This window comes from Candidatus Microthrix subdominans (assembly GCA_016719385.1).
GTDB lineage: Bacteria > Actinomycetota > Acidimicrobiia > Acidimicrobiales > Microtrichaceae > Microthrix > Microthrix subdominans.
In genome coordinates, this window is sequence record JADJZA010000009.1 from 172,218 (window position 1) to 229,888 (window position 57,671).

General features: G+C 70.8%; 40 protein-coding genes and 3 pseudogenes (2 of these 43 cut by a window edge). 26 read left to right on the top strand and 17 right to left on the bottom strand.

The window, feature by feature from the left end; all coding sequences use genetic code 11:
- The 3 genes in view from IPN02_17280 to IPN02_17290 are tightly spaced (at most 36 nt apart) and all read left to right on the top strand, a layout consistent with a single transcriptional unit that may run on beyond the window.
- Window positions 1-1,240 carry the 3' portion of an ABC transporter ATP-binding protein gene (locus tag IPN02_17280; protein ID MBK9298540.1) on the top strand. The gene continues 65 nt to the left of window position 1, outside the view, so the window shows 1,240 of its 1,305 coding nt (coding positions 66-1,305); the start codon falls outside the window, past its left edge; it ends in the stop codon at window positions 1,238-1,240.
- 1 nt (window position 1,241) lies between these two features.
- Window positions 1,242-2,288: an ATP-binding cassette domain-containing protein gene (locus IPN02_17285; GenBank protein ID MBK9298541.1), complete on the top strand. Its 1,047-nt coding sequence runs from the start codon at window positions 1,242-1,244 to the stop codon at window positions 2,286-2,288.
- 36 nt (window positions 2,289-2,324) lie between these two features.
- Window positions 2,325-4,736, top strand: coding sequence for an excinuclease ABC subunit UvrA (locus IPN02_17290; protein ID MBK9298542.1), 2,412 nt, complete (start codon window positions 2,325-2,327; stop codon window positions 4,734-4,736).
- A 54-nt stretch (window positions 4,737-4,790) separates the two neighbouring features.
- Here IPN02_17290 and IPN02_17295 read toward each other — a convergent pair whose 3' ends face one another.
- Together IPN02_17295 and IPN02_17300 are read right to left on the bottom strand one after the other, a co-directional pair.
- Window positions 4,791-5,879, bottom strand: coding sequence for an S-(hydroxymethyl)mycothiol dehydrogenase (locus IPN02_17295; protein MBK9298543.1), 1,089 nt, complete (start codon window positions 5,877-5,879; stop codon window positions 4,791-4,793).
- A 114-nt stretch (window positions 5,880-5,993) separates the two neighbouring features.
- Window positions 5,994-6,626, bottom strand: coding sequence for a DNA-3-methyladenine glycosylase 2 family protein (locus IPN02_17300; GenBank protein ID MBK9298544.1), 633 nt, complete (start codon window positions 6,624-6,626; stop codon window positions 5,994-5,996).
- Between the two features lie 79 nt (window positions 6,627-6,705).
- Between IPN02_17300 and IPN02_17305 the strand changes: the two genes are divergently transcribed.
- The 8 genes from IPN02_17305 to IPN02_17340 all read left to right on the top strand — a co-directional run bounded on the left by IPN02_17305 (window position 6,706) and on the right by IPN02_17340 (window position 17,587).
- Window positions 6,706-8,427 carry an AMP-binding protein gene (locus tag IPN02_17305; GenBank protein MBK9298545.1) on the top strand — a complete coding sequence of 574 codons (1,722 nt, stop codon included), beginning with the start codon at window positions 6,706-6,708 and terminating at the stop codon, window positions 8,425-8,427.
- 31 nt (window positions 8,428-8,458) lie between these two features.
- Window positions 8,459-9,163 (top strand): hypothetical protein, encoded by a 705-nt coding sequence (locus IPN02_17310; protein ID MBK9298546.1) that lies wholly within the window; start codon window positions 8,459-8,461, stop codon window positions 9,161-9,163.
- Complete coding sequence (locus IPN02_17315; protein MBK9298547.1) at window positions 9,156-10,115, top strand: DNA-3-methyladenine glycosylase 2 family protein; 960 nt, start codon at window positions 9,156-9,158, stop codon at window positions 10,113-10,115. Before IPN02_17310 ends, IPN02_17315 begins: the two co-directional genes overlap by 8 nt.
- 137 nt (window positions 10,116-10,252) lie before the next feature.
- On the top strand, window positions 10,253-10,543 hold the full coding sequence (locus IPN02_17320) for a hypothetical protein (protein ID MBK9298548.1): 291 nt from the start codon (window positions 10,253-10,255) through the stop codon (window positions 10,541-10,543).
- 57 nt (window positions 10,544-10,600) lie between these two features.
- Entirely contained in the window at window positions 10,601-11,347 is a 747-nt protein-coding gene (locus tag IPN02_17325; GenBank protein MBK9298549.1) for a glycosyltransferase family 2 protein, read from the top strand.
- Between the two features lie 69 nt (window positions 11,348-11,416).
- A complete protein-coding gene (locus IPN02_17330) occupies window positions 11,417-11,809 on the top strand; it encodes a DUF2304 family protein (protein ID MBK9298550.1) in 393 nt (130 codons plus the stop codon).
- A gap of 67 nt (window positions 11,810-11,876) precedes the next feature.
- The gene (locus IPN02_17335; GenBank protein MBK9298551.1) at window positions 11,877-16,373 is read left to right on the top strand and encodes a DUF3367 domain-containing protein; all 4,497 of its coding nucleotides are present in this window, start codon (window positions 11,877-11,879) and stop codon (window positions 16,371-16,373) included.
- Window positions 16,374-16,375: 2 nt separating this feature from the next.
- Window positions 16,376-17,587, top strand: coding sequence for a glycosyltransferase family 4 protein (locus IPN02_17340; protein ID MBK9298552.1), 1,212 nt, complete (start codon window positions 16,376-16,378; stop codon window positions 17,585-17,587).
- A gap of 47 nt (window positions 17,588-17,634) precedes the next feature.
- Here the strand turns inward: IPN02_17340 and IPN02_17345 are convergent, their stop codons facing one another.
- A complete protein-coding gene (locus tag IPN02_17345) occupies window positions 17,635-18,633 on the bottom strand; it encodes a glycosyltransferase family 2 protein (protein ID MBK9298553.1) in 999 nt (332 codons plus the stop codon).
- Between IPN02_17345 and IPN02_17350 the strand changes: the two genes are divergently transcribed.
- Complete coding sequence (locus tag IPN02_17350; protein ID MBK9298554.1) at window positions 18,608-19,534, top strand: TIGR03084 family protein; 927 nt, start codon at window positions 18,608-18,610, stop codon at window positions 19,532-19,534. The two genes, IPN02_17345 and IPN02_17350, sit on opposite strands and share 26 nt — an antisense overlap.
- A 5-nt stretch (window positions 19,535-19,539) precedes the next feature.
- Here IPN02_17350 and IPN02_17355 read toward each other — a convergent pair whose 3' ends face one another.
- A complete protein-coding gene (locus IPN02_17355) occupies window positions 19,540-21,000 on the bottom strand; it encodes a glutamate synthase subunit beta (protein ID MBK9298555.1) in 1,461 nt (486 codons plus the stop codon).
- A 10-nt stretch (window positions 21,001-21,010) separates the two neighbouring features.
- Window positions 21,011-25,719, bottom strand: a pseudogene (gene gltB, locus IPN02_17360) (glutamate synthase large subunit).
- 328 nt (window positions 25,720-26,047) lie between these two features.
- Between gltB and IPN02_17365 the strand changes: the two are divergent.
- Window positions 26,048-27,283, top strand: a complete 1,236-nt coding sequence (locus tag IPN02_17365) for a CapA family protein (protein ID MBK9298556.1) — start codon at window positions 26,048-26,050, stop codon at window positions 27,281-27,283.
- Window positions 27,249-28,751: a M18 family aminopeptidase gene (locus tag IPN02_17370; GenBank protein ID MBK9298557.1), complete on the top strand. Its 1,503-nt coding sequence runs from the start codon at window positions 27,249-27,251 to the stop codon at window positions 28,749-28,751. Before IPN02_17365 ends, IPN02_17370 begins: the two co-directional genes overlap by 35 nt.
- A gap of 34 nt (window positions 28,752-28,785) precedes the next feature.
- On the opposite strand, the gene IPN02_17375 is transcribed toward IPN02_17370, so the two are convergent.
- Window positions 28,786-29,625 carry an ATP phosphoribosyltransferase gene (locus IPN02_17375; protein MBK9298558.1) on the bottom strand — a complete coding sequence of 280 codons (840 nt, stop codon included), beginning with the start codon at window positions 29,623-29,625 and terminating at the stop codon, window positions 28,786-28,788.
- Between the two features lie 94 nt (window positions 29,626-29,719).
- Complete coding sequence (locus tag IPN02_17380; GenBank protein ID MBK9298559.1) at window positions 29,720-29,983, bottom strand: phosphoribosyl-ATP diphosphatase; 264 nt, start codon at window positions 29,981-29,983, stop codon at window positions 29,720-29,722.
- 162 nt (window positions 29,984-30,145) lie between these two features.
- On the opposite strand from IPN02_17380, the gene IPN02_17385 reads away from it, so the two are divergent.
- Window positions 30,146-30,853: a DnaJ domain-containing protein gene (locus IPN02_17385; protein MBK9298560.1), complete on the top strand. Its 708-nt coding sequence runs from the start codon at window positions 30,146-30,148 to the stop codon at window positions 30,851-30,853.
- On the opposite strand, the gene IPN02_17390 is transcribed toward IPN02_17385, so the two are convergent.
- A complete protein-coding gene (locus IPN02_17390; GenBank protein MBK9298561.1) occupies window positions 30,825-32,453 on the bottom strand; it encodes an AarF/ABC1/UbiB kinase family protein in 1,629 nt (542 codons plus the stop codon). The two genes, IPN02_17385 and IPN02_17390, sit on opposite strands and share 29 nt — an antisense overlap.
- A gap of 99 nt (window positions 32,454-32,552) precedes the next feature.
- Window positions 32,553-33,104, bottom strand: a complete 552-nt coding sequence (locus tag IPN02_17395; GenBank protein ID MBK9298562.1) for a peptidylprolyl isomerase — start codon at window positions 33,102-33,104, stop codon at window positions 32,553-32,555.
- Between the two features lie 275 nt (window positions 33,105-33,379).
- On the opposite strand from IPN02_17395, the gene IPN02_17400 reads away from it, so the two are divergent.
- Entirely contained in the window at window positions 33,380-34,330 is a 951-nt protein-coding gene (locus IPN02_17400) for a type IV toxin-antitoxin system AbiEi family antitoxin domain-containing protein (GenBank protein MBK9298563.1), read from the top strand.
- 328 nt (window positions 34,331-34,658) lie between these two features.
- Here IPN02_17400 and IPN02_17405 read toward each other — a convergent pair whose 3' ends face one another.
- Complete coding sequence (locus IPN02_17405; protein MBK9298564.1) at window positions 34,659-35,699, bottom strand: LCP family protein; 1,041 nt, start codon at window positions 35,697-35,699, stop codon at window positions 34,659-34,661.
- A 557-nt stretch (window positions 35,700-36,256) separates the two neighbouring features.
- Between IPN02_17405 and IPN02_17410 the strand changes: the two genes are divergently transcribed.
- Together IPN02_17410 and IPN02_17415 are read left to right on the top strand one after the other, a co-directional pair.
- Window positions 36,257-37,327 carry an alpha/beta hydrolase gene (locus IPN02_17410; GenBank protein ID MBK9298565.1) on the top strand — a complete coding sequence of 357 codons (1,071 nt, stop codon included), beginning with the start codon at window positions 36,257-36,259 and terminating at the stop codon, window positions 37,325-37,327.
- Between the two features lie 156 nt (window positions 37,328-37,483).
- Window positions 37,484-38,299 carry an FKBP-type peptidyl-prolyl cis-trans isomerase gene (locus IPN02_17415; protein MBK9298566.1) on the top strand — a complete coding sequence of 272 codons (816 nt, stop codon included), beginning with the start codon at window positions 37,484-37,486 and terminating at the stop codon, window positions 38,297-38,299.
- 47 nt (window positions 38,300-38,346) lie between these two features.
- Here the strand turns inward: IPN02_17415 and IPN02_17420 are convergent, their stop codons facing one another.
- From IPN02_17420 to IPN02_17430, 3 genes are all read right to left on the bottom strand, one after another.
- The gene (locus tag IPN02_17420) at window positions 38,347-38,979 is read right to left on the bottom strand and encodes a 2OG-Fe(II) oxygenase (protein MBK9298567.1); all 633 of its coding nucleotides are present in this window, start codon (window positions 38,977-38,979) and stop codon (window positions 38,347-38,349) included.
- Window positions 38,980-39,064: 85 nt separating this feature from the next.
- Window positions 39,065-39,385 (bottom strand): hypothetical protein, encoded by a 321-nt coding sequence (locus IPN02_17425; protein MBK9298568.1) that lies wholly within the window; start codon window positions 39,383-39,385, stop codon window positions 39,065-39,067.
- A gap of 120 nt (window positions 39,386-39,505) precedes the next feature.
- Window positions 39,506-40,948 (bottom strand): aldehyde dehydrogenase, encoded by a 1,443-nt coding sequence (locus IPN02_17430; protein ID MBK9298569.1) that lies wholly within the window; start codon window positions 40,946-40,948, stop codon window positions 39,506-39,508.
- Window positions 40,949-41,094: 146 nt separating this feature from the next.
- On the opposite strand from IPN02_17430, the gene IPN02_17435 reads away from it, so the two are divergent.
- Window positions 41,095-41,895 carry an SDR family oxidoreductase gene (locus IPN02_17435; protein ID MBK9298570.1) on the top strand — a complete coding sequence of 267 codons (801 nt, stop codon included), beginning with the start codon at window positions 41,095-41,097 and terminating at the stop codon, window positions 41,893-41,895.
- 1,290 nt (window positions 41,896-43,185) lie between these two features.
- On the opposite strand, the pseudogene IPN02_17440 reads toward IPN02_17435, so the two are convergent.
- Window positions 43,186-44,278, bottom strand: a pseudogene (locus IPN02_17440) (P1 family peptidase).
- A 276-nt stretch (window positions 44,279-44,554) separates the two neighbouring features.
- Between IPN02_17440 and IPN02_17445 the strand changes: the two are divergent.
- From IPN02_17445 to IPN02_17470, 6 genes and pseudogenes are all read left to right on the top strand, one after another.
- Window positions 44,555-45,958, top strand: coding sequence for a glutamine synthetase (locus IPN02_17445; GenBank protein MBK9298571.1), 1,404 nt, complete (start codon window positions 44,555-44,557; stop codon window positions 45,956-45,958).
- Between the two features lie 60 nt (window positions 45,959-46,018).
- Complete coding sequence (locus tag IPN02_17450; protein MBK9298572.1) at window positions 46,019-47,056, top strand: magnesium and cobalt transport protein CorA; 1,038 nt, start codon at window positions 46,019-46,021, stop codon at window positions 47,054-47,056.
- 152 nt (window positions 47,057-47,208) lie between these two features.
- Window positions 47,209-49,077 (top strand): polysaccharide biosynthesis protein, encoded by a 1,869-nt coding sequence (locus tag IPN02_17455; GenBank protein ID MBK9298573.1) that lies wholly within the window; start codon window positions 47,209-47,211, stop codon window positions 49,075-49,077.
- A 9-nt stretch (window positions 49,078-49,086) separates the two neighbouring features.
- Window positions 49,087-50,520 (top strand): OB-fold domain-containing protein, encoded by a 1,434-nt coding sequence (locus IPN02_17460; protein MBK9298574.1) that lies wholly within the window; start codon window positions 49,087-49,089, stop codon window positions 50,518-50,520.
- On the top strand, window positions 50,517-51,701 hold the full coding sequence (locus IPN02_17465) for an acetyl-CoA acetyltransferase (protein MBK9298575.1): 1,185 nt from the start codon (window positions 50,517-50,519) through the stop codon (window positions 51,699-51,701). The genes IPN02_17460 and IPN02_17465 overlap by 4 nt, the downstream gene beginning before the upstream one ends.
- Window positions 51,702-51,736: 35 nt before the next feature.
- Window positions 51,737-53,006: pseudogene (locus IPN02_17470) on the top strand (nucleotide sugar dehydrogenase).
- Between the two features lie 87 nt (window positions 53,007-53,093).
- On the opposite strand, the gene IPN02_17475 reads toward IPN02_17470, so the two are convergent.
- The 3 genes from IPN02_17475 to IPN02_17485 all read right to left on the bottom strand — a co-directional run bounded on the left by IPN02_17475 (window position 53,094) and on the right by IPN02_17485 (window position 56,631).
- Window positions 53,094-53,783, bottom strand: a complete 690-nt coding sequence (locus IPN02_17475) for a hypothetical protein (GenBank protein ID MBK9298576.1) — start codon at window positions 53,781-53,783, stop codon at window positions 53,094-53,096.
- A 101-nt stretch (window positions 53,784-53,884) separates the two neighbouring features.
- Window positions 53,885-54,859: an NAD-dependent epimerase/dehydratase family protein gene (locus tag IPN02_17480; protein ID MBK9298577.1), complete on the bottom strand. Its 975-nt coding sequence runs from the start codon at window positions 54,857-54,859 to the stop codon at window positions 53,885-53,887.
- 74 nt (window positions 54,860-54,933) lie between these two features.
- Window positions 54,934-56,631 (bottom strand): DUF4012 domain-containing protein, encoded by a 1,698-nt coding sequence (locus IPN02_17485; GenBank protein MBK9298578.1) that lies wholly within the window; start codon window positions 56,629-56,631, stop codon window positions 54,934-54,936.
- Window positions 56,632-57,311: 680 nt separating this feature from the next.
- Between IPN02_17485 and IPN02_17490 the strand changes: the two genes are divergently transcribed.
- Window positions 57,312-57,671, top strand: partial view of a hypothetical protein gene (locus tag IPN02_17490; GenBank protein ID MBK9298579.1) — the 5' portion only. It continues 159 nt past the right edge of the window; only the first 360 of its 519 coding nucleotides appear in the window; it begins with the start codon at window positions 57,312-57,314; the stop codon falls past the right edge of the window.

Below are 57,671 nucleotides of genomic sequence, written 5' to 3' on the forward strand. Positions count from 1 at the left end.
GGGTGGCACGGACTCCGCCAACGCTCCTCTCTTGGAGGTCACCGACCTGCACACGGCGTTCAGAACCCCGCGGGGCATGGTGCGCGCGGTGGACGGGCTCAGCCTGACCGTCGAGCGGGGCAAGACGCTCGGCATCGTCGGCGAGTCCGGCTCGGGCAAGTCGGTTGCCAGCCGTTCGATCATGGGGCTCACGCCCCGGCGCAATGTCGAGCGATCGGGCACCGTGCGCCTCAGCGGTCGGGAGATCACCGACCTGTCCGAGGCCGAATACCGCGACCTGTGGGCGACCGAGATGGCGATGATCTTCCAGGATCCGATGACCGCCCTCAACCCGGTGATGAAGGTGGGTGCCCAGATCGCTGAAAGCATGCGGGTGCACCTCGATCTGTCCAAGAGCGAGGCCCGCGAGCGCACCATGGCGCTGCTCGAGGCGGTCCACATCCCCGAGCCCCACAAGCGCATCGACGTCTATCCCCACGAGATGTCCGGCGGCATGCGCCAGCGGGTCGTGATCGCCATCGCCCTGGCGTGCGGTCCCAAACTGCTCTTCGCCGACGAGCCGACCACAGCGCTCGACGTTACCGTGCAGGCCCAGGTGCTCGACCTGCTGGCCGAACAGCAGCGCGAGCGCTACATGGGCATGATCCTCGTCACCCACGACCTGGGCGTCGTCGCCTCCCGGGCGGACGAGATCGCGGTGATGTATGCCGGGCGCATCGTCGAGCGCGCCCCGACCCGGGTGCTGTTCCGCGAGATGAAGATGCCCTATACCGAGGCGTTGCTCGCCGCGATCCCCAAGCTGGAGATGGCGTCGCACACCCGTCTGGTGGCCATCGGCGGACGGCCGCCCGACCTGGTCAACCCTCCGGAGGGATGCAGCTTCAGCCCCCGGTGCCCCTATGCGCAGGACCGCTGCCGCACCGAGGAACCTCAGCTGATCGAAAGCCCGACCGCTCCCGGCCACTTCTACGCCTGCCACTTCCCGGTCGGTTCCCCGGCCAACGACGAGATCCGTGTGCAGTTGCGGCGCGCCGGGGTGTCGCTGCCCGGCGATGAGGTGGTGCTGGACGAAACGACGGTTTCGCCGTCGTCCCATGCATCGGTGCGGTCACAGCTGGCCGAGCAGGCCGACCGCGCCCAGGCGGACCGACCGGCGGGCAGCGACGAAACGAACACGATCACCCCCCCACACATCAACACCCAGGCCGACGGGTCGCCCGCGGCGACCGAGGAGAGCTGAGATGGCTGGTTCCGGAACAGCGCACCTGCGCCCCGCCGACGAGGTCTTGCTTCGGGTGGAGAACCTGGTGATGGAGTTTCCCGCCAAGGGCGGGCGCAAGGTCAACGCCGTCTCCAACATCAGCTTCGATGTGGCCCCCGGCGAAACGCTGGGCCTGGTGGGCGAGTCGGGCTGCGGCAAGTCGACGACCGGCAAGGCGATCATGCAGCTGCCGCCTCCCACCCGGGGCACGGTCACGCTGGACGGCACGGAGCTGACCTCGCTGAAGGGCGAGGCGCTGCGGGCCACCCGGCCGACGATGCAGATGATCTTCCAGGATCCGATCTCGTCGCTCAACCCGCGCCGCTCGGTGATCGACATCGTCGCCGAGCCGCTCAACATCTGGAACCTGGGCACCAACGACGAGCGGACCGCCAAAGCGTCGACCACACTGGCCGACGTCGGCGTGGACCCGGAGGCGGCCGGCGACCGCAAGCCACACGAGTTCTCCGGCGGCCAGTGCCAGCGCATTTCGATCGCACGGGCGGTGATCACCGACCCGAAGCTGATCATCTGCGACGAGCCGGTGTCGGCGCTCGACGTGTCGGTGCAGGCCCAGATCCTCAACCTGCTCGAGGAGATGAAGCAGCGCTACGGCCTCACGCTGGTGTTCATCGCCCACGACCTGGCGGTGGTCAAGAACATCTCGGACCGGGTGGCGGTGATGTACCTGGGCAAGATGTGCGAGATCGGCCCGCCGGACACGCTCTATGACTCCCCCGCCCACCCGTACACCCGGGCGCTGATCTCGTCGATCCCGGTGCCCGACCCCGAGGTGCCCCAGGACGTCGAGCACCGTCTCGAGGGCGAGTTGCCCTCGCCGATCACCCCGCCGTCGGGCTGCCGGTTCCGCACTCGCTGCCCGATCGCCCAGGACATCTGCTCGCAGGTGGAGCCCCAGATGGCCCGTGTCGGCGACGACGACGATCACTGGGTGGCCTGCCACTTCCCGCTGACGCCGACCGCGGTCGACACCCCGATGACCAAGGCGAACGCCCCCACCATCTGAGCCGGATCACCTGGGACCATTAGGGCCTCGGTGGCCCTGAACGTCACAGCTGACCAGCGGGGCCCTGCTTCGAATAGGTCGAACGTAGGCGGACCCGCCCATCCCGCCGACGCCCACGACACGATCCGCGTCGTGGGCGCCCGGGTCAACAACCTGGCCGACCTCAGCGTCGAGCTTCCGAAGCGCCGCCTGAGCGTGTTCACCGGCGTGTCCGGTTCGGGCAAGAGCTCGCTGGTGTTCGACACGTTGGCCGCCGAGTCCCAGCGGCTGATCAACGAGACCTACAGCGCATTCCTTCAGGGGTTCATGCCGACGATGGCCCGTCCCGAGGTCGACATGCTCGACGGCCTGACCACAGCGATCCTCGTCGATCAGGAGCGCCTGGCGGCCAACCCCCGCTCCACGGTCGGCACGGTGACCGATGCCAACGCCATGTTGCGCATCCTGTTCAGCCGGCTGGCGACGCCGCGGTTGGGCTCACCCCAGGCCTATTCGTTCAACGTGGCCTCGATCAGCGGCTCCGGGCGGGTCCGCTTCGAGAAGCAGGGGCGAACGACCAGCGAGACCCGCAGCTTCTCGATCACCGGGGGCATGTGCCCGCGCTGCGAGGGCATGGGAGCGATCGACGACATCGACCTGTCGGCGATCTTCGACGCCACCAAGTCGCTCAACGAGGGGGCGATCACCGTCCCCGGCTACAGCATGGACGGCTGGTACGGCCGGATCTATCGCGGCTGCGGCTGGTTCGACCCGGACAAGCCGATCGTCGAGTTCAGCGCCGCCGAACTCGACGACCTCCTGTACAAGGAGGCGACCAAGATCAAGGTGGACGGCACCAACCTGACCTATCTGGGTCTCATCGGACAGGTGCGCAAGTCGATCCTGTCCAAGGACGTCGAGGCGATGCAGCCCCACATCCGCCGCTTTGTCGAGCGGGCGGTGACGTTCACCACCTGCACCGGGTGCGACGGCACCCGGCTGAGCGACGAGACCCGCGCCTCGACGATCGACGGCGCCAACATCGCCGAGCTGTGCGCGATGCAGATCGGTGACCTGGCCGGCTGGGTCGCCCGGCTCGACGAGCCGTCGGTTGCGCCGCTGCTCTCGGGGCTCCGGCACGTGCTCGACTCGTTTGAGGACATCGGCCTGGGCTACCTCAGCCTCGACCGGCCCTCCGGCACGCTGTCGGGCGGTGAGGCGCAGCGGGTCAAGATGATCCGCCACCTCGGCTCGTCGCTCACCGACGTCACCTACGTCTTCGACGAACCGACGATCGGGCTGCATCCCCACGATGTGGCGCGCATGAACTCGCTGTTGCTGCGGTTGCGGGACCAGGGCAACACCGTGCTGGTCGTCGAGCACGATCCCGAGACGATCGCCATCGCCGACCACGTCGTCGACCTGGGCCCCGGTGCCGGCACGGGCGGAGGCCACGTGTGCTTCGAGGGCACGGTCGAGGGGTTGCGCGCGAGCGACACGATCACCGGTCGCCATCTGGACGACCGGGCAACGCTCAAAGCGGCGGTGCGGGCACCGAAGGGTGCGCTGGAGATCCGGGGCGCCAACGCTCACAACCTGGTCGATGTCGACGTCGACATCCCCCTCGGGGTGCTGGTCGTCGTCACCGGCGTGGCCGGGTCGGGCAAGAGCTCGCTCCTCCACGGATCGTTGGCGGGGCGCGACGGGGTGGTCGAGGTGGACCAGGGAGCGATCAAGGGTTCCCGGCGCAGCAACCCGGCCACCTACACCAAGTTGCTCGACCCGATCCGCAAGGCGTTCGCCAAGGCCAACGACGTGAAGGCGGCGCTGTTCAGCGCCAACTCCGAGGGCGCCTGTCCCGAGTGCAAGGGCGCCGGCGTGCTCTACACCGATCTGGGCGTGATGGCCGGCGTGGCCACCACGTGTGAGCACTGCGAGGGCAAGCGGTTTCAGCCGGAGGTGCTCGAGTACGCCCTGGCCGGGAGAAACATCGCAGAGGTATTGGCGATGACGGTCGACGAGGCGGAGCGGTTCTTCGGCGACGGTGAGGCTGCGCTTCCGGCGGCCCACAAGATCCTCACCCGGCTCGTCGACGTCGGGCTGGGGTACATCGGGCTGGGCCAGCCCCTGCCCACCCTGTCCGGGGGTGAGCGCCAGCGGCTCAAACTGGCCACCCACCTGGGTGAACGGGGCGGCGTGTTCGTGCTCGACGAGCCGACCGCCGGGCTGCACCTCGCCGACGTCGAGCACCTGCTCGGCCTGCTCGACCGGTTGGTCGACTCCGGAAAGTCGGTCATCGTCGTCGAACACCACCAGGCGGTGATGGCCCACGCCGACTGGATCATCGACCTCGGTCCCGGCGCCGGCCACGACGGCGGCCGGGTGGTGTTCGAGGGCACGCCCGCCGACCTGACCGCCGATCGCAGCACCCTCACCGGCGAGCACCTCGCCGCCTACGTCGGCCGGTAAGCGGCGAGCCAGCCTCCGTGGCCTGAACGGTCTCAGCGAAGCGGGGACCCAGCCCTACAGTTCGACAACGCTGCGCAGGACGTCGCCGGTGCCCATCTTGGTGAAAGCCTCCTCCACATCGTCGATGCCGATGCGTTCGGTGACGAACTTGTCGAGGGGAAACCGGCCCTGCAGGTACAGGTCGGTCAGCGCCGGAAAGTCGCGGCTCGGCAGGCAGTCGCCGTACCAGGACGGCTTCAGTGCCCCGCCGCGGCCGAAGAAGTCGATCATCGGCAGCTCGGGCATGACCATGTCGGGGGTGGGCACGCCGACCAGCACCATCGTGCCGGCCAGGTCGCGGGCGTAGAACGCCTGCTTGAGAACCTCGGGGTGCCCGACCGCCTCGATCACGACGTCGGCGCCAAACCCGCCGGTGGCGTCCTGGATCGCCTCGACCGGGTCGACCGACGAGGCGTCGACCGTGTGGGTGGCGCCGAACTGCGTGGCCAACTCCAGCTTCTTCGGGTCGCGGTCGACGGCGATGATCGTGGTGGCCCCGGCCAGCGCTGCGCCGGCGATGGCGGCGTCACCCACACCACCGCAGCCGAAGACGGCCACCGAATCGCCACGTGACACCTCGCCGGTGTTGACCGCTGCGCCGAAGCCCGCCATCACGCCGCACCCAAGCAGGCCCGCTGCAGCCGGATCGGCCTCGGGGTTCACCTTGGTGCATTGGCCGGCGGCCACCAGCGTCGCCTCGCAGAAGGAGCCGATGCCCAGTGCGGGCGACAGCGGCGTGCCGTCGGTGAGGGTCATCTGCTGCGTGGCGTTGTGGGTGTTGAAGCAGTACTGAGGTTGGCCCTTGGCGCACGCCCGGCACTCGCCGCACACCGCCCGCCAGTTCAGCACGACGTAGTCGCCCACCTCGACCTCGGTGACCCCCTCGCCGACCGACTCGACGATGCCGGCCGCCTCATGGCCGAGCAGAAACGGGAAGTCGTCGGAGATGCCGCCCTCGCGGTAGTGCAGGTCGGTGTGGCAGACACCGCAGGCCTGCACGGTCACCCGGGCCTCGCCCGGACCGGGGTCGGGGACGACGATGTCGGTCACCTCGACCGGTGCGCCTTTGCTGCGCGCGATCACTCCACGAACGGTCATCGACATCTGGTCCCCCTCGATTGGCTGTCAGCCCGAAGCTAGTCGGCCGTCCGCTCGTCTTTCGGCCGTTCCGACCGCCCGCACTGCCCGGGTGGCACCCATGCCCCCAGCGGAACCCCCCTACTCGGGGAGGGCGGTATCGGCGCTCTGCCAGCAGTACCAGGCGACCAGGGAACGGTAGGGCCGAAACGGTTCGCCCAGCTTGGGCATCTGATGGACCGACGGCGCCTCGGTGCGATGCGCCTTGCCCCAGCCGGCCCGCACGCCGACGTCGCCGCAGGGCCACACGTCGGGTCGTCGCAGCGCGCTGATCAGAAACATCTGCGCCGACCATTCACCGATGCCTCGCACGCTGACCAGCCGTTCGGTGACCTCCTCGTCGCACATCGTCCCGAGCCGCCCCAGGCGAAGCCGCCCGTCGAGCACACGGGCCGACAGGTCCCGCAGCGCCGCCACCTTCGCCCGGGACAGCCCGGCGGCCCGCAGCTCGGCCTCGGGCACGGCCAGCAGGGCGGCTGGGTGGACCGGGGCACCGCCGGATGCCGCCTCGACTCGCCCCCAGATCGCTGCGGCGGCGGCGCCGGCCAGCTGCTGGTAGGCGATGCCCCGCGCCAGGGTTGGGAAGCGGTCGGCGACCGGGATCGGACGCCCCCACGGCGGCGCGCCGTGCCGATCGATCAAGGTGTCGAGCTGCGGGCTGACTCCCCGCAGCTCCCGAACCCCCTCGTAGACCCAGCGGGCAGCCCGTGCCATCGACCGAGCCTGCCACGTATGCGGCCCGCCGAGCACTCTCCGAAGCCATTTCATATTCGGGCCCGGTACGGTCCCTGACGTGGAACCTCATTTCCCGACCCTGTTCGATGCCATCGCCCGGGCCAGGCCCGATCGACCGGCGATGCGCACCCCGGACCGCACGACGACGTGGGCCGACCTGGCCCGGCGTACCGATGCGTTCGGGGCGGCGCTGGTCGAGGCCGGCATCGTCGCTCCCCCGGTTGCGGCAGCGGCGCCAACCGAGCCGTGGCGGTGCCCCAACCCGCGGGTCGCCCTCTACATGCACAACCACCCCGCGTACCTGGAGGCGATGGTCGGCGCCTGGAAGGCCCGGGCGACGGGGATGAACGTCAACTACCGCTACCGGGCGACCGAGCTGGTCGATCTGCTCAACGACGCCGAACCCGAAGCGGTCGTCTATCACCAGGCGTTTACCCCCACCCTGTCGGAGGCCCTCCCCCGCTTGGCGCACCGCCCCCGGCTGATCCTGCGGGTGCCCGACGACTCCGGCCATCCCCTCCTGCCCGGGGCGCTCGACTACGAGGAGGTGCTCGCCGGCGCCGGGGCGCTGCCCGACGAGGTGCGTGCGGCCTGGAGCCACGAGGACCGCTATGTGGTGTTCACCGGCGGCACGACCGGCACGCCCAAGGGGGTGCTGTGGCGCCAGAGTGACTTCGCCGTGTCGGCGCTGGGGTTCCACCCGGGCGAACTCGCCGACGAGGTTGGTGCCGAGGCGTGGGCGGCGTCGTTGCCCGACGCTCCGCCCATCACCTTGCCGGCGCCGCCGTTCATGCACGGGGCCGCCCACTGGAATGCGCTGGCCGCCTGGTTGAAGGGTGGCACGGTCATCCTGCCCGAGCACCCCGAGCGCTTCGACCCGGATGCGGTGCTCGACGCGGTCGAGTGGGGCGAGGCAACCGCGTTGATCATCGTCGGCGATGCCTTCGCCCGGCCGCTGCTCGAGGCCGACCGCCGCCGTCACCGGCAACTCCCCAGCCTCCGCCACCTGCTGACCGGAGGTGCGATCCTCTCCCCGTCGGTCAAGTCGGAGCTGGCCGAACGCTGGCCCCACCTGAGCATCGTCGACGTGCTCGGCAGCTCGGAGTCCGGTCGCCAAGCGGTGCACCGTCACCGCGCCGGCCCCCCCGGGATGACGGTCGAGGCCGAGGCGCGGGCGTTTCGCCCCGGCGCCGGCACCGTGATCGTCAACGACGCGGCCGACGCGCTGATCGAACCCCCACCCGAGGGTCGACCGAGCTCGGAGGTCGGCTGGCTGGCCCGCAGCGGCCGGGTGCCGCTGGGTTACCTCGGCCACCCGGGACGCACCGCCGGCACCTTCCCCGTCCTCGGCGGCCGGCGCCTGGCGGTCACCGGCGATCGGGCCCGGTACCGGCGCTCCGGGGATCGGCTCAACATCGAGCTGCTCGGCCGGGAGTCGGCGTGCATCAACACCGGCGGCGAGAAGGTGTTCGCCGAGGAGGTCGAGGAACGACTGGCCCATCACCCGTCGGTGGTCGACCTGGTCGTCGCCCCCGCCGAGGATGCCCGCTTCGGCCAGGCGGTTGGAGCGGTGGCGGCGCTGCGCCCGGGCGCTCGGCTGAGCCTGGACGAGCTGCGGGAGTTCGGGCGGGCGCACCTGGCGGACTACAAGCTGCCTCGCCGTCTGGTGCTCGTCGACCAGGTGGTGCGGTCGCCGAGCGGCAAGCCGGACTACCCGTGGGCTCGGGCACAGCTCGCCCCGGACCCCTCCGAGCCCCACGCTCCCAACGAATCGGTTTAGCCACGACCGAGGCGGCGGTACGATTGGTCGGATGAGGGGCGCCGCGAGAGAGGGCTACGGGCAGGACGGGACGCCCGAGGCGCCGGCCGAGCCTGGATTGGCCGATGACGCCGGGGGGTCCTGCGAACCCGAGGTCACCGACGAACCCGAGTTGGCCCCCGAATCCGGATTGGCCGACGAAGCCGAGCAGTCCGACGATGCCGGGCGGTCCGGCGAGGGGTCGGCGGGCTCCGCCAACGACGACACGACGCCAGGTTCGACGCGGGCCCGTCGCTTTCGCCCCGGGGCGTCCAACCCGAGCGTCGCCATGTTTCGCCGACCCAAGCGCCCGCGTTTTCGGCGCTCCTCCGACGTGCTGATGGAGCCCAAGCAGCGTGGCCGACTGAGGGCGGCGGCGATCGCCGCCGAGTACGCCACCGGGCGCCGCGAGGACAGCGAGGAGGCGGCGAGTCGCAACGTGCTCATCCGCCTCGGCCGCATCAGCCTGGGCACGCTGGTGATTCTCGCCGGCATCATCATGTTGATGGCCCCCGGGCCCGGGGCTCTGGCCATCGCCGCAGGGCTGGCCATCCTGTCCAAGGACGTCGCCTGGGCCGACCGGGCGCTGCACTACATCCGGGAGAAGGTTCCGGGGGTACCCGCCGACGGCTCGATCCCCCGCTCCACCTGGCTGGTCATGGGGCTGCTCACGGCGTCGGGCATTGCGGTCGGGATCTACCTCAAGACCGGTGTCTGACCCCTCCGCCAACGCCACCGCCGCCGAGCGTGGCACCTGGGCGCTCGCCCGGCCACTCGACCTGCGCGCCACGCTCGGGCGGCTGCGGGGCGGCTCGACACCCACCCGCCGGCTGTGGCCCGATCGGGCCCGCTGGGCCGGCCGCTGGCCGTCGGGGGTGGCCACCCTCGCCCTGCGCGTCGCCGACGGGGCCCTCATCGCCGTCGCCGCCGGGCCCGGCGCTGCGGAGGCGATCGCCCTGGTCCCGACGCTGGTGGGGCTGGACGACGATCACCGGCCACTGGTCGATGCTCGACCGCCGGCACTGGCGCGTCTGGCCCGCCGCAGCGCCGGGTATCGCATGGGCGCCACCGGCGATCTGACCGGTGCCCTCCTCCCCGCCGTGCTCGGCCAACGGGTGACCGCCGGCGAGGCCCACGGCGCCTGGACCCGGATGTGCTGGGCCTACGGCGAGGCGGCACCCTCACACCCGCACCTCGACCGGCTGATCCCCGACCCCGACCGCCTGGTCGTGCCCCCGAAGCCGAGTGTGATCGCCACCCTGACCGCCCACGAGCTACACGGCTTCGGCGTCGAGCGCTCCCGTGGCGACCTGATGATCGGCCTGGCCCGACGGGCGTCGTCGCTCGATCAGCTCGTCACACGACACCCGGCCGCCGAGGTTCGCCGCAGGCTGTGCACCATTACCGGCCTGGGCCCCTGGACCGTCTCGATCGCCACCCGCGTGGCGATGGGCGATCCCGATGCGGTGCTGCTCGGCGACCTTCACCTCCCCTCGACCGTGGCCTGGGCCCTGGCCGGGGAGCAGCGGGCCGACGACCAGCGCATGCTCGAGCTGTTGGCGCCCTACGCCGGGCAACGGGCCCGGGTACAACAGCTGATCAAGCTGGCGGGCATCCGCGCCCCCCGCCGCCATCACCGCTATCGACCCCTCCCGATCGCCCGGATGTAGCCCTTCGCCGCGGTGGAGTAGCCCACAGGATCTCCACAGCGGGGCGGTCGTCTGCACCGTCATCTCCACAGAAATATCCCGAAAGACACAGCCTTGTCCTCTTCCTCCGCACAGGGTGACCGGCGTACGGTCGACACATGGCCACTTACGAGGTTCATTTGCGAGACGGATCCACCCACGAGGTCGACGGCGTCGACGCCTACCAGCCGGAACGCACGATGACGACGTTCTTTCGCTCCAACAATGCCCGCAAGGCGATCGACTGCTGGTCCGAGCGGGTGGCCAGCTTTCGCACCGACGAGCTGCTGGTCATCCGGGTGTCGCCCGAGTGCGCCGCCGGCGCCGATGGTGCGGTGCCCGACGGTGGCCGGCACGCCTCCGGGCCGTCGGTCGCCACCCGGCGCAACGTCAGCCTGGTGTCGGCCTAGCACCCCGGCCACACGTCCTCGATCGGCGGGTGTCGCGGCGACGGTAGGCTGCGCTCCGTGGAGGGGCAGCTGGCCGCACGGCGTCCGAGGATCCTGGTCATCGTTCCCGCCTTCAACGAGGAGGAGTCGATCGACGCCCTCCTGCAGCGGGTGGCTTCGCTGAGCGACTCCTCGGCGACCCTCGACGTGCTCGTCGTCGATGACGGCTCGATCGACGCCACCGCTGCGATCGCCAGGCGCGCCGGCGTGGCGGTGGCCCCGATGCCGGTGCACCTGGGCATCGGGGCGGCGCTGCGGACCGGGTTTCGCCATGCCCACGACGCCGGCTACGACGGCGCTGTGCAGCTCGATGCCGACGGCCAACACGACCCCGAGGAGATCGAACGGATCCTCGCCGGGCTGGCCGAGGGCGCCGACCTGGTGATCGGCACCCGGTTCGGCCACGACGACGACATCCGGGCGCCCAACTACCGGCCTTCGGCCTACCGGGCGCTGGCGATGCGCTGGCTGCGTCTGGGGGTGCGCCTGCATACCGGCGCCCACCACAGCGATCCCTCCAGCGGGTTTCGGGGTTTCTCCGCACCGTTGGTGGCGTCGTTCGCGGCCGACTACCCGCTCGACTACCTGGAATCGGTCGAGTCGCTCATCACCGCCCACCTGCTCGGCTTCAGCGTGGCCGAGGTGCCGATCACCGGCCGCACCCGGGTCTCGGGGGTTCCCTCGCACCGGGGCCACCGGCTGGGGTTCCACTACCTCCGCATGTGGACGGCGTTGATGTTGCTGCGCCGCCGGCGCGCCTCATGAGACCGACGAGCGGTGCGATACACGGGCTGACGCCGTGAGACGAACGGGCGTCAGGATCGGTGGGGCGAGATGAACGACATGTGGCGCTGGCTGGCGCTGATCTGGGCGGTCGTGTCGGTGGGCACGGTCCTGTGGTTCGTCCGCCTCGGGCGCCTGCGGATCAAGTACGCCTTTCCGACGATGGCCCTCGGGCTGCTGGTCGGGGCCCTGGCGGCCGCTCCGGCGTTGGCCGAGCAGGCCGCCAGGCGCCTCCACTTGGAAACCCCCTTGGCGTTGGTGACGCTGCTGGTGCTCGCCTACTCCTCCGGCATGTCCCTGGTGGCGGTGCGCGAGCTCAGCCGGCTCGAGGCCCGCATCCGGTCGTTGGCCGAGGCGGTGGCGCTGCTCGACGCCCGCACCTACCGGGTGCAGGATCAGCGGCCCGCCGCCGACCCGCCATCCCCACCTGCACCGGAGGACTAGGCCTCACGGCACGTGAGCGGTTGCCCGCGCAGATCATCCGGCGCCGCCCACTATCATCGCCCGGGTCATGAGACGGCTCCTCGGCAGGTTGGAGCAGTGGAGGCCCTGGCCTGTCGCTGCGCTGGCCCTCGTCTCCTATGTGCCGCTGCTGTTGACCCATCGCGGCCAGGTCGGCGCCGACACGAAGAGCTACCTGTACCTCAACCCGGGCAAGCTGCTCGCCGACGCCCCCTGGTTGTGGGAGACCGGCGTTGGGCTGGGCACGGTCACCCACCAGAACATCGGGTACCTGTGGCCCGCCGGGCCGTTCTATTGGTTCTTCGACATGATCGGCGTCCCGGACTGGATCGCCCAACGGATCTGGTTGGGCACGATCATCTTCGCGGCGGGCATGGGCGTGCGCTTCATGTTGCGCACCCTGCGCTGGGAGTTGCCCGGCGTCACCGTCGCCGCGCTCGCCTATGCCCTCAGCCCCTACCTGCTGCACTACGGGGCCCGCATCTCGATCATCTTGTTGCCCTTCGCCGGGCTGCCGTGGCTGATCGCCTTCACCGCTCGGGCACTGCGCCACGGCGGCTGGCGGGATCCGGCCGCCTTCGCGCTGATCACGATGACCGTCGGCGGCATCAACGCCACCTCGTTGCTGTTGGTGATGATCGGCCCGGGCATGTGGGTGCTGTACGCGCTGCTCGCCGAACGGGAGATCACCTGGGGCCGGGCGTTGGCGGTCGTGGCCCGCATCGGCGTGCTCACGCTGATCACCTCGCTGTGGTGGATGGCCGGCCTGATGCTGCAGGGCAAGTACGGCATTCCGATCCTCGACTACACCGAGACCTACAAGGTGGTCGCAGGGGCGTCGTCGGCCCCGGAGATCATGCGGGGGCTCGGGTACTGGTTCTTCTACGGCAGCGACTCGCTGGGTCCGTGGATCTCCGGCGCGGTGACGATGGTGCAGAACCCGCTGGTGCTGGTGGTCAGCTTCCTGCTGCCCGCCCTGGTCGTGGTCTCGGGGTTCCTCACCCGGTTCCGTTACCGGGCGTACTTCGTGCTGATGGTCGTCGTCGGTGCGCTGACCGCCATCGCCTCCCACCCCTTCGACTCCCCCACGCCCGCCGGTGCGCTGTTCAAGGCGGCGACGACGACCGATGCCGGCCTGGCGTTCCGGTCCACCCCGCGGGCCCTCCCCCTGCTCGCCCTCGGCGGGGCGGTGTTGCTCGCCGCCGGCATCTCGGCGGTGGCCACGCTGCGCCCCCGGCTGCGGGTGCCGCTGAGCCTGGTGATCGTGGCGCTGATCGGCATCAACCAGGCGCCGCTGTTCCTCGGACGGATGGTCGACGACAACCTGCAGCGCTCGGAAAACATCCCCGAGTACTGGAACGAGGTGGCCGCGGCTCTGGACGCCGGCGACCGGGACACCCGCGTGCTCGAGATGCCGGGTATCGACTTTGCCAGCTACACCTGGGGCAACACGGTCGACCCGGTCACCCCTGGCCTGATCGACCGCGACTACGCCGCTCGCGAGTTGATCCCCTACGGCTCGTTCGCCTCGGCCCAGCTGATGATGGCCCTCGACCTGCCCTACCAGGAGGGCACGGCCAACCCGGCGGCGTTGGGCCCGATGCTGCAGCTGATGTCGGTCGGCGACCTGGTCGCCCGCAACGACCTGCGCTTCGGTCGGTACCGCTCCCCCCGTCCCCGGACGTTCTGGGATCAGGTGACGTCGGCCCCCGGTCTGGGCGATCCGGTGGGCTTCGGCCCCGACGTGTCCGATCGCCCCGACCCGGTCGTGCCGCTGTTGGACGGGATCGAGTTGGGGACCGACCCGGCGTTGCCCGACCCGCCGTCGGTCGGCATCGTTCCGGTCGAGGATCCCCGCCCGATGGTGCGCACCGAATCGGCCGCTGCCCCCACCCTGTTGGACGGCGACGCCCACGGGCTGGTCACGGCGGCCGGCGCCGGGATGATCGACCCGGACCGGCCGGTGCTGTACTCGGCCAGCTTCGCCGACGATCCGGACGCGCTGCGGGCGCTGGCCACCGAGCCGGGGGCCGAGCTGATCGTCACCGACTCCAACCGCAAGCAGGGCCTGCGCTGGGGCTCGGTCCGGGAGAACCGCGGCTACACCGAGCGCGCCGACCGGGAGCCGATCATCACCGACGTCAGCGACAACCGCCTCGACGTGTTCCCCGAGGCCGACCGCGATTCAAACGGCGAAACCGACACCGACACCCAGACCGTCGTGGAGACCCGCGGCGGTGCCACCGTGGACGCGACCACCTACGGCAACGGGGTCAGCTACACGCCCGGGGACCAACCGTTCTTCGCCGTGGACGGTTCGCTGAACACCGCATGGCGCACCGGGGCCTTCGGCGAGCTCAAACAGGATGCGCTCGAGCTCACCTGGGACTCGCCGGTCACTACTGACACCGTGACCTTGGTACAGAGCCAGCGCAGGGGCAACAGGCACATGACCCAGGTCGAGTTCAGCTTCGATTCCGGCGACGGAGTCTTCGCCGATCCGATCGAGGTCGACCTTGGGGAGGAATCGCTGAGCCCGGAGGGGCAGGTGGTCGACTTCCCGGAGCGGACGTTCTCCCGGATGCGGGTCGAGATCCTCGACACCAACGTGGGTGAGCTGGCCGACTACGGCAAGGTGTCCGAGGTGGGCATCGCCGAGCTGATGGTGGCCGATACCACCCTCGAGCAGGTGGTGCGCCCGCCGACCGACCTGCTCGACACGTTGGGCGGCGACAGCCTGTCCAACCCGCTGGCGATCGTGTTGCGCCGTGCGGCGGCCAACCCCGAGGAGGGCGTGCTCGACGACGAGGAGCCATCGATCGTGCGCACCCTGTCGGTGCCCGCTGAGCGCAGCTTTGCCCTCGGAGGGCTGGCCCGGCTGTCCCTCGGCCAGCCCGACGAGAGCATCGACGCCATCCTCGGCGTGCCCGGCGCCGACGAGGGAGGCGTCACCGCCAGCTCCGCTGCACGTTTGGCCAGCCTGCGGGCGCGTGCGGCATCGGCGAACGATGGCGACCTGAGCACCGCCTGGCAGAGCCCGGCCAACCCGCAGGGCGGCACCTGGGTGAACTTCGAGTATCCGAAGGCGATCAGCGTCGACGAGCTGGAGTTCAGCTACCTCAACGACGGACGCCACTCAACACCGAAATCCATCCATCTCGAGGGCGACGGTGTGGCCTCGGCGTCGATCGAGGTGCCGGAGGCCAAGCCGGGCGATACGCGTGGCGACACGACGACCGTCCGCCTCGAGGTGCCCGAGGCGGTGCGCGGTACCAACCTTCGCCTGGTCGTCGACGAGATCCACCCTCGCACCACGCTGGAGTGGTTCAGCCACTCCGAGGCGGACCTGCCGATCGGCATCGCCGAGGTGGGTTGGGGCGGACCGACGATGGGCGCCCCACTCGACGATCTCGGCGGCGTCTGCCGCGACGACCTGTTGTCGCTCGACGGCCAGGCGATCGGCATCCGGCTCGAAGCGACGGCCGACGAACTGCTCGACCGCCAACCGGCAGGGGTACGCACCTGCGACCCGGAGGCGCCCGCCGGTTCGGGCACCGCCGACGACGAGCGTCCGACGATCGAGCTCGGCCCCGAGGCCTCGCTGCTGCGCAGCGGCGCCGGCCTGAGCGTGGGTGTCGACCTCGACGAGCTGTGGCTCACCTCGGCCGCCGGGGGCGACGCGGTGGCCACCCCGGCCGAGCCACTGGGCAGCACCGATCTGAAGGGCGGCGCCGCGGCGCCACGGCTGGGCGTCGACCCGAACACTGCGCCCGGCCAGTCGGCGCCTCGCACCGAGACCGGGCGCACGTCGCGTTTGACCTACGAGGTGTCGGTCGCCGACGCCGACGAGCCCTACTGGTTGGTGATGGGCCAGTCGTTCAACCCCGGGTGGCATGCGACGACCGCCGACGGCACCGACCTGGGGCCGCCCACGCTGATCAACGGCTTCGCCAACGGGTGGCTGGTCAACCCCGGCGAAGTGGGCCCCGACGCCAAGATCGTCATCGAATGGACCCCGCAGCGGACGGTGTGGATCGCACTCGCCCTCTCGCTGATCGGCCTGCTGGTCACGCTGGGGATGGCGTTCTTCGACCCGAAGTGGCTGGGTGGACGGGTCAACCGTCCTTCGGCCCGGGTGTCCCACGTGGTGCCGCTCAGCCCGCTCGACCGCTTCGGGGCGCCCCGGTCGTGGGTCCGGGCCGGCCTGCTCGGCCTCGGCGCCGCCGTCGTCGGCGTGCTCGCTTTCGGGCTGCCCGTCGGGCTGATCGCCGGTGCGTTCACCGCGTTGGTGTTGCGCTACCCGTCCGCCTGGCCGGCGCTGCGGGTGGTGGGGATCGGCGGCTACGGCCTGGGCGGCCTGTTCGTCATCGCCAAGCAGATCCGCAACGGCTACGAGCTGGGCTTCGAGTGGCCCAACCTGTTCTCCGCCGCCCATGGGCTGGTGCTCGTGTCGCTGGCGCTGCTCGCCGTCGACGTGGTGGTCGAGGGGCTCGTCGGCGGCTGGCGACGGACGGTGGACGACGATTTCGACCGGGAGAAGACCTGACGATGACCGGACCATCGGTGCACGCCGGCTCGCTCAGCACGGCGGGACGGGCGCGCCTGGCCGAGTTGGCCGACGCCTCCGGGATCCGCCGGGTTCACATGTTGGGCTGGCGCGACCTGGACGACGACGAGGCGGGCGGCTCCGAGGTGCACGCCTCGACCGTGGCCGCCCTGTGGGCGGAGGCGGGCCTCGAGGTGACGATGCGCTCGTCGGCGTCGAAGGGCCGCAGCGCCGAGGGCTTCCGCGATGGCTACCGGGTGATCCGGCGGGGCTCACGTTACGGGGTGTTCCCCCGGGCTGCGGCCGCCGAGATCACCGGGCGTCACGGGCCCAGCGACGCCCTGGTCGAGATCTGGAACGGCATGCCGTTTGTTTCTCCGCTCTGGTGGCGCGGCCCGCATGCGGTGTGGCTGCACCACGTGCACGGCCCGATGTGGAACATGGCGCTGGGCGACCGGCTGGGCAAGGTGGGGCGCCTGCTCGAGGAACGTGTGGCTCCACCGCTCTACCGGCGGGTGCCGGTGGTGACGTTGTCGGCCTCCTCCGAGGAGGAGTTGACCCGTGACCTGGGCTTCTCGCAGGACCGTGTGGGCGTGGTCGAGCCGGGCATCGATGCCCGCTATACCCCCGGCGGCACCCGCTCGGAGACGCCGCTGGTCGTTGCGGTGGCCCGCCTGGCGCCGGTCAAGCGGTTCTCGATGCTTGTCCGGGCCGCCGCCCGGGCTCGCGAGCGGGTGGGGGACCTGCGGCTGGTGATCGTCGGCGAGGGCTACATGCGCCCGGACGTCGTCGCCACGATCGAGGCGGTCGGCGGACAGTCCTGGGTGCACATGGCCGGACACGTCAGCGATGACGAGCTGATCGACCTCTACCGCTCGGCCTGGTGCGTGGCCTCGGCGTCCGAGCGCGAGGGGTGGGGCATGACGATGACCGAGGCGGCCGCCTGCGGCACGCCGGCGGTCGCCACCGACATCGCCGGGCACGCCGACGCCATCCGGGCCGACCACAGCGGCCTGCTCGTCGACGGCGAGCAGGGGCTGGCCGACGGCCTGGCCCGCCTGCTGGGCGACGCCGCCCTGCGCACCCGGCTGCAGGCCGGCGCGCTTCTGCGGGCCGCCGAGCTCACCTGGGAGCACACCGCCGTCGCCAACTTCGAGGTGCTGGCGACCGGGTCGGTGGCCAACGCCCGACCCCTCGGTACAAGCGGGCCGTAGGGACCAGGCGGCTGTCTCGCCGTGTGGGTGGTGCGGCGGCCCGAGGCCTAACGGGGCGTGAGGTAGCGCTCGGGTGGAGGCCCGTACCGGCCCCGCACAAAGTCGACGATGCCCTCCCACCGGGCACGGGCGTCGAACACCAGCGGGCGACGGGCGGGGCGCAACACGCCCCCGGCCAGCTGGTACAGCGAGATGCACAGTCGGATGAAGGCGTGGTACAGCCCGGAGTGGGTGCGCACCAACAGCAGCGTGTTGCGGTGCTGGAGGTAGTCGACCAGGGCCACGCTGGAGCCGAGGTGGGTGTTGGTCACCCGGGCGCCGCGCACCAGGCCGACGCCCCAGCCCAGCTGCCGGGCGCGGGCGCCCAGGTCGGCCTCCTCGCAGTAGGCGAAGTAGCGCTCGTCGAACAGCCCGATCTCCTCGAGCGCCGCCCGGCGGGCGACCATCAGCGTGCCGTGCGGGTAGTCGACGTCCTCCCACCCGTCGGGGTCGGCCGGCGTCGCCGCCGGGCCCGGCACCGTCACCATGCCGCCGAAGTAGGGGTCGAACACCGGGATGGATCCGTCGCCGACGTCGGCGCAGGCCAGCGCAGCGCCGGGCCGGGCATCGAGTGCCGCCCCCATCCGCTCCAGGCAATCCACCGCCGGTGCGGCGTCGTGGGGGGCGAGCGCCACCCACTCGGTGTCCTCGTCCGTGTTGCAGCTGGCCAACCAGTGGCGCAGGCCAAAGTTGGCGCCGGGCCCAAACCCCAGGTTCTCCCCGGCCTCGAGCAGCTCGATGAGGGGGCCGTTGTCACCCGGCGGGCGGCCGCGCTCCAAACCGGCGCTCTCCAGCCCGGGGCGCTCCAACCCGGCGCTCTCCAGCCCGGCGCGCTCCAACCCGGCGCGCTCCAGCCCGGCGCGCAGTGCCTCCAGGTGTTCGGCGGTCGAGCCGTTGTCGACGACGATCAGGCGTTCCAGCTCGGTCTGAGCCAGCCAGGCGTCGAGCACGTCGAGGAGCGCAACCGATGCGTTGCGATGGATGAGGATCCCGGTGAAGCGTGCCACCGCAGCAGCCTCCCCCGGGCTGGTACCGTCCCGCCAAACGAACCGGCGGCCCCGAGGCATCGATCGGCCGGACACAGCCTGGAGGCACACACCCGTGGACACAGCGCAGTTGAACCGCGACCTGAGCGACGAGCAGTCGGCGCTCGACGAGGTCGTCGCCGGCCTCGACGACGCCGCCTGGTCGCTGCCCACCCCCAGCGAACGCTGGAGCGTGGCCGACCAGATCGCCCATCTGACGTTTTTCGACCGGGCCGCAGTCCTGGCGATCGAGGATCCCGACGCGTTCGGGGCGCTGTTCGAGGCGCTGCTCGGCTCCGCCGTCGACGGTGACGAGGGCGTCGACGCCCACACGCTGGGCGAGTTTCGGGCGATGAGCCCCGCCGACTTGCTCGAGGCCTGGCGCGAGGGCCGCCGCCGGCTCGAGCGTGCCGCGGATTCGCTGGAGGAGGGTGCCCGGGTGAACTGGTTTGGCCCGCCGATGAGCGGCCGCTCGTTTCTCACCGCCCGCCTGATGGAGGTGTGGGCCCACGGCCAGGACATCTGCGATGCGGTCGGCGCCACCCGGCAGCCCACCGCCAGGTTGGCCCACATCGCCCGGCTGGGCTTCCTCACCCGGGGCTGGACGTTCACCAACCGCGGCGAGGTGCCGCCGGTCAGCGACGTGCGGGTCGAGCTGGTCGCCCCCGATGGATCGAGATGGGACTTCGGGCCCGCCGACGCCGCCGAGCGGGTCAGCGGCGGCGCCGAGGATTTCTGTCTGGTCGTCACCCAGCGCCGCCACCTGGACGACACCGAACTCGATGTGGTCGGCGACGACGCGCTGAGCTGGATGACCCAGGCCCAGGCGTTCGCCGGCCCACCGACAGACCCACCCGTGCCCGCCGGGATCAAGCTGGAGTAGGACAGCTACAACGGTCGGTCGCCGGGCGCCACCGGGGTGGGCAGGTCGGTCGAGCCCATCAGGGCGGCATCGACCGATGCGGCGCACGATCGGCCTTCGGCGATCGCCCAAACGATCAGGCTTTGGCCGCGGCCCATGTCGCCGCACACCCAGACGTCGTCGGCCGAGGTGCGGTAGTGGTCGTCTCGGGCCACGTTGGAGCGGGCGTCGCGCTCGACCCCAAACTGCTCGAGCAGCGGAGAGTCCTCCGGCCCGGTGAAACCCATCGCCAGAAACACCAGGTCGACCGGCAACTCGGTTTCCGATCCCGGCACTTCGTCGAAGCTCATCCTCCCGTCGACCAGGCGGGGGCGCACCTCGACGAAGTGCAGGCCGGTCAGGACGTTGTCCTCGTCGGCGACGAAGTGCTTGGTCGAGACGGCGTAGGTCCGTTCGCCGCCTTCCTCGTGGGCCGAGGTGGTGCTGTAGGTGAAGGGCCAGGTGGGCCAGGGGTGGGCGTCGGTCCGGTGCGTGGGCGGCTGCTCCATGATCTCGAACTGCTCGACCGACGCGGCCCCCTGGCGGTGGGCGGTGCCGAGGCAGTCGGCCCCGGTGTCGCCCCCGCCGATGATCACGACCCGCTTGCCGGCGGCCGAGATCGGGGCGTCGACCCGGTCGCCCTCCTGCACCCGGTTGGAGCCCGGCAGGTACTCCATCGCCTGGTAGACGCCGGTGGCCTCACGCCCAGGGATCGGCAGGTCGCGCCGGGCGGTGGCGCCGCCGGCGAGCACGACCGCGTCGGAGGCGCGACGCAGTTCGTGCGCATCCAGGTCGATGCCCACCTCGGTGTCGGTGACAAACCGGGTGCCCTCGGCGCGCATCTGGGCCAGGCGGCGGTCGAGCACCCGCTTCTCCATCTTGAACTCGGGGATGCCGTAGCGCAGCAGCCCGCCCAAGCGGTCGGCCCGCTCGTAGACGGTGACGGTGTGACCGGCCCGGGTGAGCTGCTGGGCCGCCGCCAGGCCGGCCGGGCCCGAGCCGACCACCGCCACCCGCTTGCCGGTCAGGCGGGCGGGTGGGATCGGGCGCACCCAGCCCTCCTGCCAGGCCCGGTCCACGATCTCCTGCTCGACGCGCTTGATCGTCACCGGGTCGGCGTTGATGCCCAACACGCAGGCCGCCTCGCACGGCGCCGGGCACAGCCGCCCGGTGAACTCCGGGAAGTTGTTGGTGGCGTGCAGCGCCTCGATCGCCTGGTGCCACTGGTGGCGGTAGATCAGGTCGTTCCAGTCCGGGATCAGGTTGCCCAGCGGGCATCCCTGGTTGCAGAACGGGATGCCGCAGTCCATGCAGCGGCTGGCCTGCGCTTCGAGGTCCTCGGCGGGAAAGTCCTCATACACCTCGTGCCAGTCCTTGATCCGCACCGGCACGGCCCGTCGTGCCGGCAACTCCCGGCCGAGCTCGAGAAATCCTCGTGGGTTACCCATAGTTGGCTCCTTAAGCTCGGGCGGCGGCCATGACCGCGTCCATCGTGGCGTCGGCGTCCAGACCCTCGGCCTCGGCCTTGGCGGTCACCTCGAGGACTCGCTGGTAATCGGTGGGCATCACCTTGGTGAACTCGCCAACTGCGCTCTCCCAGCGGGCGAGCAGCTCGGCACCCACGTCGGAGCCGGTCACCTCGACGTGTCTGGCGATGACCTCACGCAGGAATTCGGCCTCGGCGCTCGAATCCTGGGAGCCGTGGTGATCACCGTTGCTCTCAGGGTCCGTCGGGGAGCGCCGCCGAGCGATTGCAGCTCGACCATGCCCGGGTTGACGTTGGCAACGAGTGCCCCGTCGGGGTCCCACACATAGGCGATGCCGCCCGACATGCCGGCGCCGAAGTTTCGTCCGGTCGGCCCGAGCACGACCGCTCGGCCGCCGGTCATGTACTCGCATCCGTGGTCGCCCACACCCTCGGTGACGACCAGGGCGCCGGAGTTGCGCACGCAGCACCGCTCCCCCACCTGGCCGCGCACGAACATCTCGCCGCCGGTGGCGCCGTAGGCCATCACGTTGCCGGCGATGATGTTGTCGGCGGCCACGAAGCTCGGATGGGTGCTCAGCGGGGGCGCCAGGACGAGGCGACCGCCAGAGAGGCCCTTGCCGACGTAGTCGTTGGCGTCGCCGAAGAGGCCGAGCGTGATCCCCCTGGGCAGGAAGGCGCCGAAGCTGTTGCCCGCCGACCCGGTGAAGTCGATGGTGATCGTGTCGTCGGGCAGGCCCTCGGCCCCCCAGGCCTTGGTCACCTCGTGGCCCAACATGGTGCCCACCGTGCGGTTGACGTTGCGGATCGGCAGCTCCAACCGCACCGGGGTGCCATCGGCGATCGCACCCTCGCTGAGGGCGATCAGGGTGTGGTCGAGCGCCCGTTGCAGGCCGTGATCCTGTGCGGTCGTGTGGTGAAGGGCGGTGCCCATGCTCGGCTCCGGGGTGTACAGGATCGGCGACAGGTCCAGCCCGGCTGCCTTCCAGTGGTTGATCGCCGCCCTCGTGTCGAGCAGTTCGGCGTGGCCGACCGCCTCCTCGAGCGTGCGGAACCCCAGCTCGGCGAGCAGCTCGCGCACCTCCTCGGCGATGAACTCCATGAAGTTGACGACGTGGTCGGCCTGGCCGGCGAAGCGGGACCGCAGCTCGGGGTTTTGGGTGGCGATGCCCACCGGGCAGGTGTCGAGGTGACACACCCGCATCATCACGCAGCCGGAGACGACCAGCGGCGCGGTGGCGAAGCCGAACTCCTCGGCGCCGAGCAGCGCGCCGATCACCACGTCGCGACCGGTCTTCAGCTGCCCGTCCACCTGCACGACGATGCGGTCGCGCAGGCCGTTGACCAGCAGGGTCTGCTGGGTCTCGGCCAGGCCCAGCTCCCACGGCGCGCCGGCGTGCTTCAGCGACGTCAGCGGGCTGGCGCCGGTGCCACCGTCGTGGCCGGAGATCAGCACCACGTCGGCCTTGGCCTTGGCCACCCCGGCCGCCACGGTGCCCACCCCCACCTCGGCGACCAGCTTGACGTGGATGCGGGCCTCCGGGTTGGCGTTCTTCAGGTCGTGGATCAGCTGGGCCAGGTCCTCGATCGAGTAGATGTCGTGGTGCGGCGGCGGGCTGATCAGCCCGACGCCGGGCGTGGAGTGCCGGGTGCCGGCGATCCACGGGTACACCTTGTGGCCGGGCAGCTGGCCGCCCTCGCCCGGCTTGGCCCCCTGGGCCATCTTGATCTGCAGGTCGTCGGCGTTGGTCAGGTAGTGCGACGTCACCCCGAATCGGCCGGAGGCCACCTGCTTGATCGCCGAGCGGCGCAGGTCGCCGTTGGCGTCGGGCAGGTAGCGGTCGGCGTCCTCGCCGCCCTCGCCGGTGTTGGACTTGGCCCCGAGGCGGTTCATGGCGATCGCCAGGGTCTGGTGGGCCTCCGCCGAGATCGAGCCGTAGCTCATCGCCCCGGTGGAGAACCGCTTGACGATCGCCGAGACGGGTTCCACCTCGTCGAGCGGCACCGACGGGCGGGCGGCGGTGTCGAAGGTGAACAGGCCCCGCAGGGTGGCCAGCTGCTCGGCCTGGTCGTCGACCAGCGTCGTGTACTCCTTGAAGATGGCGTAGCTCTTCGACCGGGTGGCGTGTTGCAGCTTGAACACGGTCTTCGGGTTGAACAGGTGGTACTCGCCCTCCCGGCGCCACTGGTACTCGCCGCCCGCCTCCAGGGGGCGGTGGGCCAGCTCCTCGGGCCGGTCGGGCCAGGCGAGGGCGTGGCGGCGCCGCACCGTTTCGGCGATCTCGTCCAGGCCGATGCCGCCCAGCCGGCTGACCGTGCCGGTGAAGTACTCGTCGACCAGCTCGTGGCCGAGGCCGATCGCCTCGAAGATCTGGGCGCCGGTGTAGGACGCCACCGTCGAGATGCCCATCTTCGACATCACCTTGAGGATGCCCTGGCCCGCGGCCCGCACGTAGTTGGCGACCGCCTGTTCGAAGCTGACGTCGCCCAGGCGCCCCTCGGCGACCAGGTTCTCGATCGTGTCAAAGGCGGTGTAGGGGTTGACCGCCGCCGCGCCGTACCCGATCAGCGTGGCGAAGTGATGCACCTCGCGGCACTCGCCGCTCTCGACGATCAGGCCCACCCGGGTGCGGGCCTTGGTGCGCACCAGGTGGTGGTGCACCGCCGAGGTGGCCAACAGCATGGGGATCGGGGCCCGGTCCTCGGTGGAGAACCGGTCGGACAGGATGACGACGTTCACCCCCTCCTCGATGGCGGCGGACACCTCGCTCCGCAGGCGCTCCAGGTCGGCGGCCAGGCCGGCGCCGCCCTCGGTGACGCCGAAGTGGGTGTACAGCACCCGGCTCTGGAAGCCGTGCGGCCGGGTGTCGTCCAGGTCGCGCAGCTGGCGCAGCTGGTCGTTGTGCAGCACCGGGTAGGGCAGCTCGATCAGCTCGGCGTCGGCCGGGTCGAGGTCCAAGACGTTGCCCTCGGGCCCAAACACCTTGCCCAGGCTGGTCACCAGCTCCTCGCGGATGGCGTCGAGCGGCGGGTTGGTCACCTGAGCGAACAGCTGGGTGAAGTAGTCGAAGAGCAGTCGTGGCCGATCGGACAGCACGGCGATCGGCGTGTCGGTGCCCATCGAGCCGAGGGCCTCCTTGCCGTCGCGGGCCATCGGGGTCAACAGGATGCGGATCTCCTCGAGGGTGTAGCCAAACACCTGCTGGGCGCGCAGCGTGTCGAGGGCCGGCTCGGTGAAGTGCGGCTTGGCCGGCAGGGCCTCCAGGTCGATCAGCCCGTCGTCCAGCCAGCGCTGGTAGGGGTGGGCGGCGGCCAGCTGGGCCTTGATCTCCGAGTCCTCGATGATGCGGCCGGCGTCGGTGTCGATCAGAAACATGCGACCGGGTTGCAGGCGGCCCTTGCGCACGATCCGCTCGGTGGGGATCTCCAGGGTGCCCACCTCGGAGGCCATCACCACCAGGCCGTCGTCGGTCACCCAGTAGCGGCTGGGGCGCAGGCCGTTGCGGTCGAGCACCGCGCCGACGATCGTGCCGTCGGTGAAGGTGATCGACGCCGGCCCGTCCCAGGGCTCCATCAGGCAGCTGTGGTACTCGTAGAACGCCCGCAGCGCAGGGTCCATCGATGTGTGGTTCTCCCACGCCTCGGGGATCATCATCAGCACGGCGTGGGGCAGGCTGTAGCCGCCCAGGTGCAGCAGCTCGAGGGCCTCGTCGAAGCGGGCGGTATCGGAGGCGCCGGGTGTGCAGATGGGAAACAGCCGGTCGAGGTCGCCCTCGATCAGGTCGGTCGACAGCATCGCCTCCCGGGCCCGCATCCAGTTCTGGTTGCCCTGCACCGTGTTGATCTCGCCGTTGTGGGCGATGTAGCGGTACGGGTGGGCCAGGGGCCAGGACGGAAACGTGTTGGTCGAGAAGCGGCTGTGCACCAGCGCCAGCGACGACTCGAAGCGCTCGTCGGTGAGGTCGGCGAAGAACGCCCCCAGCTGCGGGGTGGTCAACATGCCCTTGTAGACGATCGTGCGCGAGGACAGGCTGGCGAAGTAGGCCTCGGTCCCGACGTTGCCTGGCAGTTCGTGTTCGATCCGCTTGCGCAGCGGATAGGCGGCCCGGTCCAGGTCGATGCCGCTGCGGCGTCCGCCGGGACGGTCCTCGGGGTCGGCCACGATCAACATGACGAAGCGCGGCATGGCATCCAGCGCCCAGCTGCCCAGCATCGAGGGGTCGACCGGCACGTCGCGCCAGGCGATGGTGCACAGGCCCTCGTCGAGGACCAGGTCCTCGATGGCGTCGCTGACCGCCCTGGCGTCACCGTCGTCGCGAGGCAGGAAGCCGATCCCGGCTGCGTAGTGCCCGGCCGGGGGAAGCTCGGCGCCGATGACCGACCGCAGAAAGCGGTCGGGGACGCCGACGAGGATGCCGGCGCCGTCGCCCGAGTTCTCCTCGGCGCCGGTGGCACCCCGGTGTTCCAGGTTGCACAGTGAGGTCAATGCCTGCTGCACCAGCCGGTGGGAGCGGCGGCCGTGCAGGTCGACCACGAAGCTGACGCCACAGGCGTCGTGTTCGTAGGCGGGGGCATACAGCCCGTGCTCGGCCGCCGCCCTGACGTTCGGGGCCGGGTCGGTCGGGTGCGGGTCGGTCGGGCGCCGTGGCGCAGGGGTTGGGTTGATCAAGCGTCGTTCCATCGAGAGCCTTCCAAAAGGAGGTGGGCGGCTCGAGACAACGCTGGCCCGGCTCACCCATATTAGCCCGCGCGGCGGTCCTCCACCGGGTTGGGGTTGACGTTGAGGGTGCCCGCAGGCCCGGGTTCGCTCCAGGGATTTGGCCGACCCGTCCCAGGTCGGCTCACTCGGCAGCGTTCCCCGACGCGTCCGTCGTCCAGCAAGTCTGCGGGTTTCCCCGACGCGTCCGCCGTCGGGCAAGTCTGCGGGTTTCCCCGCCGCGTCCGTCATCGGGCCAGTCGGTGGAGTTCGCCGGCGCGTCCGTCATCGGGCCAGTCGGTAGAGTTCGGGCATGTCGATCGCTCGCACCGGGCCCTCCCGGCCCCTTCGCAGCCCTTGCGTGGCCCTCGTCCTCACCGTCTTCTCCGCCCTGGCGCTCGGCGCCTGCGGCGGGACGACGTCGGCCGACGTCGCCACCCGTGCTCCCGCCGCAAAGGCGGCCTCGGACGGGGCCGACGCCCCCAAGGCCGGCGAGGAGGCTCAGGCCCCGGCCCCGGCCGAGGGTGATGGCGCTGCCGAGGCGACCACCACCGAGGCCGACGACGGCCGCGACCCCGTGTTGGGCGACGGCAAGCCGGTGACCATCGCCTTCGCCGGCGACATGAACTTCGAGGGGGCGACCGCCTCCCGGCTCGATGCGGACCCCAACTCGGTCTTCGGCCCGGTCAGCAACATCCTGTCCGACGCCGACCTCACCATCGCCAACCTGGAGACGGCCGTCACCAAGGGTGGCGGCTCGCCGGTGGGCAAGCAGTTCACCTTCTCGACCGGGCCCGAGGCGTTGACGGCCATCGCCGCCGCGGGCATCGACGTGGTCTCGATGGCCAACAACCACGGCATGGACTACGGCGAGGCCGGTTTCGCCGAGTCGCTGCAGGTGCGCGACGAGACCGACCTGCCGATCATCGGCATGGGCGCCAACGAGGACGAGGCCTATGCGCCGCACATCGCCGAGGTGAACGGCCAGCGCATCGGCGTGATCAGCGCCACCCAGGTGCTCGACGGCTCGTTCATCAACAGCTGGACGGCCACCTCCGATCACGCCGGGCTGGCGTCGGCCAAACGGGTGGACAAGATGGTCGAGACCGTCGAGGCCACCCGCGCCAAGGTGGACACCCTGATCGTTTTCCTCCACTGGGGCACCGAGACCGAAACCTGTCCCAACGAGGCCCAGACGACCCTCACCCCGCAGCTGATCGACGCCGGGGCCGACATCGTCGTCGGTGGCCACCAGCACCGCGTGCTGTCCGCCGGCTATTCCGGGGCGGCGTTCGTCGGCTACGGCCTAGGCAACTTCCTGTTCCGGGCCAACTCCGAGCTGGGCAGCCGCTCGGGCGTGCTGAAGGTCACCGCCACCGGGCGGCGCATCGACGGCTACGAGTGGGTACCCGCCCGCATCAACGGCGCCAACCAGCCGATCCCCGCCGAAGGCCAGGAGGCCCAGAACCTGCTGGCCAGCTGGAACGAGCTGCGGGGTTGCACCGGCCTGACCGATGCGGCGACCGCCCAGCCCACCCCGGCGGGCTGATCCGGTGGCCTCCCCGCAGCGGCGCGCCGGCGAAGCGGACCAGCGCCTCGACGATCATGGGTCCGGACAGCTCCCCGATCGGGTCTCGGGGCGCCCGGTCGACCCGACCGACGACCTGTGCGACCTGATCGCCGCGTCGCCATCGCCGTACCACGCAGCCGACGAGGTCACCCGCCGTCTGGCCGAGGCCGGCTTCGACGAGCGCTCCCCCGGTGACGATCTGCCCGGCGACGGCCCGGTCGTCGTCCGCAGCGAGGGGCTGGTCGTCGCCTGGTGCCGCCGGGGCCAACCCGCCGACGCACCGTTGCGGGTGGTCGGTGCCCACACCGACAGCCCCAACCTGCGGGTCCGCCCCCAGCCGGACCGCTCGGTGGCCGGGTGGCGCCAGCTGGGCGTGGAGGTCTACGGCGGGGCGCTTCTGAACAGCTGGCTCGATCGCGACCTGGGCCTGTCCGGCCGGGTGGCGCTACGCGCACCGCATTCCGGCGATGGCATCGCCGAGAGGACCGAAGCGTCCGTTGGGGCGGACGATGCCGGGGTCGGTCGCTCCGCCCGCCCCGAGCGCCGCCCTGCCGTCCAGCTTCGTCACGTCCGTTGGGACCGACCGCTGCTGCGGGTGCCGCAGCTGGCGATCCACCTCGACCGGGACATCTCGGGCGATGGGCTGCAGCTCAACAAGCAACAGCACCTGACGCCGGTGTGGGGCATCGGCCACTCCAGTCCCGGCGAGTTCCGGGCCTGGATCGCCGGCGAGCTCGGCGTCGACGGCGACGACGTGTTGTCGTGGGACCTGATGACCCACGACCTCACCCCGCCCGCTCGGCTGGGTCAGGCCGACGAACTGCTGGCGGCGCCCCGCCTGGACAACCTGTGCTCGTCCTGGGCCGGCACGACGGCGCTCATCGAGGCCGCCGGGCGGGACCCGGCCGATCTGGAGCACCCGATCGTGCCAGTACTCGTGCTCGCCGACCACGAGGAGGTGGGCTCGACCAGCGGCGTGGGCGCCGCCTCGGCGCTCATCGTGCGGTTGCTCGAAGGCTCGATCCGGGCCGCCGGTGGCGACGACCGGGCGATCCAGCGGGCGCTGGCAACCTCGATGATCGCCTCGGTCGACATGGCCCACGCCACCCATCCCAACTATCCGGATCGCCACGAGCCGGGGCACCCGATCGCCCCGGGTGGCGGCCCGGCGCTGAAGGTCAACTCCAACCAGCGCTACGCATCCGACGCCCGGACGATCGCCCACGCCCGCCTGGCCGCCGAGCGGGCCGGGGTGGCACTACAGACCTACTCGCATCGGGGTGATCTGCCGTGCGGTTCGACGATCGGGCCCACGCTGGCCGCCTCGCTCGGGGTGGGGGTCGTCGACCTGGGTGCGCCGCAGCTGTCGATGCACTCGGCCCGCGAGCTGATGGCGGTGGCCGACGTCGAGCCGCTGGCCAAGCTGCTCACCGCCTGGTTCGTGTGAGTCGAGCCCCTCCCCACTGGCGCGCCCGGACCAACTACAACCGACACGTCCGCAGATCACTCGCCAAGATCGCTTTGGCCCCGAGGGCGGCCAACTCGTCCATCACCCGGTTGGCATCGGCTTTCGCCACCATCACCCGGATCGCCACCCAGCCTTCCCGGGCGAGAGGGGCCACGGTCAGGCCCTCCATGCCGGGGGCGACGGCGGTGGCCTGGGCCACCAGATGCTCGGGAAGGTCGTATTCGACCATCAGGTAGCTGGCGGCCACCACGACGCCCCGCACCCGTTCGATCATCACCCGGTCGGCGGCATCGAGCTGGCGGCCGCTGCGGGCGATCAGCACGGCCTCGGAGGCCAGCAGCTGCTCACCGACCACCTCCAGGCCGGCCTCGGCCAAGGTGCGGCCGGACTGCACCACGTCGGCGACGGCGTCGGCCACGCCCAGGCTGGGCGCCAGTTCGACGGCGCCGTCCAGGTGGATCACTTCGGCGTCGACGCCTCGCTCGGCCAGGTAGCGGCCGAGCAGGCCGTCGTAGGAGGTGGCGATGCGGCATCCGTCGCGCAGCGCGAACCCGGAGCCAGCGGGGGCGGCCAGGCGAAACTCGGCCTGGCCGAAGCCCAGGCCGAGCACCTCGTCGACCGGCGCTCCGCTGTCGGTGGTCAGGTCGCGCCCGGTGATGCCCAGGTCGATCACCCCGCTGCCGACGTAGATGGCGATGTCGCGCGGGCGCAGGAACAGGAACTCGACCGACTCGGCACGGTCGATGACCCGCAGCGCCTTGCCGGTACGGCCGATGCGGTAGCCGGCCTCCTCCATCAGCGCGGCGGCCTCCTCGGCGAGGGCGCCCTTGTTGGGCAGCGCCACCTTCACCATCGGGGGCCGGCTCATGGGGTCGGTGGTGGCTTGGCCGGCGCCGTGGCGATCGGCGGTGGCTTGCCCGCCGGTGTGCCGATCGGAGGTGGCCTGCTCAGAGGTGGGCATAGACGTCCTCCAGGCTGAGGTCGCACGCCAGCATCATCACCTGAATGTGGTACAGCAACTGAGAGATCTCCTCGGCCGTGCGTTCCCGGCCCTCGTGTTCGGCGGCCATCCATACCTCGGCCGCCTCCTCCACCAGCTTCTTTCCAACCTCGTGGGGGCCGGCCCGAACCGCCGCCACCGTGCCCGACGTCGGGTCGCCGGCGGCCACCTTGGCGCCGAGCTCCTCGAACAGTTCCTCGAATCGTTTCATCGCCGCCTCGACGTTGGGTGGGGGTAGGGGTGCATGCTGTGAGTGGACCGATGGAGGGTACTGGAGCGTGCGCTCGGCACCCCAGTGCGTCCGATCGCCCCGCAACACCGGGAGTCGCTACCGTGCCGGTGTGACCGAGGCGTGCACACGATGACACCGGCGATGACCCCCGCCGAGGCGCGCGCCGCCCTCGGGGTGGATGCCACAGCGAGCCCCGAGGAGATCCGGGCCGCGTTTCGGGCCCAGATCGGTCGCCACCACCCCGACGTCAACCCAGGCCAGGACACCTCTGCCCGGGCGGTGCGCCTGATCAACGCCTGGGCGGTGCTCAGCGCGTTACCCGCCGCTTCCAGATCCCGACGTCGGGCAAAGCGTTCCGGGAGCGATGAGCGCGCCGGGCCGCCGCGGGGCACCACGCCTCGCCGGAACAGCGCCGACGCTCCCACCCCGCCCAGGCCTGCCGAGGCCGAGCCGGATCCCAATGCCGACGTTTCTGCGGGCAGAGCAGCAGCGTGGGCATCGGACGGCAGCGTCCTGGTGGCCGCCCCGTGGGAGGAGACCATGCTGTGGTTGGTCGACGCCGCTCATCGGGTGGGCGACGTCACCTTCCTCGACCCGTCGTCGGGCCTGGTCGAGGCGCTGGTCGAGTTCGTCGACGGCCCGACGGTCACGCTGATCATGTCGCTCCAGGGCCGGGCCGCGCTGACACCGGACGGCAGCAGCGGCACCGAGGTCTGGATCTCGATGGAACCCTGGAGCACCCCTCCCCGCCCGGATCTGCCCGATCACACGGCCGTCGCCGAGCTGGTGGCGCACCACCTGCGGACCGCCGCAGCCGAACTCAGCCCGCCGACTGCCCCCGACGGCTGACGCCCGGGTGACTGGGGCCGGGACGGCTGGGCGCCGGACGGCCAGGCTCCGGTAGGCCGAGGTCCGGGCTGGTCGCTTTCGGACCTCTCGTCTTCCCGCTGGCCACCTCCCACGCGGCGATCGCCTCGCCCATCGGCGTCGACGGCGGGCCGAGCACGCTCGGCCACAGCTCCTCGGAGATGCGGCGCCAGTTGGCGGTCGCCCGCAGCTCGCCGAGCAGCGCGTACAGCCCCAGGTTGATCCGCTGGACGATCACCCAGTCGCCGGGCAGGTTGGCCATCTTCATGATCGAGGCGTACGGCCCGCTCAGGTCGAAGTAGCGGCGAACCGCCTCCTCGGACCACTCGGGCTCGATCGTCACCTCCCGATCCTCCATGATGTGGTCGTAGAAGTGGCCGAAGTAGCCGACGACGTCCTCGGTGGAGAACGGGGCGCCCGCCGGCAACAGGCCAATGCGTTCCACCTCGGCGCGGAACTTGTCGGGATCGCGTTGGAGCACCATCGCCACGATCAGCGATTCAAAGTCGGCGACGGTCTCGGTGTCGAAGTGCTTCACCAGGCCGTAGTCGAGGAACGACAGGCGTCCAGGCCCCTGCACCAGGTAGTTGCCGGGGTGGGGATCGCCGTTGAAGGTTCCCAGCCCGTAGATCGAGCTGAACACGTAGCGGAAGATGGCCTCACCGGCCAAGTTCCGCTCTTCCTGGGAGGCCTCGAGCAGCGCCGGCCAACGGTCGCCGACGACGTATTCGCTGGTGAGCACCCGGGCGGTGGAGTACTCCTCGATCACCCGGGGCACGTGGATCGCCGGGTGGCCTTCGAAGTAGTCGGCGAAGCGCTGCTGGTTGGCGGCCTCGTTGACGTAGTCGAGCTCCTCCCCCAGGCGCTCGCGCAGCTCGGCGACGATCGGCTTGGGGTCCATGCCGGGAAACATCATGCCCAAGGCGGAGAACACGACGTTGGAGGTCTGCAGGTCGTGGCGGATGGCGTCGTCGACACCCGGGTACTGCACCTTGACCGCCACGTCGACGCCGGCCTTGGTGGTGGCCCGGTGCACCTGGCCGATGCTCGCCGCGGCGATAGGGCGGGGCTCCCAGGCGGCAAACACCTGCTCGGGCGGTGCTCCCAGCTCGGTGGCGATCACCTCGGCGGCCAGCTCGGGCGCCATCGGTGGGGCGTCGGCCTGCAGTTGCACCAGCGCCTCGCGCATCGGTTCGGGCAGGCCCGCTTCCAGGTAGCTGGCCATCTGGCCCAGCTTCATCAGGGCGCCCTTCATGTTTCCCAGGGTCTCGGCCACCGCCTCGGCGGTGCGCAGCTCGGCGCCGGCGCGCAGCTCGGCGGTGCGTTCCTCGTCGGCGCCGATCGAGCGCACCCTGGCCACCGCCATGTGGGCTCCGCCGGTTGCGCCCACCCGGGCCAGGCCGGCGTTGCGGGCCAGCGACGACGAGAACTTCTTCGATGTGGGCGTGGGTTGCTGCGCTGAGGCGTCCGTGTCCCGCTGCTTGGCGCGCAGTGCGCGTGCGGCGACGAACGCCGAAGCCGCTGCCGCACCGGCGATCAGCAGGGGACGGGGGCCGAGCCTGCGGGGGGACAGGGAGGTCATGACGGCACGGTACTCAGGGCGGCCGAACAGCAACGAACCCGGGGCGGCGGGCCACCCCGGGTTCGTTTCGTGTGCTGTGGGAGGGGTGCGCTGGGCGCGTCAGCCCTCGGTGATCGTGACCGATTCGATCACGACGTCGGTCTTGGGGCGATCGCCGCGGCCGGTCTCGACCGACTGAATCTCGGCGAGCACGTCCAGCCCATCGAGCACCTTGCCAAACAGTGCATAGTTGGGCGGCAGGTTGATGCCGGCAGGGCCGGACACGACGAAGAACTGGCTGCCGTTGGTGTCGGGGCCGGCGTTGGCCATCACCAGCGAACCCAGCTGGTACTCGCCGGGCTTGGGTAGCTCGTCGGGGAAGCGGTAGCCGGGGCCACCGCGGCCGGTGCCTTCGGGGTCGCCACCCTGGATCACGAAGTCCTTGATGATCCGGTGGAAGATGATGCCGTCGAAGTAGTGGTAGCGGGCGAGGAATACGAAGTTGTTCACCGTCTTGGGCGCACGCTTGGGAAGCAGCTGCACGAACATCGTGCCCTTCGAGGTGACGATCTCGGCGTGGTAGGCCTTCTCGACGTCGATGCACATCGGTGGCGGGGCATCGAACTTGGTCCTGCGTGCGCTGGATCCGTCCGGGTTCGGGCAATCGGCCATGGGGGCTCGCCTTTCCTGGGCAGGCACCGTCGGCCCGCCTCCCCCACAGCGTAGGCGCCCACGGAGCTCGCCCCCGCCCACCGGGTCAGCGCCACCCGACCGGCCGAGCGGCGATCTTGGGTGGACTTTGTGCCACCTGTTGGCTCAACGTCCACCCAAGATCGGCGAAAGTGGGGTCCGGGTGGGTTTCGGGTCACTGGCTCGACCCGGTAGGTCGGCCGGAGCGGGTCGCGCTCCCCGGCGACAGACCTGGCTCTCGCTCGTACCGTGCCCGCATGGCGCGCATCGACGAGGTAATGGCCGAGCTGGGCGAACGCCAGGCGGGCACCATGTCCCGCCAACAGCTCCTCGACGCCGAGATTGGGGCCACCATGGTGCGCCGCACGGTCGAACGGGGCCGCCTGATCCGCCTGCACCGAGGCATCTACCGAGTGCCCGGCGCCCCGGTCACTGGGCTTCAAGGCCTCTGGGCGGCTCACCTGTTTGCGGGCCCCGGGTCGGTGGCGTCGCACGGCTCGGCTGGATACCTGTGGAGGCTCGAGGCGGTGGAGCCCTGTCCCCCGACCGTGACGGTGCCCCACGAGCGGACCGTGCGGACGCCGGCAGGCGTCATCATTCACCGGAGCCGGCATCTGGACCCCGTCGACCAGGCGTCGCAGAGCGGTCTCATGGTGACGAACCCGGCTCGGACGATCGTCGATCTTGCCGGCCAGTACCGCCGCGCCCGCCTCGGCGCCGTTCTGGAGGGAGCCCACTTCAACCGCCATGCCTCCTACACCCAGGTGGGTGAGGCGCTGCTTCGAAACGGCGGTTCCCGCCGGCCGGGCAGCGGATTGCTCTGCAACCTTCTCGACGAACACACCGGCGGGGAGGACCTGGCCCAGTCGGTGCTCGAACAGCTGCTCGGCGAGCTCTTGCGACGAGCCGGCATCGAGCATTTCGTTCGGCAGCACCCGCTCCCCAGCCTCGGCGCGATCGAGGGCATGGTCGATGCCTATGCCGACTATGCCGCCATGATCACCGAGGTGGACGGGCGCAGGTGGCATGCGCGTCAGGCCGCCATGAAACGGGATCGGGACCGCGATTTCGCTGCCGCCCAGGTGGGCGTGATCACCGTGCGGTTTTTGCACGAGCACCTCACCAGCGACATGGACGCCTGTGCTGAGGGCTTGCGTCGCGTGGTCGCCACTCGGCTCACCGAGGCGCAGCGGCTCCTGCTTCCCTGAGGCACACGGGGAACGGCCGCTGCTCCTTCCGGACGCAGCGGCTATTGCCACGGCTGCCGCCAGGGCCAGTGCGTCACGCCCGATTGGCAGCTGGGGGGGGGGGGGGGGGGGGGGGGGGGGGGGGGGGGGGGGCTCGGGTCGGAGCAGATCTCGGAATCAGCGGAAGGGGACCCTGAGCGGCATGCGGTGGCGCAGTGTGTTGCCCGCGGGGGAGCCCGGGGGGGGGGGGGCCCGCGGGGGGGGAACAGCGGGGGGAAAAGGGGGCGGGGGGGGGGGGGGGAAAAGAGGGGGAGGGGGGGGGGGGGGGGGGGGGAGAGGGGCGTCGTGCCTAGCGGAACTGATCGAGGATCGGCACCGCCGCCTCGCGCTTCACGTACAGCACCTGCTGGGCGCCTTCACGCCCGGGCTCGGTCGGCAGCACCAGCGATTCCGGGCTGGTGCCCGCCAACCCCCGGGCCAACCCCAGTGCGCCAAAGGCGGTGAGGTCGTCGTCGATCTTCAGGTCCTTGCCCAAGGCCCGGGCCACCCTGGTCAGCCCGATCGGGTTGCGGGTGGCCCCCACCTTGCCCATCACGGCCTTCATGAAGTTCTGCTGGCGTAGCTGGCGACCCATGTCGGCGGTCGGATCCTTCTGGGGCTGCCCGTCGATCACCTCGGTGTACTGCCGCGAGCGCACGTAGGCCAGCGCCTGTTCGCCGTCGAGCGTCGTCGGTCCGGCCTGCTCGACCGACAGGCCGCTGCCCGGGTCGAACACCGGGTTGGGGAAGTCGATCTCGACGCCACCGACGGCGTCGACCAGCGAGCCGAAGGTGACGAAGTCCACCTCGACGTAGTGATGAATCGGGATGTCGAGGGCGTCCTGCACGGTGGCGACCAGCCGCTGGGGGCCGCCGTTGTAGGCGGCGTTGACCTTCGCCGACCCGTCGGTGCCGGCGATCGGCACCCACAGGTCCCGGGGGATCGACACCATCTTGGGCACGCCGTCGCTGACCCGCATCACGATGAGGGTGTCGGCCCGTTCGCCGCTCACCGAGCCATCGGCGCGCTTGTCGGACCCGGCGATCAGGTAGTTGACCCCCTGCCCGGCCTGCGGGGTCAACGTGCCGGTGAGGTCGATACGGTCGATGCCGGCGAAGAGGCTGTACAGGTAGCCGACGAAGCCGAGGATCAGCAGCAGCGGGATGGCCACGATCAGCCAGCGCTTTTTGGGGAACCGAAAACGTGGGCGGCTGCGTCGTGGGCGACGGGGACGGCGGGCCTTGGGTGCCACAGCGGCAATCGGTGCGACCGTGGTCGGCGGGCCTGCGGAGGAGGGTCGTTCGGGGGGCGCCTGGGAGGGTGCGGCCGCCTGTTGCTCGGGGACGTACACCTGTCGAGGCGACGCCGGTGGGGCGGGCGCGGAGGGCCGTTCCGGGGCGGTGGGGCTGGGCGGGCGGAGGGCCGTTCCGGGGCGCTGCGCTGCGGGGGCGTCGCTGCCGGCTGGTCGGGGACGTACACCTGTCGAGGGGGCGACGGTGCTTCCGGGGGGATGGGGGGTGCCGGTGGGACGGGGGTTGCCGATGGACGACGTGCGCCCTGGCCAGGGCCGGCGCGAGGCGGCGGGGCGGCGGGCCCGGATGGCGCGTCGGGGGCCTCCTCGCCCGGTGGAGGCTTTGGCGAGCCGCCGGCCTCGCCGGGAGCGGGCACGAAGTAGGAGTCCGAGTTGCCGTCGCTCATCGCTCACCTCCGCGCTGGTCGCCCTCGACCGAGGGATGATCCGATCGGGAAAGCCCGATCATGGGTTTGCACAGTTTGCCAGCCCCGAGCCGGGGCCCCGTGAATGCTGATGCCCCGTTCAGGGAGGCCGGTTTGCGGCGCCGTCGGCGCCCTTCCTCCCCTCGGTCGACGAACGGTTGGTGGCGCAGAGCACCCGATACGATGAACCTGATGCACCCACACGATGCGGAGCCGCTCGATGGTGTGGTCGGGACGGACGACCACCCATCGGATACATCGCCCCGCCCGAGGTCGAGGCGATGGGCGTGGGGGCTCGGGGTCACGGCCGCGATTGAAGCACCCACCCTGTTCTTCACGCTCAGCCCGTGGCCCGGCACTCGGATCATTCGGTGGATCTTCAACCGAGACTCCGCCAAGGTGACGGCTGCGCTCGAGCGGCACGCACCCGACGGCGTCGATTCGATCACCGACGAGGCCTACCGGGCCGACGACCCCCAGGCACGTCTGGACGTGTACTTCCCGGCCGCTGCGGAAGGCGCCCTGCCGACGGTGATCTGGACCCACGGTGGCGCATGGATCTCCGGACGCAAGTCCGACTTCTCCGGCTACTACCGGCTGCTGGCGTCCCGTGGCTACACGGTCGTCTCGCTCGACTACTCCTTGGGCCCCGAAGCGACCTATCCCACTGCGGTGCGGCAGCTCAACGACGCCCACGCCCACCTGCTCGCCCATGCCGAGCGGCTCCGGGTGGAGCCCGGCTCGATCGTTCTGGCCGGCGACTCGGCCGGGGCACAGCTGACCAGCCAGTTGGCGACGGCGATCACCAGGCCGGCGTATGCGGATGAGCTCGGCATCGTCCCCTCGCTCAAAGCGAACCAGCTCGCCGGGGTCATCCTCAACTGCGGCATCTACGACCTGAACGCTCTGAGCAGCGCTCCTGGCGTCATCGGCTGGGGCATCGAGGAGTCGCTGTGGGCCTACACCGGGGTGCGGGACGTTGCCCGTTCGGACGCCGCCGCTCAGATGTCGACGTTGAACCACGTCACCGGAGATTTCCCCGCCACCTTCATCAGCGGTGGGAACGGCGACCCCCTGACCGACGTGCAGTCCAAGCCGTTGGCGAAGCGTCTTACCGAACTCGGCGTCGACGTCGACACCCTGTTCTTCTCGGCCTCACACCGGCCGAAGTTGGGCCATGAGTACCAGTTCGACCTCGATGTTGATGATGGGAAGTTGGCCTTCGAGCGCACGGTCGACTTTGTGGCGGCGCACACGACCTGAGAGCGCCGACAGCACGGGACCGCTCGGCGGCAGGCCCCGGTAATGTTTGCCTTCGTGACCCCACGTCCCCGGCGTTCGATGGCGGCTCCCGTTGCCCGGTGCTCCCGGGCCACTGGCGCTCGCAGTTCCCGGGCCGATTGGATACAACCCACGCGCATGGCCGGCCTCGGCGCACTGGTGCTGGCCCTGGTGCTCACCGGCTGCAACTCGGCGCTGGAAAGCGAGGCTCAGCCCCAGACCGGTGCGGCCCATTCCGCCGACGCCGCCGGCGGCTTGAACCGTTCCCGGGCCCCGAGGTCTGCGGGCTCGTTGACGATGTTGTCGGAGGTGGTCGGTCGCGGTGCGCCCGTCGACGAGGCCACGTGCCTGGCCCTCGATGTCGACCTCGAGGTGGCCGACGATCACACCCCGGTCCCCTCCCCCAGCGCGGACGGTCCGCTGATCGTTGCCAGGGACGATCAGCGGCTGATCGTGGGCCTGCGGACCGGCATCGAGGGCATGGCGGTCGATGGTCGGCGGTCGATGCTCATCCCCCCGGCGCTGGCCTACGGCAACGCCGGCTGGGGGAACGGGTTGGTCGGGCCCAACGACACCCTGCGCGCCGACATCTCGGTGCTGTGGGCCGGACGCCGGCCGTCGTGGACCTGGCCCGACCTGCGCCGTGCGGCCCGTGCCGGGGGCGGGGCGCTCGACCTGGTGACGGGCAGCGGGGCGCCCTTCATCGCCGGCGCCACCGGCATGGTGATGATCGACGCGGTCGATCTGGATGCCGAGTCGATCGAGGGGTCCATGTGGAATGGCTGCAACGCCCGCTCCCTCGACCTGCGCTCAAACGACCTGGCGAGCTGGTTCGTCGGTGGCCTCGAGGGGCTCCGGCCCGGCGGCACCCGGCTGGTGCTTCAGCCCGAGGGGGCAACCGGTGACCACAATGTGGATGCCTGGGTGGTCACGCTGGCCATGACTCGGGATTGAGCCGAGGGCTGAGCCGAAGCGCTGAGCCGGAGGGCTGAGCGGGGCGATCAGCGGAACGGGGGTCCAGCCACCCAGGCCACCAGCGAGCGGCGCCGCCCGGAGTTCAGCGGGGTCACCCGGTGGTATTCGAAGGCGGGGAACATCACGGCGGTCCCCAGTTGGCTGAACTCCTCGGCGGCCGCCGAGCGGTGCGGCCCGTCGGTGACGCCGAAGAACGGGTCGTGCTGATCCCCGAGGTCGGGAAACTCGAGGGCCCCACCCTCGTAGTGCTCGGGCGGGGTGAGCTGCACCACGATCGACAGCTTGCGGGTGGACACCTCTCCGTCCAGCCCGTCCCGGTGCCAGGCGTAGTGGTCGCCGGGCCCGTCATAACGGGTGTATTGCAGCTCCTCCTCGAAGCCGACCAGCTCGAAGCCCCAGTGCTCGTTTGCGTCGACCGCCAGCTCGCCCAAGCGGTCGTAGATCCACCAGGTGTCCTCGTCGGCGGGCAGCCAGCTCACCGACGACGATCGGGTGGTCCCGACATGCTCGACGCCCTCCAGGGTGGCGGGCTCGGCGGGCTCCGGCTCGCACAGCGACACGATTCGGTCGCATTCGTCGGCGCTGAAGGCTGCGGGCACCACCAGGTGGGCGCGCTGGTGCCGCGGAACCGGTGACAGCAACGGCAGATGCCTCAGCACGGCTGGATGCTCATGACCGCTCAACCATCACCACCGCTTGACGCTCGACGTTCGACACCGTTGGAACCGTGCCGCAGCACCGGCGTTAGGGCGAGTTTCCCTCAACGGCGGGGTCCGGGGTGGCGGTGGCGTCGCCGGGGGCGGTGCCGCCCTCCTCCGGTCCCAGTTCGTTCTCGGGGAAGAAGAAGGTGGTGCTGACGACCACCGTCGTGGTGGCAAACGTGCTCGGCGTGCCGATCGAGTTGGTCCTGTCGCCGGTGTAGACCACCTGGGCGGCGGGATCCTCCAGGTTTGGATCCTCGTCCCCACATGCCACCAGCGCGCCGCCGGCCAACAGCGCCACCGTGGCCCAGCCGGCGCAGCGGCGCAGCGAGGGGCGACGCTTCGGTGTGGATTCAGTGCTCATGTGGCGTGCTCCTTGGCCTTCGCAGAACCACATCACTGTGGTCTGAGTTCGTCGCCCACCGCAAGCTGAGGGCGGCGCCACGCAGGGGCGGTGCGTCGCGTCAGCGGGACAGGCCCGGCCTCAGCGTTCGGAGAAGAAGACCATCTTCGATTCGGTGTAGTGGTCGAGCGCGGCCATGCCGAGCTCGCGGCCCATGCCCGACTGCTTGAAGCCGCCGAAGGGTGCCTCGTAGCGGACCGACGAGTTGGAGTTGACCGACAGCACGCCGGTGCGGATCGCTCGCGCCACCCGCATGGCCCGGCCGACGTCGCCGGTCCACAACGACCCGGACAGCCCATAGGGGCTGTCGTTGGCCAGCCTCACCGCTTCGGCCTCGTCGTCGAAGCCGATCACGGCCGCCACCGGGCCGAAGATCTCCTCCTGGCCTACCCGGGAGTCGTTGGTCACGCCCGTGAGCACGGCCGGGTTCATGAAGTAGCCCGGGTCGGTGGTCTGCCCGCCGATCGCCAGCGTTGCCCCGTCGGCGGTGCCCACGCCGACGTAGTCGACCGCCTGGGACCGTTGCCCGGCCGAGATCATCGGGCCGATCTCGGTCTCGGGGTCGGTCGGGTCGCCCACCCGCAGCGCCCGGGTGCGCTCGACCATGGCGTCGGTGAACTCGTCCATCACCGAGCGCTGCACCAGCACCCGCGAGCGGGCGCAGCAGTCCTGGCCGGCGTTGGCAAACACCGAGATCGGGATGTCGGCTGCAGCGGCGGCGATGTCGGCGTCGGCGAACACGACCGCCGCCGACTTGCCACCCAGCTCGAGCGACACCCGGGTGATGTTCGCTGCGGCGGCGGTCAGGATCGACGTGCCGGTCGACGTGTCGCCGGTGAACGACACCTTGTCGACCCGGGGGTCGGCGACGAGCGTCGCGCCCAGGGTGGAGCCCGGCCCGGGCAGCACCGACACGCAGGAGGCGGGCACGCCGGCGTCGACGAGCACGCTGCCGAGCAGCAGGGCACCCAGCGGCGTGAGCGAGGCGGGCTTGAGGATCACCGAGTTGCCGGCCGCCAGGGCCGGACCCAGCTTCCAGGTGGCGATGTAGGACGGAAAGTTCCACGGCACGACCAGTGCGCACACCCCGATCGGCACCCGGCTGACCGTCATCATGCCGGCGTCCCGCACGGGGATCACGTCGCCGAAGTGCTTGTTGGCCGCACCGGCGTAGTAGTCGAACACCTCGGCCATCGCCCCGGCCTCCCAGCGGGCGTCGCTGATCGTGTGACCCGCGTCGGCCACCTCGGTGTCGGCAAACTCGTCGGCCCGTTCACGGATCAGCTGTGCGGCCCGGGCCAGCACCTTGCCGCGCTCGGTGGCCGAGGTGCTGGCCCACTCGCCGGAGCCGTCGGCGAAGCCTGCCTGGGCGGCGTCGAGCGCGTCGTCCAGGTCGGCTCGGCCGGCCTGGGCCACCTCGGCCAGCGGTTTGCCGGTCGCCGGGTTGTAGGTGGTGAAGGTGGCGCCGTCGGCGGCGGGCCGGCGCACGCCGGCGACGATCAGTTCATGAACGGGAGGGGCCATCGCCGGAGACTAGCGGCGCGGTCACACCGTCCTCTCAGGGCTCAGAATGCCCGCCGATTACGGAGCAGGCTTGCCAAGTGCGGCGCAGCATCTACGCTGCCCGGCCAATGAGCGCAGATGCAGACAACGACGCAGGCAGCAACGACATCCAGCCGGCCCCCGGACGCAACGTTGCGGCCGGACGGTTGGCCGGCAAGGTGGCGATGATCACCGGCGCGGCCACAGGCCTCGGTCGGGTGGGCGCCGAGCGCTTTGCCGCCGAGGGTGCGGCCGTCGTCGTCGCCGACGTGGCCGATCCCACCTCTGCGGTGGCCGCCATCGAGGCCGCCGGTGGTCAGGCGATCGGCGTGTACTGCGACGTCACCGATGGCGACGCGGTGCACGCCGCAGTCGACGCGGCCGAGGAGCACTTCGGCAAGCTCAATGTGCTGTACAACAACGCCGGCATCTCGATGGCCGATGACGACGGCCCCACCAACACCTCGCGCGAGGTGTGGCAGCGCACCCTTGAGGTCAACGTGATCGGCGTCGCCGAGTGCTGTTCCGCCGGTATCCCGGCGCTGAAGCGGGCCGGTGGCGGATCGATCATCAACGTGGCCAGCTTCGTCGCCCACCTGGGTGCGGCCACCCCACAGATCGCCTACACGGCGTCGAAGGGTGCGGTGTTGTCGATGACCCGGGAGATCGCCGTCGTGCACGCCCGCGAGAACATTCGAGCCAACGCCCTGTGCCCCGGCCCGGTGCTCACCCCGCTGCTGGCCAAGTACATGGCCGATGAGGCCGCCCGCCAGCGGCGCCTGGTGCAGATCCCGATGGGCCGCTTCGGCCAGCCGGAGGAAATCGTGTCCGGTGCGCTGTTCCTCGCCTCGGACGAGTCCAGCTTCATGACCGGCCAGTCGCTCCTCATCGATGGAGGCATCACGGCGGCGTACACCACGCCGGAGTAGAGCGATGCCAGCGATGAGGCGTCAGGCCTGGGCCCTCAGGGCGCCAGGCCTCACCACGCCGAGTGGGACGCATGCACGAGGCCGCACCAAGACCGAGCAACCATGACCAAGGTCGTCGTGCCGGACACCTGTTCGGAAATCGAACTTGTGCTTCGAGATTCGCCTGGCGTTGAGCTGGTAACGCGGAGGCGAAGCTTGAACCAACCACCCGGCAAGTCCCTCCAATCGGCAGACGCCCAATAAACCTGGCTGAATGCCAACTATCTTGAGTGCTGGAAGACATGCTACCCAATGGAACCATGGCCCGTCACGGCTCACGCCCCCGAAGAGGTCGTCGCTTGCAGCGCTCGCCCGGCCGGACCGCGGTCCCCCCGAGCGTCAGCGCCTCACGGCCAAGGTTCGGACGAGGCATCCGCCAGGCGCTCACCGGCGGCGGAGCAGGCATGGCCAAGGTCCCAGTCGGGCGGACACCATGGTGTTGACAGCGCTCATCAACGAGGCCAGAGCTGATTCGTTTCTTCGCCAACTTCGAGACGAACTCATCAACCCCCAGACCTGGTGCAGGGTTGAAGCGGGTGCGATACGCAGCTACTTTGGCGGGCGCTGGGCACCATGGCCACGAAGGAACTCCGGCAACCAGGTGAGCCAGGTGCTTCGCCGGGTCGAGGGCGGCGAAACGCTCGACGGTCACGGTGCGCTGGTCGGGGCCCGCCCGCAGATCTCTCTCCGGCGCAGCGCCGACGTTGGGGCCACAGCTGGGCCGTTCCTCGCGAGGTCGGGAAGGACCAGCACCCAGGGACTCGACGACGAGAGCTTCACATCCGACGCCCGGTCCCCGATCCAGCTTCGAACGGTGAGCCGTACTGGACACCTCGGTCTGATCGGCGAAGACCCGCCAGCAGAGGTCGGAGGGTGCAAAGCCGTCAGGTTGCCTCGATCGCAGAGCGGCACTTCGGCTCGCCGTTGCACACGAACGTCGAGGAGCGGGGCGACCCTGCGATCACTCGCCGCTGTCAGGCTGGCGTTCGATCCGCGTCCGGTGCCCGCTGAGGTAGCCCGGCCTTGGGGTCGGTTGGCTGGCGAGTCGCTGAACGGGGCGGACTTCTTCGCCGCCGTGCAGATGACCTGGCGATCGCTGCGCCGCACAGATCCAAGGCGTACCGTTGATCGCCCCACAACGCAGCCACTTCCGCCTCATCGGCCGACCTGGTCGAAGTCCATCCTCTGACGCCGCAAGCCGTGACCGTGGGCTGAGGAGCGGCAGTCGCCCGCAACGGGTCTGGGCACCGGTCAGTTGGAAGCGTCGATCCAGGGGATCGGGCCGGTCGGGGCGACGTCGGCCAGGGTGGCCAGCGCGTCGGCGGTGGCGCGCACCGCCATCCAGCGCAGCAGTTCCACCTCGGCCACCCGCCTGGGATCGTCGGGATCTGCCAGGGGCACGGCGCCGGTGGCCGCGGCCACCACGGCATCGCCGTCCACCCGGCAGTGCGGCGGGGTGATCGCCCGGGCGTAGCCGTCATGTGCCCCTTGAGCGAGCAGTAGGCACTCGCCCTTGGTTAGGGCGGTGTCGCACACGATGAGGCCAAGCGTCGTGTTGGTCCCGGCCGACGATGCAGCGCTGCCGTCGGCAACGGCACTGTCGCGGCCCCCGCCGGCATCTTGGCCGACACTGTCGGCAGCGTTCGGGGCGGGGGTGCCGTCGGCTCCGAAGGCGCCCACCTCGTCGGGCGGCACCAGGCTGGGCCAGAGTTGATCGGCCGGCCCATGCCCGACGACGTCGCCGAAGGCATTCACCGCCACCAGCGCGGACACGCTGAAGCCACCCTCGACGACGGTCGCCGTGACCAGCCCACCGGCCACGGCGTGGTGCCGGCCCCGCCACTTGGACACGGTGGCGCCGGTGCCTACACCAACCGCACCAACCGAACCGACGGTCGAATCGCCAGCAGCGCCAGGAAGCGACGCCAGGGCCGCAGCGGCAGCGGCCGGGCGCCGCCAGGGCCGCAGCGGCGGCGGCGGCTGCGCCCTCGGCGGCCCCCGGACGCACCTGTGAGGATCCGACGGTCAGGTCGAACAGCGACATGCCGGCGACGATCGGCACCACTCCCCCGGCGGTGACAAACCCGCGGCCGGCCTCGCCGAGGGTCGACATCACGCCGTCGACGGACGCCAGCCCGAAGGCGGATCCGCCGGACAGCACGACGGCGTCGAGCCGGGTAACGGTGGCGGAGGGGGCGAGTACGTCGAACTCGCGGGTGGCGGGTGCCCCACCCCGTACCTCGGCCGACGCGGTCGACCCCTCGGGAAGAATGACGACGGTGACCCCGGTGCGAGCCTCGGCATCGGTCCAGTGGCCCACCGCCACCCCGGAGAGGTCGCCCAGGGTCGACACGGTGACCCGGCCAAATCGGGGCGTGCCCGGATCCCGGCCCCCGGCGGCGGGGCGGCGGGCGTGGGTCCCGCCGCCGGCATCGGCTGGTTCGCTGGTCGAGCGGGTGACATGACGACGCACCTTCCGATGTGGGCCCAGGGCCGGGCAAGCGGGGTGCGCTCCGGCCTCAGGTCCAGGATGCCTCAGCCGCTATCGTGCCTGCGTGCTCCCCTGCCGACGCTCATCGACAGCACCGACACCATTCGGGGAGCCGGGGAGACACACACCATGACCACCGACGGTCCGCTCGATCTCGAAACCCTGGCGCTCGAGGCCGCCGAGGGCGCCCTGGACACGGTGGTCGTGGCGTTCACCGACCTGTCCGGCCGCCTGTTGGGCAAGCGGGTGACCGCTCGCTTCTTCCTCGACCATGTCGTCGATCGGGGCGGCCGGGCAGGCGAGGGCGTCGAGGCCTGCAACTACCTGCTGACCACCGACGTCGAGATGAACGTGGTGCCCGGCTACCGGTACGCCACGTGGGAGGCCGGCTTCGGCGATTTCCGGGCCACCCCCGACCTGAAGACGTTGCGGCGCATCCCCTGGCTGGAGGCGACCGCGCTGGTGCTGTGCGACCTCTCCGACCACGACGGCAACACGGTGGCGGTGTCGCCCCGCCAGATCCTCAAGGATCAGCTGAAGCGGGCCGAAGCGGCGGGGTTCTCGGTGATGATGGGCTCCGAGCTCGAGTTCTTTCTGTCGCCCGACACCTACGAGCAGGTCGCCGAGAACGGGTTCCGGGCGCCGCGCACCGCCGGTTGGTACAACCTCGACTACCACATCCTCCAGACCTCGAAGGACGAGCCGATCATCCGGCGCATCCGCAATGAGATGCTGGGCGCCAACCTGCCGATCGAGTTCTCCAAGGGCGAGGCGGCCCCGGGCCAGCACGAGATCAACCTGCGCTACTCCGATGCCCTCGAGATGGCCGACAACCACGTGGTGTTCAAGAACGGGGTGAAGGAGATCGCCCACCTCGAGGGGCAGTCGGCCACGTTCATGGCCAAGCCGTTCGCCGATCAGCCGGGCTCGTCCTGCCACATCCACACCTCGCTGTGGTCGCTCGACGGCCAGACACCGCTCAGCCCGGGCGACGCCGGCAACGGCATGAGCGGCGAGTTCCGGTCGTTCGTGGCCGGGCTGGTCAACCATCTGGCCGACGTCACGCTGCTGGGCGCGCCCAACATCAACAGCTACAAGCGCTACCAGCCCGAGTCGTGGGCGCCCACCGCCACGGTGTGGGCGCTCGACAATCGCACCGCCGGGCTGCGCCTGGTGGGCACGGGCCCCGGGCTGCGAATCGAAAGCCGCATCCCGGGCGCCGACGCCAACCCGTATCTGGCGTTCGCCGGGGTGATCGCCGCCGGGCTGGCCGGCATCGAGGAGGGGCTGGACTGCGGCCCGCCCTACGACGGCAACGCCTACGCCGCCGGTGCTGAAGGGGACACTGCGCTCACCCACGTGCCCTGGAACCTGCCCGATGCCACCGAGGCGTTCCGCAACTCCGAGGTGGCCCAGAAGGCCCTGGGCGAGGACGTGATGTTCCACCTGGCCCACGGGGCCGACGAGGAGTGGCGGGCCTTCCACCGGGAGGTCAGCGACTGGGAGTATCGCCGGGGCTATGAGCGGCTGTAACCCAGGCCCAGGGGGGGCGACCGGAGCGACCGGAGCGACCGGAGCGACCGGAGCGACCGCGTGATCGTCGACTGCGCCGTCTACCGCGACGGCGTCCGGCTGGGCGGCGACCGCACGCCCGAATCGGTGGCGGGTGAGCTGTCCACCCCGCCCCCCGACGAGCACGAACCCGGTGGCGCCGGTCACGACCCCGCCGAGGGCGGCGGCGTCGTGCCCCGCGAGTTCGCCTGGGTGGGCCTGGCCGACCCGCTCAGCTCCGAGCTGGCCCAGGTGCGGCGCGCCTTCGACATCCATCCGTTGACGATCGAGGATGCCCTGTCGCCCCGGGAACGGCCCAAGGTGGAGAGCATCGAGGGCACCCTGTCGATGGTGCTGCGTTCGGCCCGCTACCTCGATGCCACCGAGGAGGTGGAGTTTGGCCAGATCACCGTGCTGTTGGGCGACGACTTTGTCGTCGTGGTGCGCATCGGCGATGCCGTGCGCCTCGAGCCGGTGCGCCGCCGCTTGGAGGCCCATCCCGAGCGATTGCACTACGGGCCGGCGGCGGTGCTGGTGAGCATTCTCGATGAGGTGGTGGACGCCTACGGCCCGGTGCTCGACGGCATCGAGAACGACATCGACGAGGTGGAGACGCAGGTGTTCGCCCAGGGCGTTCGGCCCGGCCAACCCACCGAGCGGCTGTACTACCTGCTGCGCGAGGTGTTGCAGACCCAGCGGGCCACCAGCCCGGTGCGCGAGCAGGTGGCGGCGCTGATGGATGGCGACGAGCTGCCCGAGGGCACCAAGCCCTACCTGCGCGACGTGGCCGATCACCTGGCCGACGTGATCGATCGGGCCGCCAGCGCTCGGGCGCTGCTCAGCTCGGCGCTGGAGGCCAACCTCACCCAGGTGTCGCTGCGCCAGAACGAGGACATGCGCAAGATGTCGGCGTGGGTGTCGATCCTGGCGGTGCCGACGATGATCGCCGGCATCTACGGCATGAACTTCGACCACATGCCCGAGCTGGATTCCCGGTACGGGTATCCGTTGATCCTCGGCCTCATGGCGCTGATCTGCACGGCTCTCTATCGAGGGTTTCGGCGGTCAGGCTGGCTGTAGACGGATGGGTCGCCGAACCAGAAGTGAATCTCACGTCTCGCTCCTGTGGACACGCACTAGTCTGCTCGGACTTCCGCACCGAAACATCCCATGACGATATGGTTGGGGCTACGCGGTAAGGGGGGGTGCGGCGGCATTCGAAAGGCTTGTTCATGACATCACCACTTGGCCCCAGATCCACGGCCGTCATCGAGCGGCTGGGCGGCGTGCATCGTCGCGCCGTCATGGGCTCGCTCGACTCGCTGGCGTGGTTTTTCGCCGTGCTCGCCACCTCGTCGCTGGCCTTCGTCGAATCCCGCAAGGCGTTCGACGTCGGCAACGCCCTGCTGCTGGCCCTCCTCGCCGCCGGGTTGCAGATCGGTGCGGGCTGGGCCGCCGGCCTGTACCGAAAGGCCTGGCGCGCCGGCTCGGTCGAGGAGGTGCACCGGGTCGTCCGGGCCGCCACGATCACCACGATCGGCATGGTGCTGTGCACGCTGTTGCTCACCGACGCCCGCCGCCAGGTGGCCGCCGTGCTGCTGGCCGGCCCCCTGGCCGCCTTCATACAGCTGGGCGTGCGCCTGGTGCTGCGCTGGTCCGGCGAGCAACTGCGGGCGGCCGGCAACTCCCGCGATGGCAAGCGCCCTGCGCTGGTCTTCGGCGCCGGCACCGCGGGCAGCCGGGTGATCGACGCCATGTTGAACGAGGACTCCGATCTCTATCCGGTGGGCCTGCTCGACGACGACAGGCGGCTGGCCAACCTGCGGGTGCGGTCGGTGTCGGTGCACGGCACACGGGCCGACCTGGCCCGGGTAACGGCCGCCACCGGCGCCGAGGTGCTCGTGCTGGCCATGCCGGCCAGTCCGTCCGAGGAATGGGCGGCGATCGGCCGCGATGCCCGTGAGTGTGGCCTGGAGGTGCTCAACCTTCCCCCGGTCACCCAGCTGTTCGACACGGTCACGGTGAAGGACTTCAAGCCGGTGTCCACGCACGACCTGCTCGGTCGCGATCAGGTGCGCACCGGGCTGATGGACATCTCCAACTATCTCAGCGACAAGCGGGTGCTGGTCACCGGTGCGGGTGGGTCGATCGGCTCGGAGCTGTGCCGCCAGATCCGCCAGTTCAACCCGGCCAGCCTGGTGATGCTCGACATCGACGACACGTCGCTTCAGGAGCTCCAGCTCTCCCTGGACGGCCACGGGCTGTTGAACAATCGGGCGTTGGTCATCGCCTCGGTGCGCGACCCCCAGCGCATGCTCGAGGTGTTCGAGACCCACCGGCCCCAGGTGGTGTTCCACGCCGCTGCGCTCAAGCACCTGCCGCTGCTGGAACAGAACCCGGACGAGGGCTTCAAGACCAACACGTTGGGCACCCTCAACGTGCTCGAGGCCGCTGCCGCCACCGGCGTGGAGCGGGTGGTCAACGTCTCGACCGACAAGGCCGCCGACCCCACCTCGGTGCTCGGCATCACCAAGCGCCAGGGCGAGCGTCTGGCCGCCAGCTTCGCCGACTCGGGCCGTCCCGGCACCTACCTGTCGGTGCGCTTTGGCAACGTGTTGGGAAGCCGAGGGTCGATGCTGCCCACCTTCCGCCGCCAGATCGCCGCCGGCGGCCCGGTGACGGTGACCGACCCCGACGCCACCCGCTACTTCATGACGGTCGAGGAGGCCTGCGGCCTGGTGATCGACGCCGGCGCGGTCGGCAGCTCGGGCGAGGTGCTGGTGCTCGACATGGGCGAGCCGGTGAAGATCGCCGACGTGGCCAACCGCCTGGCCAACGAGGTCGACCCACCGGTGGACGTGGTGTTCACCGGGCTGCGCCCCGGCGAGAAGCTGCACGAGGTGCTGCTGTCGCTCGGCGAGGACGCCGACCGTCCCCATCACCCGTTGATCTCCCACGTGCCGGTCGCCCCCTTCAGCGAGGAGGAGTGCGAGGTGCTGTGTGATCAGATCCGCGAGGTCGCCCCCGGATGGGTGCCGGCGCCGGCCTCGGACGGTGCCCGCCAGGGCGCATTTCTGACACTCCGTCAGCTTGCGGGTTAGCCTCCCGGCGTGCGAGGCATTCTCTCCTTCGGGGCTTCGGTCCCCCATTCCCGTCTTCAACGCTCCGCCATCGGGTCGTTCCTCGGCTCCGGCGGTGCCAACGGCACCCGATCGGTGGCGTCCTTCGACGAGGACACCTCCACGCTGGCGGTCGCAGCCGGCCGCCAGGCGCTCGTAACAGCGGCCGGAGCACCGGAGGCGCTGCAACCTGAAACGCTGTGGTTCGCCACGGCCGAGCCGACCTACCTGGAGAAGTCCAACGCCGGGGTGATCCACGCCGCGCTGCGACTTGACGAGTCCGTCCCCGCCCTCGACTTCGGCGGCGCCGCCCGCTCCGGCCTGGGCGCCCTGGTGGCCGCCGCCCGCAGCACCCAGCGGGTGCTGGTGGCCGCAGCCGACATTCGCACGGGCCTGCCCGGATCGCCCGACGAGGTGGATGGCGGCGACGCCGGCGCTGCGCTGCTGCTGGGCGACGAATCCGACGGCCCGCTGCTCGCCGAGTTTCTCGGGTCGGCCAGCGCCTCGCGGGAGTTCCTCGATCGTTGGCGCCTTCCCGACGAGACCAACACCCGGGCCTGGGAGGAGCGCTTCGGCGAGGGCGAGCTCACCGCCGCCGCGTTGGGAGCGCTCAACGCGCTGCTCGAAGACCTGGGCCTGCCCCGTGGCGACGTCGCCGAGCTGATCGTCACCGGCTGCTCCGGCCGGGCGGTGAAGGCGGTCGGCCGCAAGGTGGGGGCCGACGCCGATCCGCTGGCCTCGACCGTCGGCAACACCGGCGGCACCCACCCGCTGCTGCGCCTCATCGATGCCCTCGAACGCCACCCGGCCGGCGCCACGATTGTCGTGTTGCACCTGGCCGACGGCGCCGACGCCGTCGCCTTCCGGGCGACCGGCTCCACAGCCGAGCACAGCGACCGCCGCACCATTGCCGAGCAGGTGGCCACCGGCGACGACGGCCTCGCCTACTCCCGGTTCATGGCGTGGCGCGGCGTGCTCACCCAGCAGCCGCCCAACCGGCCCCCGCCCAACCGCCCGTCGGCCTCGGCCGCCGCCCGCCACGCCGACTGGAAGTACGGCTTCGTCGGCAGCCGCGACCGCAGCAGCGGCGCCCTGCACCTGCCCCCGGCCCGGGTGTCGTTCAAGGGCCAGGCCCTCGACGACATGGAGCCGGCGCCGATGGCCGACGTGCAGGCCACCGTCGTCACCTTCACGGTCGACAAGCTGGTGTACTCCATGTCGCCGCCGGTGGTGTTTGCGGTCGTCGACTTCGACGGCGGCGGCCGTCTGCCGGTGGAGCTCACCGACTGCCGCCCCGACGAGGTCGAGGTCGGCTCCAAGGTGGAGATGACGTTCCGTCGGCTCAACATGGCCGAGGGCATCGCCAACTACTTCTGGAAGGGCCGCCTGGTCAGAACCGGCGAGCAAGCGGGAGCGCAATCATGAGTTCGCACGGCATCTCCGACCAGGTCGCCATCGTGTCGATGGGCTGCACCCCCTTCAAGGAGCATTGGGACAAGGGCGCAGACGACCTGCTGGTGGACGCGGTCACCCAGACCACCGCTGCGGTGGGCCTGGTTCCCAACGACATCGACGCCTACTGGCTGGGCACCTCCCAGTCGGGCGCCTCGGGCATGATGGCCGCCGGGCCGCTCAAGCTGGAGGGCAAGCCGGTCAGCCGGGTGGAGAACTACTGCGCCACCGGCTCCGAAGCATTGCGCAACGCCGCCTACGCGGTCGCCTCCGGCGCCTACGACACCGCGCTGGCCGTCGGCGTCGAGAAGGTGAAGGACGGCGGCTATCAGGGCCTCAACGCCTTCCCGTACCCCACCGACGGCACCCAGCGCACCCTCACCGCCGCCGCCATGTTCTCGCTGGTGGCGCCCGCGTACGCCCGCCGCTACGGCATCGACGAGGACGACCTGCGCCGCGTGCTGGCCACGATCGCCTCGAAGAACCACTACAACGGCGCCCGCAACCCGCTGGCCCAGTTCCGCAAGGAGATGGACGTCGACGCCATCTGCGCCATGCCCGCCGTGGCCGGGCGCCTCGGCGTGTTCGACTGCGCCGGCGTGGCCGACGGGTCCTCCGCGGCGATGATCGTGCGGGCCGAGGATGCGCACAAGTACTGCGACAACCCGCTGTACATCAAGGCGCTCAGCCTGGTCGCCGGCAACGGCTCGGGTCTGCTGGACCCCGACTACGACTACACGACGTTCCCCGAGTGCGTGGCCGCCGGCGAGGACGCCTACGCCCAGGCGGGCATCACCGATCCCCGCACCGAGCTGGCGATGGCCGAGGTGCACGACTGCTTCACGCCCACCGAGCTGGTGCTGATGGAGGACCTGGGCTTCTCCAAGCGGGGCGAGGCCTACACCGACGTCACCGACGGCGTGTTCGACCTGAAGGGCGACCTGCCGGTCAACTCCGACGGCGGCCTCAAAAGCTTCGGCCACCCGGTCGGCGCCTCCGGTCTGCGCATGATCTACGAGCTGTGGTTGCAGCTGCGGGGCGAGGCCCCGGAGGACCGCCGCATCGCCACCGCCGACCGGGGCCTGGGCCTCACCCACAACCTGGGTGGCTACCCGGGCGAGATGGTCAGCTTCGTCGGCATCTTCGGCGTCTAACACACCCGGCGTCCAACACACAGAGGATCCCCCAAATGAAGGTACTGCTGGTCGGCCAGGGCTATGTCGGCCTGCCCGTGTCGATGGCGGCGGTCAACGCCGGCTTCCACGTCACCGGGTTCGACACCGACCTCCACAAGACCGACACGCTGGCGGCCGGTGGATCCCACGTGGAGGACATTCCGCCCGCCACCGTGCGGGCCGCGCTCGACAGCGGCCGCTACCGGGCGGTGTCCGAGCGCCGTCGAGCTGGACGACTTCGACGTGGCGGTCATCACCGTGCCCACGCCGCTCACCGACGGTGCACCCGACCTGGGGGCCGTCGAGGCTGCGGCCGCCATGGTGGGGGGCCTGCTGCGCACCGGCGGGCTGGTGGTGCTGGAGTCGACCACCTGGCCGGGGACCACCACCGAGGTGGTGGGCCCCATCCTCGAGGCCAAGAGCGGGCTGCGGGCCGGTATCGACTTCCACCTGGGCTACAGCCCGGAGCGCATCGACCCGGGCAACCGCACCTGGCGCCTGGAGAACACCCCCAAGGTGGTGGGCGGCATCGATCAGCGCTCCACCGATGCGGTGGCTGCGTTCTACGGCGCCTTCGTCGACACGGTGGTGCCGGTGGGCTCCACCGAGGTGGCCGAGCTCACCAAGCTGCTCGAGAACACCTTCCGCCACGTCAACATCGCGCTGGTCAACGAGCTGGCCATGTTTGCCCACGACCTCGACATCGACATCAGCGATGCGGTCACCGCTGCGGCCACCAAGCCGTTCGGCTTCATGTCCTTCCGCCCCGGCCCCGGCGTCGGCGGGCACTGCCTGCCGATCGACCCCACCTACCTGTCGTGGCGGGTGCGACGCCGGTTGGGCACGTCGTTTCGCTTCGTCGAGCTGGCCAACGACGTCAACGACCACATGCCCGACTACGTGGTGCGCCGCATCCAGGCCGGTCTCAACGACCGCGAGCTGGCCGTACGAGGCCGCAACGTGCTGCTGTGCGGTCTGGCCTACAAGGCCGACACGTCTGACGCCCGCGAGACGCCCACCCGGGCGATCGTCGCCGGCCTGCTGTCGCTGGGCGCGCGGGTGACGATCGCCGACCCCCACGTGCCCCTCGAGCAGTTCCCCGACGGGGTGGCGGCGGTCGGCGGCGACGCAGCTGCGCTCACCGAGGCTGCACGCTCAGCCGACGCCGTCGTCGTGCTGGTGCCCCACAGCGACTTCGATCTCGAAGCGATCGTTACTGCGGCCCCGTGGGTGCTCGACTGCACCTCGGCAGCCCCGGCCGCCGCCAACGTCGAACGGCTGTAGCGCTCACCCGGACGCGAACAAGGCGCACCGCCTCGTCGGGCCGAAGCCCAACGTGGCGATGCGCCTTGCATTACTCGATCGAACCGATCAGTTGGTTCGGCGACGCCGTGCGACAGTGATCATCAGCAGGCCGCCACCGACCACCAGCGCAGTAGCCAACAGCGAGGGAAGCGTGGCGCCGAAGCCGGTGCGGGCCAGCGGCGTGCCCGCCCCACCGGGGGTGCCTGCGCCGGTCGTACCCGTGGTTCCGCCGGTTGGCGTGCCCGTGGTTCCACCGGTTGGCGTGCCGGTCGTTCCCCCAGTGGGGGTACCGGGAGGCGAGGGCGGGCTCGGCGTCGACGGCGTCTCCTCGACGTCGAACTGCAGACCGATCAGGCGGGGTTCGCCGTCGGCACCGATGCCGTAGGCGAACAGGTCGTGCCCGCCTGCCTCGAGGTCGGCCGGGATCGAGCCGGGGGCCGTAAAGGCGCCGCTGGCGTCGGCGGTGCCGGTGCCCACCTTGATCGGCGTGGAACAGACGTACAGGTTGATCGGGGCGTTGGCGGCGTAGCCGTCGCCGCCGACCACGAAGTCGGATCCGGGGGCCACCTCGCCGGACACCAGGGTCAGGCCGGGTACAAATTCGGGGCACTCAGCGAGGTCGAGGCTCTCGACACCGGTATAGGGATCGTCCTGGGCGCCGGCGGGCGCCACGAGGGCCATGCCCAGCAGCAATCCCAGCGCAGCGACGACGATACCCATCGCTCCCACTCGCTTGGTCGGTCCCGTGCGAGACATCGTCATAGCTTTCCTCCGGTAGTGGCAACGTGACGCAGCATATCGGGTGTTCACTGTCATTGTCACGCTTGGGTGAACAGGTTTCTCTCGTGCTCGTTCGTCTACGTCGTCGATGGTGCCCGAGCAACGCTCGAATCGGTACCCTCGGCCCCCCACCACTGGGCCGTTCGGCCCAGTCCCTCGGCCAGGTCGATCGCCTCGCGGGGGCCCATCAGCGCCTCCAGCCCGCTGGGGTCGGCCTGGCTGTGGGGCACGTCGCCGGGGCGGTCCGGGCCAAAGGCCACCTCCAGGCCACGGCTCAACAGCGTCTCCAGCTCGGCGATCACGTCCAGCAGCGTCCAGCGCCGCCCGAAGGCCAGGTTCACCGGGCGGGCCGAGTCCAGGCCGCCCAGCGCCACCTCGGCCAGCACGTCGGTGACGTCACCCACGTAGGTGAAGTCCCGGCTCTGCATCCCGTCGCCGTTCACCGGGATGTCCCGCCCGGCCAGGGCGGCGTCGAGAAACGCCGGCACCACCGCTGCGTAGGCGTCGCCGGCCCGCTGGCGGGGCCCATACACGTTGAAGAACCGAAACGGCACGGCCGGAAAGCCGTAGCAGTGGCGCCAGGCCAGCACGGCCGACTCCCCCGCCAGCTTGGACACCGCATAGGGGCTCAGCGGCGCCGGGGCCAGGTCGATCGTCTTGGGCAGCACCTCGGCCGCCCCGTACACCGACGACGACGACGCAAACACCAGCGGCCGTCCCCCGGCCGAGCGGATCGCCTCCAGCACGTTCACCGTGCCGTCCACGTTGGTGGTCATCGACGGCCGGGGCAGGTCCACCGAGCGGGGCACCGACGGGATCGCCGCCAGGTGCACCACCGCTGTGGCCTCGGCCACCAGCCGGGTCACCAGCGCCTCGTCCAGCACCGTGCCCTCCACCAGCTCCACCGGGGTGTCGGCATCGCCCACCCCGTCCAGGTTGTCGCGGCGTCCGGTCGACAGGTCGTCCAGCACGGTCACCCGGGTCACCCGTTCGTCCTCGACCAGGCGCCGGGCCAGGTTGCCGCCGATGAAGCCCGCCCCGCCGGTCACCAGTACGTGCTGGTCGTCTCGTGGGCTGGTGGTCTCTGGGGGGTCCTCCTGATCGGATGTCCATCAGTGGCTGAAGGTCAGGGGCACGTGTTCGCCCACCCGGGGCGCACCCGCTCGTCGATCACGGTGCGGTCCAGGTCGCGCACCACCACGGTGGTGTCGCTGGTCCCAGCGTTGGCGGGCCGCACCAGGGTCAGGTCGTAGGGCCCGCTGGGAAGGGTGCCCTCCAGGCGCCAGCGCAGCTCCACGGTGCCCCCGGGCGGGATCTCCACGCTCACGCTGTGGCGGTAGAGGCCCTCCTCCAGCGCCAGGCGAGACGGGGTCCGCTCGCCGTCCACCTCCAGACTTGCGTTGCGTGAGGGGCTCAACACCGACACCTCGCGGATCTGGGTTCCCGCCGGAGCGTCGGTCTGGTTGCCCACCACCACCGGCGGCAGCCGGGCCGGGTCGCCAACCGTGTTGGTGTAGGTCGAGGCCAGCGTGGCGATGCGGGCGCCGTCGTCCGGGTCCCAGGCGACGTCGTAGGTGTGGGTGCGGTCGAGGAACACGTCGGCCTTGTTGGGTGCCTTGTTGCGCTCGACGAAGCCCAGCAGGTCGCCGTCGGTCGCCGGCAGCGGCGCGCTCAGCCCGACGCGGTCCAGCAGCGCCCGGTCGTCGTCCTCCCCGGTGGCCATCGCCAGGTGTCCGTCGCGCACCAGCGGCCCAAAGCGTTCGCCCAGCTCTCGGGGCCCGGGCAGGTCTGCCGAACCAAGTCGGTCGAAGATCTCGCCGGTCAGCTGGCCAAGCGCCTCGTCGCCCTCAGGGTTCTGTGCCAACACCCGAAACTGGTCGCGGGTGAAGAACGCCTCGGTGTTGGTGGCGTTGATCTCGGCGACGGTCCCGGGCACCGGGATCGGCCCGGTCAGCGCCACAAACTCGGCCAATGCTGCCGGGTCGGCGTAGATCACCCCGTCGATGTGGCCCCGTCCGTTGGCCTCCATCAGGTTGGTGGCGGCGGCTGCCACCACGTCCAGGTCGGGCGACGACGTCCAGTTCTGGGTGTAGCGGCCGGGGGCCATGTCGATGAACGCCGGCGGAAAGTAGGCGGCGGGTGTTGGCGGCTGCCGGTCGGGTTCGGACCCATACAGCTCGCGGGGCGTGCCCGATTCCTCCAGGCCGATGGCACCGTCGTTCACCCACAGCAGCGCCCAGCCGCCCATAAACCCGCCAAAGTCGCGCCCCTCGGCCGGGTTACCCACCATCACCAGGTAGCGCCGTGGCCCGTCTGCGCCCAGCAGGGGCGGCACGTCGGCCAGCGCCAGCTGCGCCAGCTCGGTCTCGGAGGCCAGGTCGCCCACCTCCACGGCCACGTCATCCAGGCGGGTGCGCAGCGGCGCCACCACCCACGGCGATTCGATGTCGGCCAGGCCGTCGACGGCGGCGTCCAGCGACGACGCCAGCGCCCCCACCGGCACCTCGGTTTCCTTCAGCTGGGCCAGGTTGACGCCCCCGCCCTCCTGGCGCAGCGCCTGGTAGTCCACCGACGTGGCCGCAAACGCGGCGCTGCTGTTGAGGTCGCGCCCCATCGTCGTTCCGGCGCGCAGCGCCTCCAGGTTCTGGGCCACCCCCGGCACCAGGCGGGCCGGCGCCAGCCAGGGCGCCCCCAGCCGGTCCGAGGTGTCGCCAAACGCCACTGCCGCTTCGTTCAGCAGCTCGGTGGCCGCCGCCGTCTCGCCATCGCGCGCTGCTGCGGCGCCCCGCCGGGTGTTGTCCACCGCCGACTCGACCGGGTTCACCTGGCCGATCAACCGTGAAGCCCAGCGGGCCCACCGGCCGCAGCTGCATCAGGCTCAGCGTCACCGCCGCTCCCGCAACTGCCCCCACCGCCCGGTTTCGCCGGTCGACGGCCAACAGCACGGTGCTGGCGGCCACTGCGCCCAGGCCGAGGGGCAGCCCCACCCCCTCCGCCAGCAGCGATGCCAGCGTGGCGATCACAAACAACGGCCAGCGTCGGGCACGCGACCCGGCCAGCGCGCCAAGCGCCACAAGCGCCGCCCGCTCGGCCGCATCAACCCCGGCGTTGCCGGTTGGTGCCACACCGTCGGTCAGCAGCGCCCCCACACCGCCCCCCGCAACTGCGGCGACCGCCGCCACCGCCGCCATGATCTGCGGGCTGCTGCTGGAGCGAGCCTTCCGCCGTCTGCGTGATCGCTGCGCTGGGGCTCGTCGCTCGTCCCGGCCGTATCGACCGGGTCCGACGTGTCTGGTTCTCAGGCGACTGCGATGCCACGTGGGGAGGTCTCCGGCGGTTGCGACGGTGGAGCAGAAACGCCAGGCAACGCTACCAGCGCCAGAACATGGGAAGATCACGCCATGGGCGCCACCCCTCAGGATCGACCGGACCCAGCAGCCCCCCCGGTCGGCAGAGCCGTTTCGCCTGATGTTCGTCTGCACGGCCAACCGCTGCCGCTCGCCCATGGCCGAGCATCTGGCCCGTCGATCGCTCGAGCAACGCCAGATCCCGGCGAAGGTGGTATCGGCCGGCCGGCTCAAGGGCAACCTCGGCGCCACCCCCGGCGCAGTCGAGGCGATGGCCCGCCGCAAGCTCGATCTCTCCAACCACGTCAGCGCCCAGCTCAGCCCCGAGGTGCTAGCCGACGCCCACCTGGTGCTGGTGATGGAGCGCGGCCACCTGTCCGACGTCTACCAAACCCTGCCAGAAGCGATCGACCACGCCTTCACGTTGGGCGAATTCCCCTCGCTGCTCCGGGCCACCAAAGCCGACCCGTCGCTCGAGTCCGCCGCCACGCCGCTCGAAGGCGCCCACCGGCGCATT

Excerpts from the sequence above, each read along its gene's own strand:
- IPN02_17375 (MBK9298558.1), bottom strand. The coding sequence starts at position 29,625 with ATGGTGAAGGTGGCGCTGCCCAACAAGGGCGCCCTCGCCGAGGAGGCC.
- IPN02_17425 (MBK9298568.1), bottom strand. The coding sequence starts at position 39,385 with ATGAGCACTGAATCCACACCGAAGCGTCGCCCCTCGCTGCGCCGCTGC.
- IPN02_17340 (MBK9298552.1), top strand. The coding sequence starts at position 16,376 with ATGACCGGACCATCGGTGCACGCCGGCTCGCTCAGCACGGCGGGACGG.
- IPN02_17300 (MBK9298544.1), bottom strand. The coding sequence starts at position 6,626 with ATGGCACGGGCTGCCCGCTGGGTCTACGAGGGGGTTCGGGAGCTGCGG.
- IPN02_17380 (MBK9298559.1), bottom strand. The coding sequence starts at position 29,983 with ATGAAACGATTCGAGGAACTGTTCGAGGAGCTCGGCGCCAAGGTGGCC.
- IPN02_17415 (MBK9298566.1), top strand. The coding sequence starts at position 37,484 with ATGGCCGGCCTCGGCGCACTGGTGCTGGCCCTGGTGCTCACCGGCTGC.
- IPN02_17400 (MBK9298563.1), top strand. The coding sequence starts at position 33,380 with ATGGCGCGCATCGACGAGGTAATGGCCGAGCTGGGCGAACGCCAGGCG.
- IPN02_17390 (MBK9298561.1), bottom strand. The coding sequence starts at position 32,453 with ATGACCTCCCTGTCCCCCCGCAGGCTCGGCCCCCGTCCCCTGCTGATC.
- IPN02_17330 (MBK9298550.1), top strand. The coding sequence starts at position 11,417 with ATGAACGACATGTGGCGCTGGCTGGCGCTGATCTGGGCGGTCGTGTCG.
- IPN02_17365 (MBK9298556.1), top strand. The coding sequence starts at position 26,048 with ATGTCGATCGCTCGCACCGGGCCCTCCCGGCCCCTTCGCAGCCCTTGC.
- IPN02_17410 (MBK9298565.1), top strand. The coding sequence starts at position 36,257 with ATGCACCCACACGATGCGGAGCCGCTCGATGGTGTGGTCGGGACGGAC.
- IPN02_17295 (MBK9298543.1), bottom strand. The coding sequence starts at position 5,879 with ATGTCGATGACCGTTCGTGGAGTGATCGCGCGCAGCAAAGGCGCACCG.
- IPN02_17430 (MBK9298569.1), bottom strand. The coding sequence starts at position 40,948 with ATGGCCCCTCCCGTTCATGAACTGATCGTCGCCGGCGTGCGCCGGCCC.
- IPN02_17385 (MBK9298560.1), top strand. The coding sequence starts at position 30,146 with ATGACCCCCGCCGAGGCGCGCGCCGCCCTCGGGGTGGATGCCACAGCG.
- IPN02_17335 (MBK9298551.1), top strand. The coding sequence starts at position 11,877 with ATGAGACGGCTCCTCGGCAGGTTGGAGCAGTGGAGGCCCTGGCCTGTC.
- IPN02_17370 (MBK9298557.1), top strand. The coding sequence starts at position 27,249 with ATGCGGCGACCGCCCAGCCCACCCCGGCGGGCTGATCCGGTGGCCTCC.
- IPN02_17355 (MBK9298555.1), bottom strand. The coding sequence starts at position 21,000 with ATGGGTAACCCACGAGGATTTCTCGAGCTCGGCCGGGAGTTGCCGGCA.
- IPN02_17320 (MBK9298548.1), top strand. The coding sequence starts at position 10,253 with ATGGCCACTTACGAGGTTCATTTGCGAGACGGATCCACCCACGAGGTC.
- IPN02_17395 (MBK9298562.1), bottom strand. The coding sequence starts at position 33,104 with ATGGCCGATTGCCCGAACCCGGACGGATCCAGCGCACGCAGGACCAAG.
- IPN02_17350 (MBK9298554.1), top strand. The coding sequence starts at position 18,608 with ATGAGGATCCCGGTGAAGCGTGCCACCGCAGCAGCCTCCCCCGGGCTG.
- IPN02_17310 (MBK9298546.1), top strand. The coding sequence starts at position 8,459 with ATGAGGGGCGCCGCGAGAGAGGGCTACGGGCAGGACGGGACGCCCGAG.
- IPN02_17445 (MBK9298571.1), top strand. The coding sequence starts at position 44,555 with ATGACCACCGACGGTCCGCTCGATCTCGAAACCCTGGCGCTCGAGGCC.
- IPN02_17475 (MBK9298576.1), bottom strand. The coding sequence starts at position 53,783 with ATGTCTCGCACGGGACCGACCAAGCGAGTGGGAGCGATGGGTATCGTC.
- IPN02_17455 (MBK9298573.1), top strand. The coding sequence starts at position 47,209 with ATGACATCACCACTTGGCCCCAGATCCACGGCCGTCATCGAGCGGCTG.
- IPN02_17465 (MBK9298575.1), top strand. The coding sequence starts at position 50,517 with ATGAGTTCGCACGGCATCTCCGACCAGGTCGCCATCGTGTCGATGGGC.
- IPN02_17285 (MBK9298541.1), top strand. The coding sequence starts at position 1,242 with ATGGCTGGTTCCGGAACAGCGCACCTGCGCCCCGCCGACGAGGTCTTG.